40 protein-coding genes and 6 pseudogenes (1 of these 46 cut by a window edge) are annotated in these 44,326 nt (G+C 61.3%); 27 read left to right on the top strand and 19 right to left on the bottom strand.

Going from position 1 to position 44,326, the window contains the following annotated elements:
- Positions 1-511: 511 nt before the first annotated feature.
- From ACLKMW_RS08985 to ACLKMW_RS08975, 3 genes and pseudogenes are all read left to right on the top strand, one after another.
- Entirely contained in the window at positions 512-1,528 is a 1,017-nt protein-coding gene (locus ACLKMW_RS08985; RefSeq protein ID WP_415724099.1) for a hypothetical protein, read from the top strand.
- Positions 1,529-1,576: 48 nt separating this feature from the next.
- Positions 1,577-2,377: pseudogene (locus ACLKMW_RS08980) on the top strand (putative PEP-binding protein); the annotation flags it as partial.
- The gene (locus ACLKMW_RS08975) at positions 2,374-3,168 is read left to right on the top strand and encodes a CBS domain-containing protein (RefSeq protein ID WP_415724098.1); all 795 of its coding nucleotides are present in this window, start codon (positions 2,374-2,376) and stop codon (positions 3,166-3,168) included. The pseudogene ACLKMW_RS08980 and the gene ACLKMW_RS08975, both read left to right, overlap by 4 nt.
- 22 nt (positions 3,169-3,190) lie before the next feature.
- On the opposite strand, the pseudogene ACLKMW_RS08970 reads toward ACLKMW_RS08975, so the two are convergent.
- The 4 genes and pseudogenes from ACLKMW_RS08970 to ACLKMW_RS08955 all read right to left on the bottom strand — a co-directional run.
- Positions 3,191-3,567 (bottom strand): annotated as a pseudogene (locus tag ACLKMW_RS08970) (transposase); the annotation flags it as partial.
- Positions 3,568-3,820: 253 nt separating this feature from the next.
- Positions 3,821-4,215: pseudogene (locus tag ACLKMW_RS08965) on the bottom strand (transposase); the annotation flags it as partial.
- Between the two features lie 54 nt (positions 4,216-4,269).
- Positions 4,270-4,359, bottom strand: a pseudogene (locus ACLKMW_RS26560) (tyrosine-type recombinase/integrase); the annotation flags it as partial.
- A 334-nt stretch (positions 4,360-4,693) separates the two neighbouring features.
- Positions 4,694-5,596, bottom strand: coding sequence for a hypothetical protein (locus ACLKMW_RS08955; RefSeq protein WP_415724095.1), 903 nt, complete (start codon positions 5,594-5,596; stop codon positions 4,694-4,696).
- 208 nt (positions 5,597-5,804) lie between these two features.
- On the opposite strand from ACLKMW_RS08955, the pseudogene ACLKMW_RS08950 reads away from it, so the two are divergent.
- From ACLKMW_RS08950 to ACLKMW_RS08920, 7 genes and pseudogenes are all read left to right on the top strand, one after another.
- Positions 5,805-5,927 (top strand): annotated as a pseudogene (locus tag ACLKMW_RS08950) (DUF411 domain-containing protein); the annotation flags it as partial.
- A 148-nt stretch (positions 5,928-6,075) separates the two neighbouring features.
- On the top strand, positions 6,076-6,219 hold the full coding sequence (locus ACLKMW_RS08945) for a hypothetical protein (RefSeq protein WP_165899998.1): 144 nt from the start codon (positions 6,076-6,078) through the stop codon (positions 6,217-6,219).
- Positions 6,216-6,392, top strand: a complete 177-nt coding sequence (locus tag ACLKMW_RS08940; RefSeq protein WP_415724112.1) for a c-type cytochrome — start codon at positions 6,216-6,218, stop codon at positions 6,390-6,392. Before ACLKMW_RS08945 ends, ACLKMW_RS08940 begins: the two co-directional genes overlap by 4 nt.
- A gap of 32 nt (positions 6,393-6,424) precedes the next feature.
- Positions 6,425-6,676: a c-type cytochrome gene (locus ACLKMW_RS08935; protein WP_415724094.1), complete on the top strand. Its 252-nt coding sequence runs from the start codon at positions 6,425-6,427 to the stop codon at positions 6,674-6,676.
- Between the two features lie 550 nt (positions 6,677-7,226).
- A complete protein-coding gene (locus ACLKMW_RS08930) occupies positions 7,227-9,710 on the top strand; it encodes a heavy metal translocating P-type ATPase (protein WP_415724093.1) in 2,484 nt (827 codons plus the stop codon).
- Positions 9,711-9,756: 46 nt separating this feature from the next.
- Positions 9,757-10,197, top strand: coding sequence for a YqaA family protein (locus ACLKMW_RS08925; protein ID WP_415724092.1), 441 nt, complete (start codon positions 9,757-9,759; stop codon positions 10,195-10,197).
- Positions 10,198-10,371: 174 nt separating this feature from the next.
- Complete coding sequence (locus tag ACLKMW_RS08920; RefSeq protein ID WP_415724091.1) at positions 10,372-11,682, top strand: glucoamylase family protein; 1,311 nt, start codon at positions 10,372-10,374, stop codon at positions 11,680-11,682.
- Positions 11,683-11,939: 257 nt separating this feature from the next.
- Here ACLKMW_RS08920 and ACLKMW_RS08915 read toward each other — a convergent pair whose 3' ends face one another.
- The 7 genes from ACLKMW_RS08915 to ACLKMW_RS08885 form a co-directional block, all read right to left on the bottom strand.
- The gene (locus ACLKMW_RS08915) at positions 11,940-12,815 is read right to left on the bottom strand and encodes a DMT family transporter (protein ID WP_415724090.1); all 876 of its coding nucleotides are present in this window, start codon (positions 12,813-12,815) and stop codon (positions 11,940-11,942) included.
- Between the two features lie 132 nt (positions 12,816-12,947).
- Positions 12,948-13,604: a CBS domain-containing protein gene (locus ACLKMW_RS08910; protein WP_415724089.1), complete on the bottom strand. Its 657-nt coding sequence runs from the start codon at positions 13,602-13,604 to the stop codon at positions 12,948-12,950.
- A gap of 3 nt (positions 13,605-13,607) precedes the next feature.
- Positions 13,608-15,014 (bottom strand): hypothetical protein, encoded by a 1,407-nt coding sequence (locus tag ACLKMW_RS08905; RefSeq protein WP_415724088.1) that lies wholly within the window; start codon positions 15,012-15,014, stop codon positions 13,608-13,610.
- Positions 15,015-15,258: 244 nt separating this feature from the next.
- Positions 15,259-16,458 carry an acetate/propionate family kinase gene (locus ACLKMW_RS08900; protein WP_415724087.1) on the bottom strand — a complete coding sequence of 400 codons (1,200 nt, stop codon included), beginning with the start codon at positions 16,456-16,458 and terminating at the stop codon, positions 15,259-15,261.
- A gap of 7 nt (positions 16,459-16,465) precedes the next feature.
- Positions 16,466-18,856 carry a phosphoketolase family protein gene (locus tag ACLKMW_RS08895; RefSeq protein ID WP_415724086.1) on the bottom strand — a complete coding sequence of 797 codons (2,391 nt, stop codon included), beginning with the start codon at positions 18,854-18,856 and terminating at the stop codon, positions 16,466-16,468.
- Positions 18,853-19,401, bottom strand: coding sequence for an SRPBCC family protein (locus ACLKMW_RS08890; RefSeq protein WP_415724085.1), 549 nt, complete (start codon positions 19,399-19,401; stop codon positions 18,853-18,855). The genes ACLKMW_RS08895 and ACLKMW_RS08890 overlap by 4 nt, the downstream gene beginning before the upstream one ends.
- A gap of 128 nt (positions 19,402-19,529) precedes the next feature.
- On the bottom strand, positions 19,530-19,619 hold the full coding sequence (locus ACLKMW_RS08885; RefSeq protein ID WP_415724084.1) for a DUF411 domain-containing protein: 90 nt from the start codon (positions 19,617-19,619) through the stop codon (positions 19,530-19,532).
- A gap of 267 nt (positions 19,620-19,886) precedes the next feature.
- On the opposite strand from ACLKMW_RS08885, the gene ACLKMW_RS26555 reads away from it, so the two are divergent.
- From ACLKMW_RS26555 to chrA, 7 genes are all read left to right on the top strand, one after another.
- A complete protein-coding gene (locus ACLKMW_RS26555; RefSeq protein ID WP_458575169.1) occupies positions 19,887-20,087 on the top strand; it encodes a MerR family transcriptional regulator in 201 nt (66 codons plus the stop codon).
- Positions 20,088-20,666: 579 nt separating this feature from the next.
- The gene (locus tag ACLKMW_RS08875) at positions 20,667-21,020 is read left to right on the top strand and encodes an ArsR/SmtB family transcription factor (protein ID WP_415724083.1); all 354 of its coding nucleotides are present in this window, start codon (positions 20,667-20,669) and stop codon (positions 21,018-21,020) included.
- Entirely contained in the window at positions 21,017-21,544 is a 528-nt protein-coding gene (locus tag ACLKMW_RS08870) for an arsenate reductase ArsC (RefSeq protein WP_415724082.1), read from the top strand. Before ACLKMW_RS08875 ends, ACLKMW_RS08870 begins: the two co-directional genes overlap by 4 nt.
- Positions 21,545-21,548: 4 nt before the next feature.
- Positions 21,549-22,610, top strand: coding sequence for an ACR3 family arsenite efflux transporter (arsB, locus tag ACLKMW_RS08865; RefSeq protein ID WP_415724081.1), 1,062 nt, complete (start codon positions 21,549-21,551; stop codon positions 22,608-22,610).
- The gene (gene arsC / locus ACLKMW_RS08860) at positions 22,610-23,032 is read left to right on the top strand and encodes an arsenate reductase (glutaredoxin) (protein WP_415724080.1); all 423 of its coding nucleotides are present in this window, start codon (positions 22,610-22,612) and stop codon (positions 23,030-23,032) included. Before arsB ends, arsC begins: the two co-directional genes overlap by 1 nt.
- Positions 23,007-23,732 (top strand): arsenical resistance protein ArsH, encoded by a 726-nt coding sequence (arsH, locus tag ACLKMW_RS08855; RefSeq protein ID WP_415724079.1) that lies wholly within the window; start codon positions 23,007-23,009, stop codon positions 23,730-23,732. Before arsC ends, arsH begins: the two co-directional genes overlap by 26 nt.
- Positions 23,733-24,252: 520 nt before the next feature.
- Positions 24,253-25,479, top strand: coding sequence for a chromate efflux transporter (chrA, locus tag ACLKMW_RS08845; RefSeq protein ID WP_415724078.1), 1,227 nt, complete (start codon positions 24,253-24,255; stop codon positions 25,477-25,479).
- Between the two features lie 103 nt (positions 25,480-25,582).
- Here chrA and ACLKMW_RS08840 read toward each other — a convergent pair.
- The 4 genes and pseudogenes from ACLKMW_RS08840 to ACLKMW_RS08825 form a co-directional block, all read right to left on the bottom strand.
- Positions 25,583-26,054 (bottom strand): annotated as a pseudogene (locus ACLKMW_RS08840) (hypothetical protein).
- A gap of 47 nt (positions 26,055-26,101) precedes the next feature.
- Entirely contained in the window at positions 26,102-26,575 is a 474-nt protein-coding gene (locus tag ACLKMW_RS08835; protein WP_415724077.1) for a TspO/MBR family protein, read from the bottom strand.
- A 57-nt stretch (positions 26,576-26,632) separates the two neighbouring features.
- Positions 26,633-26,857 (bottom strand): DUF378 domain-containing protein, encoded by a 225-nt coding sequence (locus ACLKMW_RS08830; RefSeq protein WP_415724076.1) that lies wholly within the window; start codon positions 26,855-26,857, stop codon positions 26,633-26,635.
- 64 nt (positions 26,858-26,921) lie between these two features.
- Positions 26,922-27,410 (bottom strand): fasciclin domain-containing protein, encoded by a 489-nt coding sequence (locus tag ACLKMW_RS08825; RefSeq protein WP_415724075.1) that lies wholly within the window; start codon positions 27,408-27,410, stop codon positions 26,922-26,924.
- A 165-nt stretch (positions 27,411-27,575) separates the two neighbouring features.
- Here ACLKMW_RS08825 and ACLKMW_RS08820 point away from each other — a divergent pair, with 165 nt between their 5' ends.
- The 8 genes from ACLKMW_RS08820 to ACLKMW_RS08785 all read left to right on the top strand — a co-directional run bounded on the left by ACLKMW_RS08820 (position 27,576) and on the right by ACLKMW_RS08785 (position 37,812).
- Positions 27,576-28,154, top strand: a complete 579-nt coding sequence (locus ACLKMW_RS08820) for a helix-turn-helix domain-containing protein (RefSeq protein ID WP_415724074.1) — start codon at positions 27,576-27,578, stop codon at positions 28,152-28,154.
- A gap of 33 nt (positions 28,155-28,187) precedes the next feature.
- Positions 28,188-28,619, top strand: coding sequence for a potassium channel family protein (locus ACLKMW_RS08815; protein ID WP_415724073.1), 432 nt, complete (start codon positions 28,188-28,190; stop codon positions 28,617-28,619).
- Positions 28,620-29,394: 775 nt separating this feature from the next.
- Positions 29,395-30,864, top strand: coding sequence for an arginine-ornithine antiporter (gene arcD, locus ACLKMW_RS08810; RefSeq protein ID WP_415724072.1), 1,470 nt, complete (start codon positions 29,395-29,397; stop codon positions 30,862-30,864).
- A 29-nt stretch (positions 30,865-30,893) separates the two neighbouring features.
- On the top strand, positions 30,894-32,111 hold the full coding sequence (locus tag ACLKMW_RS08805; RefSeq protein ID WP_415724071.1) for an arginine deiminase: 1,218 nt from the start codon (positions 30,894-30,896) through the stop codon (positions 32,109-32,111).
- A 15-nt stretch (positions 32,112-32,126) separates the two neighbouring features.
- The gene (argF, locus tag ACLKMW_RS08800; RefSeq protein WP_415724070.1) at positions 32,127-33,128 is read left to right on the top strand and encodes an ornithine carbamoyltransferase; all 1,002 of its coding nucleotides are present in this window, start codon (positions 32,127-32,129) and stop codon (positions 33,126-33,128) included.
- A gap of 2 nt (positions 33,129-33,130) precedes the next feature.
- Positions 33,131-34,048 carry a carbamate kinase gene (arcC, locus tag ACLKMW_RS08795; protein WP_415724068.1) on the top strand — a complete coding sequence of 306 codons (918 nt, stop codon included), beginning with the start codon at positions 33,131-33,133 and terminating at the stop codon, positions 34,046-34,048.
- A gap of 70 nt (positions 34,049-34,118) precedes the next feature.
- Positions 34,119-36,707 carry a magnesium-translocating P-type ATPase gene (gene mgtA, locus ACLKMW_RS08790; protein ID WP_415724066.1) on the top strand — a complete coding sequence of 863 codons (2,589 nt, stop codon included), beginning with the start codon at positions 34,119-34,121 and terminating at the stop codon, positions 36,705-36,707.
- A gap of 169 nt (positions 36,708-36,876) precedes the next feature.
- The gene (locus tag ACLKMW_RS08785) at positions 36,877-37,812 is read left to right on the top strand and encodes a hypothetical protein (RefSeq protein WP_415724065.1); all 936 of its coding nucleotides are present in this window, start codon (positions 36,877-36,879) and stop codon (positions 37,810-37,812) included.
- Here the strand turns inward: ACLKMW_RS08785 and ACLKMW_RS08780 are convergent.
- Positions 37,740-38,744 carry a ribose-phosphate diphosphokinase gene (locus ACLKMW_RS08780; protein WP_415724063.1) on the bottom strand — a complete coding sequence of 335 codons (1,005 nt, stop codon included), beginning with the start codon at positions 38,742-38,744 and terminating at the stop codon, positions 37,740-37,742. The two genes, ACLKMW_RS08785 and ACLKMW_RS08780, sit on opposite strands and share 73 nt — an antisense overlap.
- A 55-nt stretch (positions 38,745-38,799) precedes the next feature.
- Positions 38,800-40,422 (bottom strand): chaperonin GroEL, encoded by a 1,623-nt coding sequence (gene groL, locus ACLKMW_RS08775; RefSeq protein ID WP_415724061.1) that lies wholly within the window; start codon positions 40,420-40,422, stop codon positions 38,800-38,802.
- Here groL and cysQ point away from each other — a divergent pair.
- On the top strand, positions 40,414-41,406 hold the full coding sequence (gene cysQ, locus ACLKMW_RS08770; protein WP_415724059.1) for a 3'(2'),5'-bisphosphate nucleotidase CysQ: 993 nt from the start codon (positions 40,414-40,416) through the stop codon (positions 41,404-41,406). The two genes, groL and cysQ, sit on opposite strands and share 9 nt — an antisense overlap.
- Before the next feature lie 11 nt (positions 41,407-41,417).
- Positions 41,418-42,941 (top strand): bifunctional aminoglycoside phosphotransferase/ATP-binding protein, encoded by a 1,524-nt coding sequence (locus tag ACLKMW_RS08765; RefSeq protein WP_415724057.1) that lies wholly within the window; start codon positions 41,418-41,420, stop codon positions 42,939-42,941.
- A gap of 280 nt (positions 42,942-43,221) precedes the next feature.
- On the opposite strand, the gene ACLKMW_RS08760 is transcribed toward ACLKMW_RS08765, so the two are convergent.
- Complete coding sequence (locus tag ACLKMW_RS08760) at positions 43,222-43,647, bottom strand: host attachment protein (protein WP_415724055.1); 426 nt, start codon at positions 43,645-43,647, stop codon at positions 43,222-43,224.
- 82 nt (positions 43,648-43,729) lie between these two features.
- Positions 43,730-44,326, bottom strand: partial view of an HPF/RaiA family ribosome-associated protein gene (locus tag ACLKMW_RS08755; RefSeq protein WP_415724053.1) — the 3' portion only. 120 nt of this gene lie beyond the right edge of the window; only the last 597 of its 717 coding nucleotides appear in the window; the start codon falls outside the window, past its right edge — the gene reads right to left on this strand; the stop codon is at positions 43,730-43,732.

Here is a 44,326-nt window from a genome sequence, read left to right as displayed (position 1 = left end):
TGAATCCGACAGCACACGGGGAGGATGCATCCGATGTCTTGACGCCAAACCCCTCATGTGAGCCCCTACGGTAAATTCGTGGAGCAAAGCGACCGTTCGAGGTCTCGCCGCAACGTCTGCTTCCGGTGAAGGCAAAGTTTGCCTGAATGTCCCCGTTCGGGGCGCTTTGCAGTCGTGCGCTTCTCCGTTTGTGAGGGTTTGCTTCGAATCAATCTTCCGCCGTTCATTGGCTTGAACTTCGATCACCATCCTGGTTTCGAACCGATAATTTGCGACATGCTGACGCAAACAACCCAAGGGAAGAGGTAGCGCATTCTCCTCTTCGAATGCTTGCGGATTGCGAAAGACGAATCCAGTCGTGCCCTTGCAATGCAAGGGTTTGGTCCAACCCAACATATCGACGGTCGAATCCTTTCGTCATCCTGTCTGTAACCGGATCAGCGCTTGTTTGACGTCGCTCCTGGTGCCGGCTAGGCCCTCCGTCCTTCAATGAGCGAGAAGGACCACGGGAATGGAAGACAAGCAGGACCGCCAGGCAGCGAAGCCGGCGATGCAGCCAAATGAAAAACGCGCCACCAAGGCCGCCAAAAAGTCGAAGAAGAATGCATCTCCGGCGGGTAAAGGATGGACGCCATCCGACTATGCCAACCTCGGATTAGAACCCGCCAAGCTGAAGACCCTTGAGAACTGCGCATCAGCGATTGCAACGATCGGTCGCCGCACGACCGAACAGACCTTTGCGGTCGGAGAACAATTGCACATCGCAGCCGGCCTGATCGAGGATCGCACGTTCGGCAAGTGGGTATCGTCCGCATGCGAGATCACCCGCCAGCATGCCTCGACCCTGATCAATATCGCGAGAAGGCTGCACAACCACAAGGAACGCCTGGTGGAAGCCCGTGTTGCCCCGACCACGATGGGCGTACTCGCCGCCAACCTGGATTGTGTTGAAACGGTTCTTGCGGCATTCGAAGATGGACGGCGGCTGACAGTCAAGCAGGTCAAGGCAATTGCCGGCGTGGGTGGCGCCACCCCGAAAACGGCTGCTGACCTCGCCAATATGGGTGGCGTTGCCGGGCTTCGGAACTTGGCTCGGGCGAAAGCAACCTTCGGGATTAGCCAATTCGCCGACAGGTTAACTGCGATGATCCACGACATCGAAGAGGCCTTGAAGCCGGCGGACGAGGGGAAGCGGGTATTGAAGGGAGCGCTTGCCAAGAAAATCGAGGTCCCTGCTCGCTTCGCGCGTACCGAGCTTGAGAACATCGCCCTCTTTATCGAGCCGAACGTGCTGAATTCGACCGCGCCGCACGTCATGAAATTCCCCGAAGGCAGTAAATGGCGGCAGCTTGCCGATCTTTTGTGGGACCTGGGCGGGCAGGCCCAGTGGAACCCAGATCTGGTCCCGTGGCTTTCCGGTTATGTGGTCCCGCTTCTCCAATGGGCGATTGGCAAAGGCCAAGATACGACAACGGAAACCGTCATGATCCCATTGGAATCAGGGGTTGGGAGAAAGTCGGGTTTGTAAAATGATTTACCAATCTCGAAGAGTGGCCCGGGCCGCCCCGATTAAGTCGCGAAACGGACAATCGCGGAGATCACACAGGGCTACGCCGACAAGACCGAATATTTCGTCGACCGGCTTTCGCGCGGGCTTGGCCGGATTGCCGCGGCAGCTTGGCCGAAGCCGGTCATTGTACGCATGAGCGACTTCAAGACCAACGAATATGCCGGGTTGATCGGAGGTTCGGAGTTCGAGCCGCAGGAGGCGAACCCGATGATCGGCTTCAGGGGCGCCGCCCGCTACTACTCGCCCCGCTACCGCGAGGGCTTTGCCCTCGAGTGCCAAGCCATCCGCCGGCTACGCGACGAGATGGGCTTTACCAACGTGATCGTCATGATCCCCTTCTGTCGTTCCACGCGCGAAGCCGACCTTGTGCTGAACGAGATGACCGGCGACGGGCTGCGGCGCGGCGAAAACGGCTTGCAGGTCTTCGTCATGTGCGAGATTCCGTCGAACGTTGTTCTGGCGGCGGAGTTCGCGAAACGCTTCGACGGCTTCTCTATAGGTTCCAACGACCTGACGCAGCTCACGCTTGGCGTGGACCGGGACTCCGGCGAGTTGGCCGAACTCTTCGACGAACAGGACGCCGCAGTGAAGTGGATGATCGCAAACGTCATCCGCGAAGCACGCGCGGCCGGGGCCAAGATCGGCCTCTGCGGACAGGCGCCCAGCGATCATCCGGAGTTCGCCGCCTTCCTCGTCGAGTGCGGCATCGATTCCATATCGGTAAGTCCCGACAGTTTCATCGCCGTGAAGCGGCAGGTGGCCGCCGCCGAGGTCGCGCTGCCGCATGAAGAAGGGATGCGAACATGAAAGCTGGCGACATCATGACCGTCGGGGCGGTGACTGTTCGTCCTGATGCGACGATCGAACATGCGGCGCGCATGATGATCGAGCACGGCATAAGTGGCCTTCCGGTTGTCGACGGAGCAGGCAAACTTGTCGGGATCGTCACCGAAGGCGATCTCCTGCACAGGCCCGAGATCGGCACAGAGCGGCGCAGGCCGCGATGGCTCGAAATGTGGACGGCGACCGAGGAGCTGGCTCAGGACTACGCACGCCAGCACGGCCGCAAGATCGAGGACGTCATGACAAACGACGTCGCCAGCATCGGTCCCGATGCCGAGCTCGACGAGGTTGCCGATCTTCTCGAACGCCGCCGCATCAAGCGCCTTCCGGTCGTGCGCGACGGCACAGTTGTCGGCCTAATCAGCCGCGCGAATCTCGTTCTGGCCCTGTCGCGACGCATGGGCGACGTTCCAGCCGAAGTCGTCGACGACCTCGCCATTCGTCGGCACATCCTTGACGAAATCGCGAGCAAGCTCTGGGCGCCGACGGGAACCCTCGACGTGATTGTGCACGGAGGCGTGGTCGAACTCAACGGTACCGTGACGGACGCCCACGTGCGCGATGCGGTACGCGTAGCGGCAGAGAATTCGCCGGGGGTGGTCCGCGTTTGGGACAGGCTGCGCGTTGTCGCGATCCCCATCGGCTATACGCGCGTTTTATCCGATGGTTGGCGGCAAGGCGGAAGACACTTGGCAGCAGACGAAGCCAATGTCGGCATCGACTTGAGAAGTCGTGCCACCACGAACTTAGCGTGACCCCGATTGGATTGCAGGCGCTTCAGCCTGCCGCAGGTGTTTCGCAGTCTAGCGTACTAGACCGGGCGTGTTCTATAAGCCTCTCGCCGCCCCTTCGGCTACGCCAAAATTCGTACCCGTACATTGCGCGTTTGAGGGTCTTGAGGCAGTTGTTCTGGCCTTCGGCCTGTCCGTTTTACTCCAGGGCAGCTCAACGGCGTTGTTGACGGCATGGATGTCCCTGCGCAGGACGCAGGCGAACCGCATGATCGGAATGAGTTCGGAGTCGATCGCATCGTCGATCCACGTATCCATTGGTGCCGATCTCTTGCCGTGAAGGATGCCGTTGAAGCGCATCGCCAGGCGTCGCATCTCTGCGAAAGCATCAGATCCCTTCTTCAGGGCATCGACCTTGTTGCCGATCTCGTCTACGACATCTGCGTCCTAACGGGGGACTTCCGCGCAAAGACCTTTGTGGAGTTCGACGCTGGCGGCAGAAGCAAACGGGCCGATCTGAGGGCGTGCGATGACATGATCGGAAGCAGGTCTGGCGGCCTCCTTGCTGTCGCATTCGACGGTCTTACGGTGTTCACCGCTATGTGGCGCAATCCGATGCCATCCCGGAACGCGGTGTTTTTCCGGGCCAGCTTTGGCCGTTGTGACGGGCGCCTCGTCATGCTGCCTGCTCCCTGGGTGGGGCACGGGATCTCGGCTTCTGGCCGCGTCGAAAGATCTCGATGACGCGCATGGGACCGCCGCAGGCTGGGCATGGCTCGCGTAGCGTGAGCGGTACGATCTCGGCGCTTGGCGGATCATCCTGTTTGGCCGTTTCCGTAGTGAGCACTGTGCGGATTTTTGCGATTGCGGCCTTGCGGCCTGCGCTGGCCAGAAATCCGTAATGGCGGATGCGGTGGAAGCCGTCGGGCAGCACATGGATCAGAAAGCGGCGGATGAACTCGTCAGTGGCCAGCTGCATGACTTTTGACGGTCGCCGTTCTTAATCCGGTAGTCCCTCCAGCGAAAGGTCACCGTCTTGGCATCGGCGCTGATCAGGCGGTTGTTGGAGATGCCTTCGTCGACGCGGATCAACATGCGCTCGCTGTCGATATCCATGACCTTGAGGTGGCAAACCTCTGAAGCCCGCAATCCTGCGCCATAACTGATGCCAAGCGCAGCGCGATACTTCAGACCCGGCCCGGGAACTGCAGCCATAAGCGCGGCGATCTCTTCGACGCTCAAGACAACCGGTAGGTTGCGCGGTTTGCGCTGAAACTGCATATGCCGCTTCATCTCTTCGCGACCGCAGGTGGTGCCGAAGAAAAACCGCAGCGCGATAATCCGGGAATTGAATATCCAGGGTGACACCCCCAGCCCCTAACTGAAAAGTGGGTTTCTAGTTGAGTGTTTGGCTGAACCCCATAAGTCATTGGGGGCTTGTGGGGTTTGTCTTGCTGAAAAAATCTGAAGCGGACGATAATCTGCGCATTCCGAGCTTCTGATGACCTCTGCTGGCAGGCAAGTCCCGGAATGGCCCTGATCGATGTGGTCAAGTCTCCATCAGCGCGCCCGCGATTTCAGCGTTCTCCAAAGCATATGCGCCATAGCCCGGTCGCCAGATGAAACCCTTACTGCGGAGGACATCAAGCGCTTGCTGGATCGCGCCTTGCGCCGGCGCCCGGCCGCCGTTGGCCGATTTCAGCCGGTCGCGTGACGCGGCCGCGAAGGGCGAGAAGGCCTGTCCGTCTGCGGCCAGCATCCGCAGGAGCGCCTGTTGCAGCTTCGTGAGGGACATGATCTCAGCCCGGCGGGCGGCCTCCACTTCCGCCTTCTTGCGCGTGACGATAGCCGCCAAGGCTTCTGCGCCTATCCCTTCGGCCAAAACCAGCGCGCGCAGGCAATCGAGAAGCATCTCGGGTTTTCGCCCGAGGATGTCGAACGCCCTGTCAATCTCGTCGACGCCAATATGCAGATGTTCGGCTAGGTTCCTGTTGATACGGTCTGCAATGGCGATGGAATATTCACGCCCGAGGGGCGGGAAATCCCTGACCTGAGCGCCAAAGAACGGCGATTTCTGATCATAGACGAGTGCCGCGAGCTTGTCGCGATGCGATCCGGTCATGATTAGGTAGAGGTGACGGCCGCTCTGTCCCTGGTTAACCGCGTCCCGCGCCGCCTTCAGGGCGAACATCGCATCCAGCCCGGCTTCCGTCTCAAGCGAATGCTGCGCTTCATCGACGATCAACACGACATCCCGGTCCGTCGAGACAGCCAGAAGCTGCATCGCCTCCGACGGCGTTCCCGAGAAGTCCGACGGCGTCTTGAAGCTGATCGAGAAACCCAGAGCGCCGAGCTTGTCTACCGGAAGCGTTTTCCGGAATCGTTGGATGGGACCGGCATGTTCCACTATGCTGGCCTTGATGCAGTCGGAAATCAGTTTGGCCGGGTCCACGGAACGGTCCGTCCAGAGGTCCACATAAAGGACAGTCTTGCCCCGCTGCCGAAGCAAGGGGGCGAGATCCCGGCGTAGGAAGGTGCTCTTCCGGTCCGGCGCGGTGCTGCAAGGAAAGGCCAGACAGGGAGCCGAAGATCGGATCCGGGACCAGCATGGCCGCGAGATTGGCAGCCAATTCGGGCCGTGAAACAATGAGGTCGCTCATGTGATACCCCCAGTTATCTTGGGTAGGGGTATCAGCGGCCATGTGCCCGTCAACACGGTGCGCAAACTGCTTACCGAGCGGCCCGACATCAAGGGGGTGACGCTACCGGGCATGCCCTTGGGCTCGCCGGGCATGAGCGGGGCCAAGGAAGCACCGTTCGAGATGCTGGAGATCACGAAGTCCGGCACCGTGGGCGGGGTCTATGCGACTTTTGCTCAAAACAGCCCTCGGCACTCCTGGGCGTTTGCCGAGGGTAGGAAAGGAATGAACCATGATGAACGGTCCCAACGGCATGATGGAAGGAATGACTGGCATGATGTGGGGCATGGGCCTGGTCTGGCTGCTCGCGGTGGTCGTACTCGTGCTCGGGGCAGCGGCCCTGGTCAAATATGTCTTCTTCGCCGGTCGCAGATGAAGGCCACCACGCGGATATTCGGTGCAGGCGTGGCGGCCGCCGGCGCTGTCACCCTGGCTGCGGCCTGGCTGTTCGGCACAAGCGCCGGAGGCGAAACCGATCTGGTCACGCAGGGGCGGCTTCTTTATGCCGCGAACTGCGCCTCGTGTCATAGCGCGCGGCTGGAAGGCTAGCCCGACTGGAAGACACCACTTGCCACGGGCGGATGCCCGCCCCGCCGCACGACGTGTCCGGACACACCTGGCATCATCCCGACGGCGTGCTCTTCCGTATCACAAAGGAGGGGCCCGCCGTCGTGGTGGGCAACGGCTACGAAAGCGACATGCCAGGCTTCGCCGCTGTTCTGAGCGACGACGAAATCCGCGCCGTCCTCGCCTTCATCAGGAGCACGTGGCCCGAGCGGGAGCGGCAATACCAGTCAGAAATGAGCCGGCGGGAGAAGGAGAAGACACGATAAACGATCCTGTCCACGCGACACCTCATTGCCGTGGCCAGATAGGAGGTCATCAGGTCCGCGCGCGACCATCCGAGCGTTTTAACGATAGCTGGCAACGGCTTCCGTCGTCCCGGCCCGCTTGACGAGATGACGTGGTAGGATCGGCATCCGCTTCAGCCGCGCCCATACCCGGGGAGCCGCAGGCACGTCGGGCCCTTACGCCGATCGCATCCGGGCGCTCGGCCAGCCGGCGCTAACGTCCCAAGGATGCGCGGTGGCATCCGGCGCTGTCCGGCCATTCCCAGTGGTCACCAGCATTGACGAGAGTCCAGCTGCAGCGAACCGTTTACCTTGCCGTCGGCCGAAATGGGCGGATCTCGTCCACGGTCACGGAAGCGTGGCTGTCCCCCTCTGGCTACCCTGGTTTATGACGCGCAAAATCCGGGCAAAAATAGATGTTGACCTTCCGGACACTGGAACCTCTAGAACTCGACCATACTCCAAAGCGATAGAGGAACAGCTCAAAATGAACGCTCACAGCGGATGGCCTAGACCAGGAACCAACAACGACGTGCGGCAGAGTATCGGCATCGAAGGAATGACCTGCGCCTCTTGCGTGCGCCGCGTTGAACTCGCGATCGGCAAGGTGCCGGGCGTGAAGGCAGCTTCTGTTAATCTCGCAACCGAATCCGCCGACGTGACGTTCGACGGAGTTGTCGATCAAGCTGCGATCATCGCCGCGATCAGCTCCGCCGGATATCACGTCCCGACGGAGGCGGCCGAGGTCGAGATCGAAGGCATGACCTGCGCCTCTTGCGTCAGACGTGTCGAACAGGCGCTTGCTGCGGTTCCGGGCGTGCTCAAGGCCTCGGTCAATCTTGCGACCGAGCGTGCCACCATCGAAGCGATTTCGGGAGCGGTCGCACCTTCTGCCATCGAGGCGGCGATCAGGCAGGCCGGATACGAGCCGCGCCGGGCGGCGGCCTCCGTCGGCGGCTCCGAAGCGAGGCAGGAGGCCAAGGACAAGGAACTGCGTCTGCTCAAGCGGGATGTGTCGGTCGCGGCGATCCTGACGCTGCCGATATTCCTGCTTGAGATGGGTTCGCACGCGATTCCCGCCTTTCATCATTGGCTTCTGATGAACATCGGTCAGCAGCCGCTCTTTCTGGCCTTCTTCGTACTGGCCACCATCGTGCAGTTCGGCCCGGGCATGCGGTTCTACCGGAAGGGCATCCCTGCCCTGTTGCGGCTCGCTCCCGAGATGAACTCGCTTGTCATCCTCGGCTCGACCGCCGCCTGGGGCTACTCCGTCGTCGCGACGTTCGCGCCGTCGGTGCTGCCTGCTGGAACCGCCAACGTCTATTACGAGGCTTCGGCGGTGATCATCACCCTCATTCTCCTCGGCCGCTTTCTCGAAGCAAAGGCAAAGGGCCGCACCAGCGAGGCCATCAAGCGGCTGATCGGGCTGCAGGCAAAAACCGCCCGTGTCGAGCACAATGGCGAGTTCCTCGATGTTTCTCTGGAGGAAGTGCGCGTCGGCGACGTGCTGCAGGTCCGACCCGGCGACAAGGTTCCCGTCGACGGCGAGGTTCTCGGCGGCTCCTCCTATGTCGACCAGTCCATGATTTCGGGTGAGCCTGTTCCCGTCATCAAGAGCGAGGGTTCGCAAGTTGTCGGCGGCACCATCAACAAGACGGGAAGCTTCACCTACCACGCGACCAAGGTGGGCGCGGACACGCTCCTTGCCCAGATCATAAGGATGGTCGAAGCCGCACAGGGCTCGAAGCTGCCGATCCAGGCAATGGTCGACAAGGTCACCGCGTGGTTCGTGCCGGCGGTCATGGCCGCCGCGGCGCTGACTTTCCTGACCTGGCTATTCTTCGGTCCGCAGCCCGCCCTCGCCTTCGCGCTGGTCAACGCGGTCGCCGTTCTCATCATAGCCTGCCCATGCGCCATGGGCCTCGCGACTCCGACCTCGATCATGGTCGGCACCGGCCGCGCCGCCGAACTGGGCGTCCTGTTCCGCAACGGCGAAGCGCTCCAGACGCTCAAGGGCATCGATGTCGTGGCGCTCGACAAGACCGGGACGCTAACCGCCGGACGCCCGGAACTGACCGACCTGGTAGTAGCGGAAGGCTTCGACCGTGATCGGGTGCTGTCGCTGGTGGCCTCCGTCGAGGTGCATTCCGAGCATCCGGTTGCCGCGGCGATGGTTGCCGCCGCGAAGGCGGACGGCCTGCCACTGCACGCGATCGAAGGATTTGACGCGGTGCCCGGCTTCGGCGTGAAGGCGCGCTCCGGCGGACACGAGATCGCCATCGGCGCGGACCGCTACATGGCGCAGCTCGGCATAGAGGTGGAGAGCTTCTCCGAACAAGCCACCGAGTTCGGCCGGAAGGCCAGGACTCCGCTCTATGCCGCGATCGATGGCCGGCTCGCCGCCATGATCGCGGTGTCCGATCCGGTCAAGCCGACGACGCCTCAGGCGATCCGCGCTCTGCACGCGCTCGGGCTGAAGATTGCGATGATCACAGGAGACAACCGCCGGACGGCGGAAGCCATCGCGGCCGAGCTCGGCATCGACGAGGTCGTCGCCGAGGTCCTGCCTGACGGCAAGGTCGACGCGGTCAAGCGCCTGCGCGACGGCGGACGCGTGGTCAGCTTCGTCGGAGACGGCATCAACGACGCCCCCGCGCTCGCCGAAGCAGACGTGGGCCTGGCGATCGGCACCGGGACCGACGTGGCGATCGAGAGCGCCGACGTGGTCCTGATGTCGGGCGATCTCCTGGGTGTCGCGAACGCGATCGCGCTGTCGAAGGCGACGATCCGGAACATCCGGCAGAACCTGTTCTGGGCCTTCGCCTACAACGCCAGCCTGATCCCGGTCGCCGCCGGCGCGCTCTATACCTTCAAAGGCACGCTGTTGTCGCCGATGCTGGCCGCCGGAGCGATGGCGCTGTCGAGCGTCTTCGTGCTCGCAAACGCCCTGCGCCTGAAGCGATTCCAGGCTCCCGTGGGGGCTACCACCCCCACGGCGGCTGCGGCAGCCGCATAGATACCTAAGCTACCCGGGGGCCGCCCCGCTACGGGATCCGCGATCAATGAATGACCTTGCAAGCCTCGGCGGGCTCTTTGGGGCCGCTTTCGTCGCGGCGACTATCCTTCCGGCGCAGTCCGAAGCAGTGCTTGTCGGCTTGCTCGTGGCCGACACGCATTCCACGCTCCTCCTGGTTGCCGTGGCGAGCGTCGGGAACGTCCTCGGGGCAGTAGTGAACTGGGCGCTCGGTCGTGCCGTGGATCGCCTCCGTGACAGGAAATGGTTTCCGGCCGGACCTGTAGCACTCGAACGGGCGAGCCGCTGGTACCGCCGCTGGGGCAGGTGGAGCCTCCTGTTCAGCTGGGCTCCCTTCGTTGGCGACGCACTGACGGTCGCGGCAGGAGTGCTGCGCGAGCCACTCTGGAGCTTTCTCGCCTTGGTTACGGTGGCGAAGACTGTCCGCTACGCAGCCGTGGCTGCCGCGACCGTGGGGATTCTTGGTTGACGCGCGAGGCCGCGGCGACTTGGACACTCGCGCACGCGGCACCGCAATCTCAAGCGGCCAATACGCCAACCCACACACATCGGCACGGGCCCAGTCCGTCCCTTCCCTTGCGACATCCGAATGAAGCCTGTTAAATCGGGCTCGTTTCGGAAACACATCCGGTCTGAGTTCCAAGTGTGTCCGCCTGTCATAAACGATGATCTCGCGACACTGCAGCGCGAGACCTTCGACTACTTCGTTCGGGAAGCGAACCCGGCGAACGGTCTGGTCCGCGACAAGACCGAGGAGAACTGGCCCGCAAGCATCGCGGCTACGGGACTTGGCCTGGCATGCTATCCGGTGGGCGTGAAGAACGGCTACATGAGCCGCAGCGCTGCTGCTGAGCGCACGCTCGCCACGCTCCGTTTCTTCCGGGACAGCCCACACGGGCCGGAGCCTGACGCGACCGGCCACCGAGGTTTCTATTATCACTTCCTGGACATGCAGACTGGCCGGCGCGCTTGGGGTTGCGAACTGTCCACGATCGACAGCACGTTGCTTCTGGCCGGCGCGTTGGCTGCGGCAGCGTTCTTCAACGAAGATCCGGCTACGGAAGCCGAAATACGGACCCTGGCAGTCGAGCTCTATCGCCGGGCGGACTGGCTCTGGTCACTGAACGGAGGAGAAACCGTTACCCACGGCTGGACCCCGGAGGGTGGCTTCCTGAAACACCGCTGGGAAGGATACGACGAGGCCCTGCTTCTATATGTTCTAGGGCTCGGCTCGCCGACCCATGCCCTGCCCAGAAGCAGCTACGAAGCCTGGACCGATACGTTCCGGTGGGAGCGCTTCTACGGCCATGAATACCTCTATGCGGGCCCACTGTTCATCCACCAGCTCTCTCACGTGTGGATCGATCTTCGAGGCCTGCAGGATTCATTCATGCGCAGCAAAGGAATCGACTACTTCGAAAACAGCCGACGGGCCACTCTCGTCCAGCAGCGGTATGCGATCGAGAACCCATGCCGTTTCGACGGCTACGGCGAACATTGCTGGGGCATCACAGCGAGCGAGGGCCCTGGCCCCTCCACGCTTAAGCTGAACGGGACCGAGCGCCGCTTCGAAGACTATGTCGCGCGCGGCGTGCCCCATGGCCCAGACGACGGCACGCTCGCCCCCTGGGCGGTTGCAGCTTCCCTGCCGTTCGCTCCAGAAATCGTTCTACCCTCAATTGCCTTCTGCATTCATCAGGCAAAGCTCAAGGCTGCCAACGCCTACGGGTTCAAGGCCGCGTTCAATCCCACTCATCCCGGATCACCCGACGACGCCTTCGGTTGGTGGGTTTCACCATGGCACTTCGGGCTAAACGAAGGCCCCGTCGTCCTCATGATCGAAAATGTAAGAAGCGGTCTATTGTGGGAGTTGATGCGGTCCTGCCCGTACGTTCTGAAAGGTCTCCGACGTGCCGGATTCAAGGGAGGCTGGCTGGCTGACGCACCAGCCTGATCCTGTCGCAGCGGGCACTTCGTCCGACAGGGGACCTAACTGCTGCCTTGCCGGGGCTACAGTAACCATGCCGCTTCGCTCGAAGCAGCGGAAGAATTCTGCCGTCCAACCTGGACGACATGAAAGCGACTATCAAACCTATAACCGGAAAGTCGGTTATGGCTCCGGCGCTCACGGTTTGGCCCGTGCGATGTCCGTCACCGCACCGGAGCGTCGAACACGCGCTTCACGGCAGCCGCTGGCGATCGCACCATGGATCAGCAGCCACTGGGTTCTCCGTCGGCGGTAGCGAGCGCCGCGCGTTCGACGATAACGACTCCGAGGGCGGTCAGAATGAGGCCGACGAGGGTCATCGGGCCGATATGCTCGCCAAAGAAAGTGGCGCCGAGAATGAGGGCGAAAACGGGGGAAAGGAAAGTGAATGCGTTGACCCTCCCCAGGGGGGCGCGGCCAAGGAGCCAAAACCAAAGCCAGTATGCCAATGCCGTGCCAGGAAGGGCGAGCGCAAGTAGCGCGACGACGAATTCAGGGGTCCACTCTATCCGCGTGGGTTCCTCGAATATCAGCGCCAGGGCGACCAGCGGAATGGATCCCAGCAGCAACTGCGCGGACATAGCGACAAGCGGATCAACGTAGCGGCCCAGGCTCTTCATCAGAACATTGCTTATGGCGATTCCTGCCACCGAAAGAAGAATGTAAGCAAGGCCGGTGGAGAATGCCGCCTGATCGCCACCTCCGATTTGCGGAAGGCTCGTCGCGGCGATACCAAGGAAGCCCAGGCACAATCCCGCATATTGCAGCCCTCGAAGACGCTCGGACAGAAAGAAGAACGCGAGGACCGCGGTGATCAGGGGCTGACTGTTGGCGATGACCGTCGCAAGACCGGGTGCGACGAACTCTGCGGCGTGAAACATGCCGAAATACGCAAACGAGGTTGCGCCAAGGCCGATGGATGCCAAGGCAAGCCAGGAACGAAGATCCGTCGGGAGCGGACGCCGCAAGGCAATAGCGATCATGGCCAGGAACAGGCCGGCCACGATCGCGCGCAAGGCGGCGAAGGTTAGGTGAGGCGAGTATGTCAATCCCAAAGCAATGAACGGATAGCACATTGAATTGAGCAGGGCGACAAGCACCAGAATGGGGGTAAGGCGTAGCACGGGTTGACCGACCTAGTACCCAACGCCGTGGACAAGATCTTATTCTCGGCTTCGGCCGACAAGGACTTCCAGCCTGGCGGATGGGCGGGGCATCTTCAGGTTTCTAATTCATGCACCGCTGAGATGATCTTCGAAACCAGCGCCGGCGACGATCTCGACGATCGAGCGAATGACATCGCGCTCAGCTGGTGACCGCACAGTGCCGGTGACGCTCACTATTCCGTCCTTCACAGCGACAGTTGGCTGCGCCGATAAGACAGACGCGGCATCCTTCAGACGTGCGACAATGGCACGCCGCAGCGCCTCGTCACCCCGAATCTGCGCACGGGGCCTGGGTGTCGAAATGACCTTCAGGAGATCCGCGCGGCTGACAATGCCGGTCAGGCACCCGTTCCGCATGACCGGAAGGCGCTTGATGCCACGTCGGTTCATCAGCATAGCGATTTCGCGCACGGACACGTCCTCGTCCACGGTGACGACATCCCTGGTCATGACATCGCCGACCTTCCAGCTACGGCTCTTCACGTAGAGTCTGGCAGGTGAATCGGCATCGTGGGAGGAATCTTCGGGGAAGGCATCTTCGGTTCCAAGTTCTGTTCGGCGAAGGAGATCGCCCTCCGTCACTATGCCAGCAAGCGTGCCGTCATCAGTGAGCACCGGAATCCCGCTTACATGCTCGGCCAACATGATCCGGGCCAAGTGCCACACGCTATGCTCCGGACACACCGTGGTCGGCGCTGGTGTCATCATATCCCTCGCGATCATGGGTCATGTCCTTTCCGTGGCAGGAACTCCGCATGATGCTGTGGCTTTGTCGCAGGGCGGCATCGCGTGTTCGAGGATGTCACTCAACTCGCCAGCGGAATCTTTTTCTGAAGTAGTGAACACCGGCGCAAAGCCGCCTCCCGGAGTACGGGCATTGGTGGTCTGGCCCTGGTAAAGACGTGCAGTCACGAACTGCACCTCTCCGCCGTAGACGTAGTTCCGCACGTCGAACTTGAGCGGCGTCGGGGACTCAGGCGCTCCGATCATCCTCTCGCCGGGAGTAACAAGTTCCTGGGCAACGTAGTCCCCCGAGAGGATTTCCTCCCACACTCGTCTGGTCAGCTTGTCTCCCCGATAGGCAGCCCTGCTTCCGAACCCGGACGCAGGCTTGAAGAACAGCTTACGCCGCCTGGACCACAGCGAATCAGCCTTGGATGCTTCGACCGTTTCGGTGCTAGGGACACCAGCCACGAGTGCCGTTGAAACGTCGTCTGGAATCCCGAGCGCGCTCAACCGGGCATGGTCGCTGAGCACCGCCAGATTTCTCTTGTTGGCATACAGGGCATGTGCCCTCGGGTGCGGTGTCAGCACGACCGAACCTTCCAGGTACGCCTTGCGTATGGCGTGGTGCGCCGGCCGCTCAAGCATGAAATCCGTCAGTCGGTTGTAGAGCAGATCGACCGGACCCCGTTCGTGCCGGAGCATGCCGTCGCTCACCCACAGCGCCGACGGGTCGGCGATGACCGCGTCGATGCCGTTCCGCACGAACAGCTGCTGGAAGAGCAGAAACTCGGGGTAGAGGTACTGACCCTCCGGCTGCTCGTCGACGATGGCGATGCGGCGGAGCGGCAGTTCGCCACGTTCGAGACGCCATTCGGCGAGGAACATGTCCATGAACCGATGCTCCAGCGCGTCGAGGGCGGCTGCACCGGGCATCATCGGCTCGACGGCCTCGCAACAGGCGCGCTGAGCCCGCGCCAGCAGGAGGTTGAGGAGAGCGCCCCCTGCGTTCGTGTTGATCTCGATGAGCTTCGGCTCCTCGGACGACAGATGGAAGTCGAAGCTCATGAAGACGCCTCTCGCCCGCGGCTCGAACTGCGCGACAGCGGGCGCATCTTCGAGCACGAGGTCGCGATAGGCGCGCGAGGATATAACCGCCTCCGCGGCCCGGACGATCTCTGCCATCCTGTCCAAGTGCTGCCGCGCAACGAACACCGGAAGCGCGGCGAACATGTTCGCATGCTCGTCTCCCATGGCGGAAAGCGCCGTGTGTGTTTCAGCACTCGTCTGGAACTCCCTGGCGAGCTCGTCCCGGTCCACGCTGATGCAGAAGCAACTGCTGTTCAGCGAATGGGGGACGGCTCCTAGGTCCCAAATGCCTGGAGCCGGAGTTTCACTATGATCGACCATCGTCTCCTCCATGTTGGACTGCCAAAGGCGGCTCCCGGGGCGTGAACATACTCCCATGGCAGAGTTGATGAACATGGAAGCGTAGTCCAGAACAGATTGCGCATGCCCGAACCATGTCCCGCACGTCGCCGACGACACGACAAGTGGGTCAGTGCCACTCGCAATTCCGCCGACATCCACCGTGTGGGTCTGCAACTCAGGCCCTTTGTACATTGCTCCGCTATTATGCCGGATTGCCTTCACTTCACTTGTCTCGAACTGGCGCCCCTTGCGACATTGCAGACGACACCTGTTCTGCGACGGCTCTCTCCTCCTCTGTCGGGATCACCAAAACGTCGACCACAGAGCCATGGGCGCTGATACGCTCGTTGCCTTGTCGGTTACGCTCGGCATCAAGTGTCACGCCGAGCCAGGCCGCGGCCTCGCAAATCTTGTCGCGGATCAAGGGGGAATTTTCACCGATCCCGGCGGTGAACACCAATGTGTCTAATCCACCCAGCGCGGCGGCCAACGATCCGATCTCGCGACCGGCACGGTAGACAAAAAGATCGATCGCCTCTTTCGATTGCGGGTCGTCAGACTCAACCAAGGTCTGCATATCATCGCTGATGCCAGAAACACCGAGCAGGCCCGACCGATCATAGAGAAGTCGCGAGATCTCATGGACATGCATCTTACGGTTCTGCAAGAGATAGAGGATGACCCCAGGGTCGATCGAGCCGGAACGCGTGCCCATCACCAACCCGTCGAGCGGCGAAAACCCCATTGTGGTTGCGACGCTCTTTCCTTCATGCATCGCGCAGAGGCTGGCTCCGCTGCCGAGATGGGCGACGATGGCACGCCCGCCGGCAGCCGACCCATAACGCTCGCGCAGCCGCGACGCGATATGACCGTAGGATATGCCATGGAAGCCGAAGGACATGATGCCTGAATCCGTCAGCGCGCGCGGGAGTGCGTAAAGCATCGCCAGCCTCGGCCGTTCGGCGTGAAAGGCGGTATCGAAGCAACCGATCTGCACGGCCTTGGGCAGGAAGCGGACAGCAAGTTCGACGATTTCGAGATTGTGTGGCTGGTGAAGCGGAGCTACGGGGGTAAACGCTCGCAGTGCCTCGAGCGTTGGCGGATCGAGGATGGTCGCGGCAGTGAAATCGCGTCCTCCATGAACGATTCGGTGGCCGACTGCGCTGACAGATTGAAGCAGCCCCTTCCCCTCGACTTCGGCAAAGACGAACTCCAGTGCTTCTTCGGTGCTGATCGGACCGTCTGCCAGATCCGCGTGCTGTGCCTGGCTGCCTTCCGGACCGAAGACGCTCATCTGCGGCTTGCCATTTAGTGACGTCAGGCTGCCTCGCATCAGGACAGGCAACTGCGTGCACAGCTCGAACAGGCCGAACTTGAGGCTCGACGAGCCAGCGTTCAGCACGAGAATTGTGTCGGCGATCATCGTGTCATCAAACCAGCGCGTTCCACTTCCAATCGCGGATTTCCGACAAATCCTGCCCATGAGCCCGAACGTAACCGTAATGATCAAGCAGCTTGGTTTCCATCAGCTGTTTCAGCCGGATGCCGGTTGATTCCACCTTTGGCGTGCGCTCAATCACGCTCTGCACCAAGTGGTATCGGTCCAGCCCGTTCAACACGGTCATGTCGAAGGGCGTGGTCGTCGTGCCTTCTTCGTTGAAGCCCCGGACGTGGAAGTTGGCGTGGTTCCTCCTTCGGTATGTCAGCCTGTGGATCGTCCACGGGTAGCCGTGATAGGCGAAAATGACGGGCTTGTCGGCCGTGAACAGCCCGTCGAAGTCGCGGTCGGACAGGCCATGCGGATGGACCTCCCGTGGCTGCAGGGTCATCAGGTCGATCACGTTGACGACCCTTACATTGAGATCCGGCATGTGCTCCCTCAGGATCTGCACAGCAGCGAGGGTCTCTACCGTGGGGACATCTCCGGCGCATGCCATCACCACGTCCGGGTCGCTCGGTCCCTTGCTGGAAGCCCAGTCCCAGATGCCGATCCCAACCTCGCAGTGCGCCCTCGCCTGGTCCATGGACAACCACTGCCAGGAGGGTGCCTTTCCGGCCACGATGATGTTGATGCGGTTCCAGGTCCTGAGGACATGGTCTGTGACGCACAGCAGCGTGTTCGCGTCCGGCGGGAAGTATACGCGCACGATGTCGGCCTTCTTGTTTAGGGCGACATCGACGAATCCGGGATCCTGGTGGCTGAAACCGTTGTGGTCCTGCTGCCACACATGGCTCGTCAGCAGGTAGTTGAGAGACGAGACGGGACGCCGCCATGGGATGTCGCGGCTCGCGTCCAGCCATTTTGCATGCTGGTTGAACATTGAATCCACGATGTGGATGAAGGCCTCGTAGCAGGAGAACAGGCCGTGCCGTCCGGTGAGCAGATATCCTTCGAGCCAGCCCTGGCAGGTATGTTCAGAAAGGATTTCCAACACCCGGCCATCGGGACCAAGATCCGTGTCTTCCGGAAGGACCTGCTCCATCCAGGCGCGCCCCGCCACCTCGAAGACGTCCTGGAGCCTGTTAGATGCTGTCTCGTCGGGGCCGACGAGACGGAAGTTGCGGTGGGCTTCGTTCAAACGCATCACTTCGCGAAGGAAGCCGCCCATCACCCTCGTGGCTTCGGCCTTCCTCTCGCCGGGGCGGCTGACCTGGACAGCATGCGGAGCGAGCCCGGGCATGTCCAGGCTCTTGCGGAGCATTCCGCCGTTCGCATGGGGATTGGCGCTCATGCGCCGGGACCCGGCTGGCGTTGCGGAGAGGACCTCCGGGACGGGGCTGCCGTCCTCGCCGAACAGTTCTTCGGGGCGATAGCTCCGAAGCCAATCCGCGAGCATCCTGAGGTGCTCCGCGTTCCCGGCGAGACCCGAGAGCGGCACTTGATGAGAACGCCAGAAACCTTCGGTCTTCAGGCCATCGACCTCTTTCGGCCCGGTCCAGCCTTTCGGGCTCCGCAGGACGATCATCGGCCATCGGGGGCGTTTTTTCCCTCCACTCCCTGTACGGGCGTCTTCTTGGAGCTCTCGGATTTTCCCGAAAGCCTCCTCCAGCACCGATGCCATCCGCTCGTGCATCTCCGACGGGTCATCCCCTTCCACGAACAGCGGTTCGTGCCCGTAGCCGATCAAGAGCGAGCGCAGTTCCTCCGGCGGGATGCGGTCGAGCACGGTGGGATTGGCGATCTTGTACCCGTTGAGGTGAAGGATGGGCAGCACGGCACCGTCATGCGCGGGGTTCAGGAACTTGTTCGAGTGCCAGGCCGCGGCAAGCGGCCCGGTCTCTGCCTCGCCGTCGCCGATCACGCAGGCGACGATCAGGTCAGGATTATCGAAGGCGGCACCGTAGGCGTGCGACAGGGAATACCCGAGTTCACCACCCTCGTTGATCGACCCCGGAACCTCGGGCGCGGCATGGCTGGGAATGCCTCCTGGAAACGAAAACTGGCGGAAGAGCTTCCGCAAGCCTGCCTCGTCCCGGGAAATGTCGGGAATGAGCTCGCTGTAGGTACCCTCGAGGTAGGTGTTGGCGACCATCGCGGGGCCGCCATGCCCCGGTCCGCAGACATAGATCATGTTCGCGTCGCGCAGCCGGATAAGCCTGTTCAGATGGGCGTAGACGAAGTTGAGTCCCGGCGAGGTCCCCCAATGACCCAGGAGCCGGGGTTTGATATGTTCCAGCCTCAGAGGATCGCGCAGGAGCGGGTTGTCGAGGAGGTAGATCTGCCCGACTGTAAGATAGTTGGCGGCTCGCCAGTAGGCGTGGATCGCCATAAGCTCTTCGGCTGAAAGCGTCCCTTGAACCGTCTGCTGCTTGCCGGTCATTGTTGTTCTCCTCGTGATTGTCGGCCGGGCGCTTGCGTCCGGCATCGATGGTCGCTTTTGCGAAAATGCCGCGCGGCGTCGCCCGCCATGCGCCGGGTGCACCATCTGGCGTAGATGCCGCCCAGTAGCCAGCCGAGCATGCGCGTTCCGAAGCCTTGCGGCAGGTCGTAGCCGATGAACACGGTCAGCAGCGACGACCCGGATCGGGGAGCTATCCTCAATCCCATCCTGTAGCGCCCGATCACCCAGAGCCTCGGCTCGCCGATCGTCGTCCAGGTCTTCAGGAATGGCGGTTTGCGTTCAGTGATGATCTCGTCGACAGCCAACGGCATTCTCACGAAGCTTCCCGTGAAACCGAACGTCGAGCCGACCGATTGGGTTCCGCTCGCGTCCATGTGGACTTCCATCTTGGCCCCCATCATGGCCCAGGATGGCTGATCCATGTGTGCGGATAGCTTCCCATGGTTGTCCAGGTACCCGAACAACGCCTCGGCCGGAGCGTCGACGGGAACCGTGGCCTCGGCGGAATACGCTAACTGCGGCATCGTCCTGCTCCGTCTTTTACCCCCTACTTCCCGCTTCGTAGTACATGACGGCAGGTTCAGAGGCATCGCGCGGAACGGTATAGACCTGATAGGTCGCCGCAGGATCCTTTCCCCATGCTAATCGATCCCTACGGCATGCCTGGTGCAGCGAGGCCGCTGATGTCCGGGCGCTCGGCAAGCAGCTTCTCGATCGCTTCGAGAGGGACGTGGCCTTTCAAGGAAGTAGCCTTCTATGGCTGCGGCATAGCAGCCCTCCATTTCAGCGGGAGCACGAACCTGCTTGCGGATCTGCGAAAAGGTCTTCAAGATCCACCGTCTTCTAACCGGAAACTCGGTTAAAGAATTACCCGATTTGCGAGCCGCCGCCTACCATCCCGCCTGGGCACCTCTCTTGTGGTGGGGAGCAGCCCGGCACGAGGCTACGTACACGTAACTCGGACAAGCCATGGGAGCCGCATAGCAAGCCGCTCCCCTAAGGCAGTCACGTGCCTGTGCCAGCGCGCACAGAGGGCAACTACCGCACTTACCCTAAGGCTCACCTCAACCGGCTGAGCTTCATCCGGAGGACGCTTGACCTCGGCTTTCCCGTGACCAGATCTGCGCGCTGGCTCGAGATCAGAGCGATGTCGACACCCTCGACAGGCTTAAAAGAGCCGTACACTTCGGCAGAGCGGTCGGCCGCATGACACTGGTCGGCGAGCGCAGGCATGCCGAGCATGCCATGGAGTCCAGTTTCCCCGAGCGCTTCGATTGGATGGCGGTGTCCTCGGCAAAGCCCGCCAGATAGAAACGGCCGCACATGCGCACCAGCTCCTCAGCATAGGTGTCGAAGACTTCGACCAGGGACAGCCAGCCGCCCCTTCCCTGCAGCCGAATGACACCGCCGACTGGCGCGACCCGTCTGGGTCCGGCAGCAGTTCCACGAAGGTGCGGGCTCTCGCACAAGCCCATCGGGTCAACGCACAAGAGCCCTGATGGTCACATCGTTGGCGGACGAGATGACGAAGAGCACCAGCGTGAGCAAAACACCGATGGCGCTGCCGTCACTGGCCAGACCGCGAAAGGCCGAAAGGTCACAATGCCCATTAGCGTCAAAAGGTCAGTCGCGGGGGTCAAACGGACAAGTGCGTCGTAACGAGATCAGAAACATCATTGTCGTGCGCGAAAATACGCCGAGGTCTTTCGCGCAAGGGTCCACGTTCTCGGTTGTCAAAGCCTGGCACCTGCGCTAATAGACATTTTAACATTCATAGGATTGTTGAAATATGCAAGAGCGACAGGCGCTTATCGCGTTCGGGGCATTGGCCCAGGAAACCCGTCTCCGGATCGTCCGTCTGCTGGTCAAAGCGGGCCCGGGCGGCCTGGCTGCCGGCGCGGTCGCCGGGGCTGCAGGCGTAACCCCCTCCAATGTGTCGTTCCATCTCAAGGAACTCGAACGCGGTGGGTTGGTCACAGCCCGCCGTGATTCCCGTTCTATTGTCTATTCGGCCGAATTCGACGGTCTCAGCGGGCTCATCCGGTTCCTGATGGAGGATTGCTGTTCCGGCAGACCGGAGATCTGCGCGCCTGCGCTTGCTTCCTCTTGCTCCACTCCCGACACGAAGGAGATTGTCCAGTGAACAACCGTGTCTACAACGTACTGTTTTTGTGTACGGGCAATTCCGCCCGCTCAATCCTTGCGGAAGGTATCCTGCGCAAGGAAGGTTCGGGGCGTTTCAATGCCTTTTCGGCAGGCAGTCTGCCAAAGGGCACGGTGAATCCCGTCGCGCTGAAGGTTCTTGCCGCGCTCGACTACCCCTCAGAGGGCTTCCGGTCGAAAGCCTGGGACGAGTTCGCCGTGCCTGGTGCGCCGGAAATGGACTTCGTCTTCACCGTCTGTGACGATGCGGCGGGGGAAGCCTGTCCAGTCTGGCCAGGGCAGCCGATGACCGCGCATTGGGGCATCGAAGACCCTTCGAATGTCGAGGGCACCGACATCGAAAATGAGCGGGCTTTCTCGCAAGCCGCCCGCTTCATGAAAAACCGGATCATGGCGTTCCTCAGCCTGCCCCTCGCCTCGATCGACCGCATGGCCGTCAATCACCATTTGCAGCTGATCGGCCAGATGGACGGAACGACTTCGAAGAACACGGACGCAGCCTGAAATCATGTCGACTTTTGAACGCTATCTGACCCTGTGGGTCGCCCTGTGCATTGTAGTCGGAATCTCGCTTGGCCATCTGATGCCCGGAGTCTTCCAGGCAATCGGTGCGGCGGAAATCGCCAAGGTCAACATTCCCGTCGCGGCTTTGATCTGGCTGATGATTATTCCGATGCTGCTGAAGATAGACTTCGCGGCCTTGGGCGAGGTCGGCCGCCATTGGCGTGGCATAGGAGTGACCCTGTTCATCAACTGGGCAATCAAGCCGTTTTCGATGGCGCTGCTCGGCTGGCTGTTCATCGGCTGGCTGTTCCGGCCATATCTGCCAGAGGCACAGATCGAATCCTATATCGCAGGCCTCATCATCCTTGCCGCGGCTCCCTGTACGGCCATGGTGTTCGTCTGGTCGAACCTGACCAAAGGCGAGCCTCACTTCACGTTGAGCCAGGTGGCGCTCAACGATGCTATCATGGTCGTCGCCTTCGCGCCGATCGTCGGCCTGCTGCTCGGCCTGTCGGCCATCACGGTTCCATGGGACACTTTGATCCTCTCGGTGATCCTCTACATCGTGGTTCCCGTCATCATCGCTCAATTGGTCCGACGTCGGCTGTTGGCGTCGGGCGGTGATGCCGCACTCAACGGCTTTCTGAAAATTGTGCAGCCCCTGTCTCTCGTCGCGCTTCTGGCAACGCTGGTCCTGCTGTTCGGCTTTCAGGGCGAACAAATCATCGCCCAGCCCATGATCATCGCACTGCTGGCAGTCCCGATTCTGATCCAGGTCTATTTCAACTCGGGGCTCGCCTATTTGCTCAACCGTCTCTCGGGCGAGCAACATTGCGTCGCGGGACCCTCAGCGCTTATCGGCGCATCGAACTTCTTCGAACTGGCCGTGGCAGCCGCCATCAGCCTGTTCGGCTTCAGCTCAGGTGCGGCTCTTGCCACCGTCGTCGGCGTTCTGGTCGAGGTTCCGGTCATGCTTTCGGTGGTCTGGATCGTCAACCGCAGCAAGGGCTGGTACGAACGCGGAGCCGCGGTCGCCGATGCCAGGAAACTAGAAAGGGCGGTCTGATGGACATCACCATCTATCACAATCCCGACTGCGGCACGTCGCGCAACACGCTGGCACTGATCCGCAATGCAGGGATCGAGCCGACAATTATCGAGTATCTGAAGACACCGCCTGCGCGCCCTGTCCTCGAGGACCTGATCGCCAAAGCGGGTCTGACCGTGCGCGAGGCGATCCGAAATAAGGGAACGCCTTATGCCCACCTTGGCCTGGATGACCCGGCGCTGACCGACGACGATTTGCTCGACGTCATGCTGCAGCACCCGATCCTGATCAACCGTCCGTTCGTCGTGACGCCTTGGGGCGTACGGCTGAGCCGTCCGTCGGAGGCCGTCCTGGATATCCTTCCCCTCCCGCAAAAGGGCCCGTTCGCCAAGGAGGATGGTGAGCTTGTGATTGATGCCGAAGGAAACCGTATTGTCTGACCTGCCCAACGTTTTGGAAGAAGCCCTCCGGCTGCCTGACCCGGATCAGTTGGCCAAGCGTTTTTCCACGCACAAGCCGCGCATACTGCTTCTGTATGGCTCGCTTCGTCAGCGTTCCTACAGCCGCTTTCTGTCACAAGAGGCGGCACGCCTGCTGGAACACTTCGGTGCCGAAACCCGGATCTACGACCCGACAGGTCTTCCCCTCCCCGACGGAGCACCGACCGACCATCCAAAGGTGCAGGAACTGCGGGAATTGTCTCTCTGGTCCGAAGGCCAGGTCTGGTGCAGCCCCGAACGCCACGGGGCGATGAGCGGCATCATGAAATCCCAGATCGACTGGATTCCGCTTGCTGTCGGATCAATCAGGCCCACCCAAGGCCGCACGCTTGCCGTCATGCAGGTCTCGGGCGGATCACAAAGCTTCAATGCGGTGAACCAGATGCGGATCCTCGGCCGTTGGATGCGCATGATCACCATTCCAAACCAGTCTTCCGTCGCCAAGGCCTACCAGGAGTTCGATGAGGCCGGCCGTATGAAACCTTCATCCTATTACGACCGTGTCGTTGACGTGATGGAGGAACTCATGAAGTTCACGGTTCTGACAAGGGACGTTTCCGGCTATCTCACCAGCCGCTACAGCGAACGCAAGGAAGATACGGAAAAGGTTGAATCGAGGGTCAAGCTGAAAGCCATCTGATCCCCATCAACGGCAACTGCAAACCTTCACCGTGATACGAGCAGATCAGTAAGGATAGGCATAACTTGGAAGTGACAATATTCTCCTGAGAAAGGTCTCGGCAATGGATAGCGACGAATAAGGTTCGGTTTCTTTCGGAAGCACGAGGGACTTCAATCCGCATCGGTAATCGCTTGTCTTCGGTCCTGGATGCCCTTCACAAGGCTGGACGCGTCCGCCATAGCTCGGCGGCTTCATGCGTCGATGGGTCTGCTTCGCTGACCTTGGTGTTCTCCGTTCGCTGGTTGAAACCCGCTAGCCATGACAGGCAGGTTGTGCCCCTAGCCGCCGAACCCTACGATCGGTTCTCGATATCGAGATTCGATTGAGAGGAGCGCTTTTGGGAAAGTCGAAAAATGGAGCATCAAGAGCTTCTGTCAGGATTCATACGGCTCCACGTCCTGCATCACACGGCCGAGGGCGATCTGTATGGACAGTGGATGATCGAGGAGTTGGCGCAAAAGGATCCGGGAGCTATTTCGTGAAGTCCTCCACGGAAGCAGTGACGGTTGACGAGGCAGCACCACGTGGTTCGGCGGGCGAGGTCTTTCGCGCTTTCCTGAAACTCGGACTGACATCGTTCGGCGGTCCGATCGCGCATCTCGGCTATTTCCGTGACGAGTTGGTCACGCGCCGCAAATGGACCGACGAAGCCGGTTATGCCGATCTTGTTGCCCTCTGCCAATTCCTGCCCGGTCCCGCCAGCAGCCAGGTCGGATTTGCTCTTGGCCTGCTTCGCGGCGGTCCCCTCGGCGCGTTCGCCGCATGGGCGGCGTTCACCCTGCCATCCGCTCTGCTTCTCCTGCTGTTCGCCTTCGGCGCGGCGGCGTTTGAGGGGCCGCTGGGCGCAGGCCTAATACATGGCCTCAAAATAGTCGCCGTCGCCGTCGTGGCACAGGCGGTTTGGGGCATGGCTCGAGCGCTCGCGCCCGACAGGGAGCGGGCAAGCATCGCGCTTGCCGCTGTTTTGATCGTAATACTTCCTGCCGGTCCGATCGGGCAGATCTCGGCTATCGTCATAGGGGGGCTTGCCGGTCTTTGGCTGTGCCGGAGAGGTCCCGCTCCGACAACAGGCCATCTGACTTTTGCGGTTCCGAAGCGCGTCGGGATCGCCGCGCTCGCGCTGTTTTTCCTGCTCTTGTTCTTGCTGCCGGTTATCTCGGCCGCGCTCTCATCGCAGGGACTGGCGCTGTTCGACTCCTTTTACCGGGCAGGCTCGCTTGTGTTCGGAGGCGGTCACGTCGTGCTGCCGCTGCTTGAGGCGGAAGTGGTCCGGCCCGGGTGGGTCAGCGAGGACGCTTTCCTTGCCGGATACGGCGCGGCGCAGGCCGTGCCGGGACCGCTCTTCACCTTCGCCGCCTATCTCGGCGCGGTCATGAGGCCGGAGCCGGACGGCATAGCCGGGGCTGCGATCGGTCTTGTCGCGATCTTCCTGCCCGGTTTCCTGCTGCTGATCGGCGCGCTTCCCTTCTGGGATGCTTTCCGCGCACGGCCGCTCGCGCAGGCCGCCATGCGCGGAGCGAACGCGGCCGTGGTCGGCATTCTAGGCGCGGCACTCTATGATCCCGTTTGGACAAGCGCGATTCTCAGCCCCTATGATTTTGCGCTCGCGCTCACCGGGTTCGTGCTGCTCACGGTCTGGAGAGCGCCGCCCTGGTCGGTGGTTGCCCTGCTGGCAGCGAGCGGTATTGGCCTGAACCTGCTATGACCTCCGCAGATCGGATGCGGCAGATTCGGTCAAGTAGTGCGATCCTGCGAGCAGCCACGGGAGCCGGAAATGTTGGAAACGGGTCAGATATGGGCCGACTGGCTCAAATCGCACGGCTATCGTAAGCCCAATGCAGAAGTGCTTGACGCTGGCGGCGGGACCAGCTGTCACCGGGCTCGCAGTAGCGCCGGACCTGCGCCACGTGGCGTCGCATGGCTTTCCATCGATCGATTTGGCGCTCGTCTTCGCCTGGGAGTCTGTGGCCATGGAAATAGCGGCAATACCATTGGAACCATCCGCGCGGATCGTCCGGATGGATCCAGCCCTTGGCACGCCAGACACTAAGAGGCTGACTGGCATCAACGCCGATAGTTCAGTGAGGAATCGCGGCCGCCCGGCAACAGACGCGCATGCCGGAACCAGCTTTCCGGGAATTCGTCCCGGCAGTCGGTCATGTACTTGCCGCCGAACACGCCTATAGCGAGCGTCGCCTCAAGCGTACGTTCAGGATGGAATTCCGGATGCAAATCACCTCCCACAGGGGCTGTGAGACGGTAGCGGTAGCCCTGCTGCATCCGGTCGTTTACTTTTATCCAGCGGTCGGAAAAGCGTGTGCTCCTGCCTAGGATGGGATGGCGCTGTTACGCCGCCAGACCGAAAGGTTGAGCAACAAGGCGAAGCTCACCCAGCAAAGATAGGGCACAAGCAAGGCGGCTGCTGCGGTATGTATCGGATAGAACAGGATGATCGTCGCGACGATCGACAGCCACAAGAACACCATCTCGGCCAATGCCCACCCAATTCGATGAAGGCCGAAAACGATCGGCGACCAGGCGGCATTCAGCAGCAATTGAATGCCGTATACTGATAACGGCAACTCCGCGCCTCCAAACCCGGCTTCCTGCCAGACCAGCCAGCCGGCCAAAGCGATCGTCAAATACAGAAACGTCCAGACCGGGCCAAACAACCAGTCGGGAGGCCTCCAGGATGGCTTGTTCAGCCGCTGGTACCATTCGCCAGGTCGGAAAGCGATGCCGCCGATGCCGGCTGCGAATGACGCAACCCCGAAACCAAGTAATGCCAGCAAAGAAGCCATACCTCTCGTCACACTGAGGAGAGATCGCCGGATGAGCGACCCCTCCTCGTGCTGCCTCTAGCGTGGATGCCCTGCGGCAGTCTGGTTCGATCCCATCGCGGAGACAAGCGGCATGATCTGCCACGCTGCCGATAGCCCCACGACGACATAGACGATACGTGTGAGGACCGACCCCGTTCCAGATATCGCGGCAACGAGGTCGAAACCGAGCAGGCCTACAAGGCCCCAATTCAGTCCTCCAACAATAACCAGCGTCAAGGTCACGACATTCAAGATTCTCATGACATTCTCCCGTTCCAGTCCTCAGGCCAGGACGCAGCTTCTGCCCGCCAGCCGGCCAGGTCAGCTAGCCTTGCGGCGGCATGATCACCTTGTCGATGACGTGGATAACGCCGTTGGTCGCACCAATATCGGTCGCAATCACACTGGCATCGTTGACTTTGACCGAACCCCCATCGACCTGGACATCGATTGACTTACCACTGACGGACTTGGCCTCATCGAGTTTCGTGACGTCGGATGCCATCACCTTGCCCGGTACAACATGGTAGGTGAGCACATCGACAAGCTTCTGCTTGTTTTCGGGCTTCAGCAGCTCTTCGACCGCCCCGGCAGGCAGCTTGGCAAAGGCATCATCGGTCGGTGCGAACACCGTAAAGGGTCCGTCACCTTTGAGGGTAGAAACCAATCCTGCGGCATCGAGCGCTGCCGCCAGGGTCTTGAACTGGCCAGCACCGACAGCAGTATCGACGATATCCTTTTCAGCAGCGTGTGCGGGCGTGCTGAGCACGGCAAGGGAAAACACAGCCGCAGTGAATGCTTGTTTCAGTCCCATCGTCCTTCTCCTTTGGTTAACACTGCTCGCCTCCTTGGGCGGCAACATTTCATATGGCGTGAAAGCCTTCTCGTACCAGTAAAAATATCGTGACATGAAAACAGATTATCTTGACAGTTGAAACAGTGCCTGCCATTTGTCCTTGCAGGAAAAGGAGTTGAATCCTTGCTGTCCGACACCCTCACAGACGAGCTCGAACGCTATCGGATCGGTCCTCGCATCAAGGCACTTCGCCTGAAGAAAAAGATGGGATTGGTTCAACTGGGCGCGCACACCGGCTTATCGTCGGCGATGCTGTCCAAGATCGAGCGGGGGCAGCTTTTTCCCACGCTGCCGACCCTGCTTCGGATTGCGCTGGTCTTCGGTGTCGATCTGGATCACTTCTTCAGCAAGGAAGGGCCGCAAATGGCGGTGACCAGAAGGGGACAGCGCCTGAGGCTGCCGGTTCCGGCAGCAGGAGAGGTTCCGGCCTATTTGTTTGAAAGCCTTAACTACCCGATTGCTGACCGACGCATGGACGCATACTTCGCGGAGTTCACGGGGCCTGAAAAGCCGTCAAAGCCGCACCAGCACGGAAGCGCCGAGTTCATTTATGTTCTGAGCGGTCGGTTGAAAGTAAATGTCGATGGTGAAGAAGTGTCGCTCGATGTGGGGGATGCGATGTTTTTCGATTCGAACGTTCCGCATAGCTACTGTCGGGGGATTAACGGAAACTGCTCGGCAATCGTCGTAACAGCCCCATGATAAGGGCCCTTGCAGCGGCCGCGAGCGTGCGAAATGATCAACAACCTTGCCCTTGGAACCGTAATGATAACGCTGACGGTTCTCGTCCACACCTTCGGATTGATGGCAGTGACCAAGGTAATGGCCCGAATGGTTGCCCGCTTCAGAATGCATGGCCATCGCAGCAGGGTGATCGCGATGATCAGTATCGTTATGGGGCTGTTCGTCGTGCTGGCCGTTGAGATATGGCTTTGGGCCGCCTGCTATCTGGCAATCAATCTGCTGCCTGACCTTGAGACCGCGCTTTATTTTTCCATTGTGACCTTCTCGACCATCGGCTATGGCGACATCGTTCCAGGCCATGAGTGGCGTGTGCTAGCTGCTCTTGAAGGAATCAACGGCTTCCTGTTCATAGGCTGGTCCACTGCCTATCTCGTCGCCGCCGGAACCAGAGTTGGTCCTTTCAGATCCGGCGAACACTTTTGATGATGTATCCTGTGCCAAGCGCAAACTTGCCCGCGTGCTGCTAGAGCATTTTACAGCCAAGTAGGATCACTTGGCATCGCACATATGCGGCAAAAAAACAGATAGAGTGGCAAGCCGGATTCATTCCGGGCATTCGCTGCTCCAGCAAGGAACCAGACGCGGGGCTCGAGCGAACGCATCGACAATCCGCTCGCCATTCTAAAAGCCGACATCGGCAACTGGTGGACGAAAGTTCCGGAAACCCGTACGCGGGCAATCGCACCATGCGTCAAACTTTCCAAAGGGCTGCGTCCGTCTGCACGTCGGCTCGGTCTTGTAGGGGTGTCCAGGAACCTCGACATAGCGCGTAGTTTCTGCGCAACCGACTATGGCGACAACGAGGGCCAAGGCGACGAATGCTCTCATCTCATTCATCCGATAATTGTCCTTGCCCCGTTGCAACAGCATGTCACCATCGCTTGCTGGCGCAGTGTGCAAGATCAAAGGATTCCGCTATTCGCCCGCAGGACGGAATTTGCGCGACGTCGGGGCCAGTCCACGGCGCCTACACATAACAGCTTCTAAAACAGCCCGACGATGGTGCCACCTCACCGAGAGCCGGGGTGGATCGCCCACGCGCAAGACACTTGTTCTTCGCGCGTGACGGCAATCGGCTGATGGTCCGGACGTTGCATCTGGTGCGGTGCGCCAAGCTAGTATTTGACGCGCGTCAAGGCGAAACTGTCCGCACCGGCACACTCTCCTGGCAAATGGCCCGAACTGTGGGAGATCTGTCATGGCCGCCACCGATATCCCTTCTGCACCCGCAGCTTCTATTACGACCCCAAGCCAGACAAAGCTGCGCCTTGGCGCACTGACTGCGCTAGTCATTGGCTCGATGGTTGGCTCAGGCGTGTTCAGCCTGCCTCAGAACATGGCCGCCGGGGCTGGGCCGCTCGCCATCCTGATCGGTTGGGGCATCACCGCCGTCGGCATGTTGGCGCTCGTCTTCGTCTACCAGTCGCTCGCCGTCCGCAAGCCGAGGCTGGACGCTGGCCCCTACGCTTACGCCAAGGCCGGTTTCGGGCCGTTCATCGGCTTCAACAGCGCCTGGGGGTATTGGATCAGCGCCTGGGTCGGCAATGTCTCCTATGGGGTGATTGTTTTTTCCGCGCTGTCCTATTTCTACCCGGCGTTTGGCGACGGCAACACATGGCAGGCTGTGCTCGGTGCCTCGATCCTTCTGTGGCTCATCCACATCCTCATCTTGGCCGGCGTGCGCCAGGCCGCGATCGTCAATCTCGTGGTCACGATCGCGAAGATCGCACCCATCGTCTTGTTCATCGGCATCGTCGCCGTCGCCTTCAAGGTGGACATCTTCAACGCCGACTTCTCCGGCCTCCGCAATGCCAGCCTCGGCTCGATCATGACACAGGTCAAAAGCACCATGCTGGTGACGCTGTGGGTATTCATCGGCATCGAAGGCGCCAGCGTGTTCTCGGCCAGGGCGGAACGGCGCAACGATATCGCAACCGCAACTGTGCTCGGCTTCTTCACCTGCCTCGCGCTCTATGCGCTGGTCTCGCTTCTGTCGATCGGCATCATCAGTCAGCCGGAACTCGCCGGGTTGAAGAATCCGTCCATGGCAGGTGTCCTGGAAACGATCGTCGGCCCTTGGGGCGCTATCCTTATCAACCTGGCGCTCGTAGTCTCCGTCGTCGGCGCGTTCCTGAGCTGGACGCTGCTGGCCGCCGAGGTTCCCCACGTCGCCGGCAAGGACGGCACCATGCCGAAATTCTTCGCGCATGAGAGCGAACGCGGCGTGCCCTCCACGTCGCTGCTAGTCACCAATCTCCTGGTGCAGGCGTTCCTCATCGTCACGCTCTTCGCGCAGAGCACCTACCAGGCGCTGTTCTATATCGCCTCGGCGGCCATCCTGGTTCCCTACATCTTCTCCGGCGCCTATGCGGCCAAGCTCGCCATCACGGGCGAGAGCTATGGCGTTGGCGAGAGCCGCAACGGCGCGCTGCTCATGGGCTTCGTGGCTACCATCTACGGCCTCTGGCTCGTCTATGCCGCCGGCCTCTCCTACCTGTTCATGTGCGCGGTGCTCTACGCGCCCGGCATCGTCTTCTACATCTGGGCGCGGCGCGAAAACAGGGAGCGTGTCTTCCATCCGGTCGAGGCCGCCCTCGCCGCTGCTCTCGTCGCTGTCGGCCTCTATGCAGCCTACGAAATGTGGGTTGGCGCCGTCAGCGCGCTCTGACGCAGCTCGACTTTCCGAAAGGACGAGACATGACAGAGCTCGGCGTTCATTCCGAAACTGGCCGGTTGCGCGAGGTGATCGTGCACCGGCCCGACCTCAGCCTGCGCCGGCTCACCCCGGACAACTGCAAGGCGCTGCTGTTCGATGACGTGCTCTGGGTCAAGCGGGCGCGGCAGGAGCACGACATCTTTGTCGATGCGCTGCGCGAACGCCACGTGACGGTGCATTCCTTCGGCGAACTGCTGGCCGAGACGATGGCCGATGCTGAGGCGCGCGACTGGCTTCTCGATCGTCGAGTCGACGCTTCAGTCGTAGGCTATGACATGATGGACGAACTGCGCGGCTGGCTGGACGAGATTCCGGCGGACCGGCTTGCTTCTTTGATGGTGGGAGGCATCGCGCGGGCCGAACTGCCGTTCCAGCCGGCCGGCCTCACCGGAAAGACACTGCTGCCGCAGGATTTCGTGCTGTCGCCGCTGCCCAATCAGCTTTTCACTCGGGACAGTTCGTGCTGGATTTATCGCTCCGTCTCGATCAATGCCATGTACTGGTCGGCGCGCAAGCCGGAGGCGGCCAATGTCGAGGCCGTCTACCGCTTCCATCCCCGCTTCCGCGATACCGGCTTGCCCTTCGTCTCGCCGGACAACTCCGGTCCCGGCATCAGCCTGGAAGGTGGCGACGTCATGCCCATCGGCGGCGGCGTGGTTTTGGTCGGCATGGGCGAGCGCACAACGCCGCAGGCGGTCGGCGGGCTGGCCCGCAGCCTGTTCGCCGCTGCCGAGGCCACCCGCGTCATCGCCGCGCTGATGCCACGCGACCGCTCCTTCATGCATCTCGATACCGTGTTCACCTTCTGCGACCGCGACCTCGTGACCATGTATCCGCCGGTGGTCGAGCGGCTGCGCAGCTTCTCGCTGCGTCCTGGCGACGGCGAGGCGTCCGTCGACGTCGTCGAGGAGGGAAAGCCGTTCACCGAGGTCGTCAGGGAAGCACTCGGCCTGAAGGCGCTGCGAATCGTCGCCACGGGCGGCGACAGCTACCAGTCGGAGCGCGAGCAGTGGGACGACGGCAACAACGTCGTCGCCGTCGAGCCGGGCGTCGTCATCGGCTACGACCGCAACGTCTACACCAACACGCTTCTGCGCCGCGCCGGCATCGAGGTGATCACCGTCGAGGGTGCGGAACTGAGCCGCGGCCGGGGCGGCGGCCATTGCATGACCTGCCCGATCGCACGCGACCCACTCTGACCAAGGAGAGAACATATGCCCGTCAACCTGCATGGCCGCAACGTGCTGACGCTGGATGACTTCTCCGGCGCCGAGATCCGTTACCTGCTCAGGCTCGCCGCGGACCTGAAGGCGGCGAATAGGTCCGGCACGGAAATGCCGCGGCTGACCGCCAAGAACATCGCGCTGATCTTCGAGAAGGATTCCACCCGCACTCGCACCGGCTTCGAGGTGGCGGCCTACGACCAGGGCGCGCACGTCACCTATATCGGCCCCTCCGGCAGCCATATCGGCCACAAGGAATCGATGAAGGATACGGCGCGCGTGCTCGGGCGCATATATGATGCCATCGAATATCGCGGCTTCACCCAGCATCAGGTGGAACTGCTCGCTGCCTATGCCGGCGTGCCGGTCTATAACGGCTTGACCGATCTGGACCATCCCACGCAGATCCTGGCCGATTTCATGACCATGCGCGAGTTCACCCACAAGCACCTGTCCGACATGACGGTCGCTTTCGTCGGGGAAGGAAAGGACAACGTCGCCCAATCGCTCGCTATCGGTGCGGCGAAGGTCGGCATCGACATGCGCATCGCCTCTCCTCGGGGATTATGGCCAGAACAGGATTTCTGCACCCATGTAAAAGCGTTAGCGCAGCGCAACGACGGGCAGTTCAGGATAGATACCGATGTGGATGCCTGCGTTAAAGGGGCCGACTTCATCTATACCGATGTGTGGCTGTCCATGGGCGAGGACGAAAGCGCCTGGGGCGATCGCATCAATCTTCTTACGCCCTATCGGGTCACGCGCAAGCTGATGGCATCAACCGGCAATCCATACACCAAATTCATGCATTGCCTGCCGGCCTTCCATGACGCGGAAACGGAAATAGGCCAGCTGGTCGCCAGTGAATATGGCATCGACTGCATGGAGGTCGAGGACGCGGTGTTCGAGTCGGAAGCCTCCATCGTCTTCGACCAGGCCGAGAACCGCATGCACACGATCAAGGCGATCCTCGTCGCCACGATTGGCAGCTGAAGATGCGTATCGTCGTCGCCCTAGGCGGCAATGCGCTATTGAAGCGCGGCGAGCCGATGACGGCCGACAGCCAGCGCGCCAATATCCGACGCGCGGCCGAGGAGCTGGCCGAACTGGTAAAGGCCGGCCATTCGCTGGTAATAACGCATGGCAATGGGCCGCAGGTGGGGCTGCTCGCCCTGCAGGCGGCGGCAACGCCTGACACGCCCTTTCCGCTCGACGTGCTCGACGCCGAGACAGCCGGCATGATCGGCTACGTCATCGAGCAGGAGCTGCGCAACGTGGCGAAAGACCGGCTCTTCGCCACGCTGCTTACGCAGGTGCGGGTCGATCCGCGCGATCCGGCCTTTGCCAAACCGACCAAGCCGATCGGCCCTGTCTACGACGAAGCCACCGCCCGCCGGCTTTCGGCCGAGCGCGGCTGGACAGTCGCGCCCGATAACGGCAAATGGCGCCGCGTCGTGCCATCGCCAAGGCCGCTGGAAATCCTCGAGGCTGAAGTGCTTGCTTTCCTGGTCGAGCGCGGCGTCATTGTCATCTGCGTCGGCGGGGGCGGCATCCCCGTCGTCGCACTGGCAGACGGCAGCATTGCCGGCATCGAGGCCGTCATCGACAAGGACTTCGCCTCCTCGCTCCTGGCGCGACAGCTCGACGCCGACATGCTGCTCATGCTCACGGACATCGATGCGGTCTATCTCGACTGGGGAACCTCGCAGGCGCGGCCGGTCGGCCGCCTGCAGGCCAATGAAATCAATGCCGCACACTTCCCGGCCGGCTCGATGAGACCTAAGATTGAGGCAGCCATTATATTCACGACAGCTACCGGCAAACCGACCGCGATCGGCCGCCTGGAGGATGCGGCCGACATTGTCGCCGGCCGCAAGGGGACACGGATAGATCTGCCAGTTCCGTTGCCTTGACTGGCATCAAGGCACGTCGAGCCAAGGCACGCTCATGATCGACGATTATTGGCCAGGAGCCTGACCCATCATGGAGCGGGAACAAGTCTCGGCGGACTGCGCCTATTGGTCGGTTCCGGCGGAAACAGTCCTAGCCAGGCTAGGTTCCACCCAGTCGGGCCTCTCCTCCAGCGAGGCTCAAGTCAGGCTGCGCAAAGCCGGACCCAACCTCATCGGCCGCAAAGCCGACCCCTTCCCCATCGTCGCCTTCCTTCAGCAATTCCGGAGTCCCCTGGTCCTTATCCTGATTTTCGCTGCAATCGTGTCGGCCTTCGTCGGTGAAGGCAGCGAGGCGGTCATCATCGGGATCATTGTGCTGGCCAGTTGCGTGCTGTCTTTCACGCAGGAATACGGGGCTTCCAAAGCCATGCAGGCGCTGACCGCGCAAATTGCGCACAAGGCGGCAGTGCTGCGCGACGGGGAGGAAGCGAACGTGGCTGTCGGGGAGATCGTGCCCGGTGACGTGATCCGGCTGTCGGCCGGAAATCTGGTCCCGGCCGACGGCGTGCTCCTGGAGGCGCGCGATTTCAACGTGAGCGAAGCAGCGCTCACCGGCGAGACCTTCCCGGTCGTCAAGGCGCCGGGGATTTCAGCGGCGCAGGCCCAAGTTGGCCAGCGCGGGAATGCCGTCTTCACGGGCACTTCGGTCCGCAGCGGGACGGCGGCAATGGTTGCCGTTTGCACTGGCGAGCACACCGAATTTGCGGCGATCGCCGGGGCGATCGCCCATGCCGCGCCCGAGACGGAATTCGCTAGGGGCATCCGCCGCTTTGGATATTTGATGACGGAGATCATGCTGGTCATCGTCATCATCGTCTTCTTCGCCAACCTGCTTCTGCACCGCCCGGCCGTCGACTCGCTGCTGTTTTCGCTGGCGCTTGCCGTCGGCCTCACCCCCGAACTGCTGCCGGCCATAATCAGCGTCACCCTGGCGCGTGGCGCGCGCACGATGGCGGGGCGCGGTGTCATCGTGCGCCGGCTCGACGCGATCGAGAACCTCGGCAGCATGGACCTCCTGTGCACGGACAAGACGGGCACGCTGACCGAAGGCACGATCCGCCTCGATGGTTGGCGGGACGTGGGGGGCGCAGATTCTCCACGGGTCCGACAGTGGGCGCTGCTCAACGCGACGCTGCAATCGGGCATGGCCAACCCGTTGGACGAAGGGATTGCAGCCAGCAAGCGCCCCGACGAGGCCCTGTCCACCCATACCAAGGTCGACGAGATTCCTTACGACTTCATCCGCAAGCGACTGTCGGTCATCGTCCGGCAGAAAGATGCGGGTGACGACCTCCTGATCTGTAAGGGCGCTATCCAGAATGTCCTGGAGGCCTGTTCGTCCGTCCTCACAGGGACGGGTGAACAGCCGCTGGGCGAACGCGAAGCGCGGGCCATCGACGAGAAGGTGCGCGACTGGTGCATGCAGGGCTTTCGCGCGCTCGGCCTTGCCGTGCGCCATTTCCCGCAGCGCGACAGCTATCGGCGCGAAGACGAGGTGAACCTCGCCTTCGCCGGCTTTCTGCTGTTCCTCGATCCACCCAAGGCGGGCATGGCCGAGACGCTGAAGTCGCTGGCCCACCGGGGAATAAGGGTGAAGGTGATCTCCGGCGACAACCGCCACGTCGCGGCGCATCTGGCCGAGATCGTCGGCCTGCCCCACCGCAACATCCTCACAGGCACGGAACTGGCGAAACTGACGAAAGAGGCGCTGTTTGCACGCGCCGCCCACACCGACATCTTCGCCGAAGTCGACCCCAACCAGAAGGAACGCATCATCGCCGCACTGCGCCGGCGGGGCCATGTCGTCGGCTATCTCGGCGACGGAATAAACGATGCGCCCGCCCTGCACGAAGCCGACGTTGGAATTTCGGTCGATGGCGCTGTGGACGTCGCGCGCGAAGCAGCCGACATGATCCTGCTGCGGCGTGACCTGGACGTCCTCCTGCGTGGCATTGACGACGGGCGACGCACCTTTGCCAACACGATGAAATACATTGCCATCACCACCAGCGCCAATTTCGGCAATATGGTCTCCCTGGCGTTCGCATCGCTCGCGCTGCCGTTCCTGCCGCTGCTGGCACCGCAAATCCTGCTCAACAATTTCCTCTCAGACCTCCCGTCGCTTGCCATCGCCACCGACAATGTGGACGGAGATCTGGTGCGGACGCCGAGACGCTGGGACATCGGCTTCGTACGCCGTTTCATGATCGCCTTCGGCCTGGTCAGCTCGGCATTCGACTTTGCCACCTTCGCCTTCCTCATCCTCCTCGCCGAGGCCACCGCGCAGGTCTTCCAGACCGCCTGGTTCATGGAATCTCTCCTGACGGAGCTGGCCATCGTGCTGGTCGTGCGCACCCGAAAGCCGCTTTGCAAAAGCGCTCCCAGCGCGCTGCTTTCGTGGCTGACATTGGGGGTCGCTGTGCTGGCGATCGCCATTCCCTTTCTGCCGGGGGCGCACTGGTTCGGCTTCGTACCGCTGTCGACGCCGATCACGGCAGGACTTGCCGCCATCACCCTAGCCTACCTGGCAGCTTCGGAAGCGATGAAGGTCTGGTTTTTCGGGCGCGAGCGCCACTCGGGGAAGCGGCATCGCTATGGAAGAGCCGTAGGCCATCCTTGATACGCGTCAAGGCGAACGGCGTCGGTGCATGATGGACTGCCTTGGATCGCCCCCTTGGTTCTTTAGCTCCTGGAACGCACATGGTAACACTTGCGGAAAAGGTGGAATTCCTGAGTTCCCGGGCAGTTTTCCCCATGCGACGACCAATGTCGAGGTAAGGGAAACCCATATGTCTTGGGTGTTCCTCGCCGACGACCGCGTCTACAAGCTCAAGAAGCCGGTCAAATACCCTTTCCTCGATTTCAGCACGCTGGACCGCCGTCGCTTCTATTGCGAGGAGGAACTGCGCCTGAACCGCAGGCTCGCCAGCCAGACTTATCTCGCGGTCATCCCTCTACGCGTGGACCGGACAGGCCGCCTTGCGCTGAACGGCCACGGCCTGATCATTGACTGGCTTGTGGAAATGAAGCGGCTGCGCCATGCCGACATGCTGGATGTGCGGCTACGCGAAGGCCGCGTGTCGGAAGCGGACGTCCGCCGCATCGGCGAGCTTATGGCTCGCTTCTATATGGGCAGCACGCCCGAGGTCGCGGATGGAGGCCTTTATCTCAAGCATCTTGCCGACGAACAGGCAGTCAACCGGACCACCCTGCAACTGCCGGAACTCTGGGTGCGTGATGTTGCCAGTCCAGTACTCGATGCCGCCGACCGGGCACTTGGATCGATCGAACCGAAGATCAGGCGACGGATCGCGGATGGCCACATTGTCGAAGGCCATGGTGACCTGAGGCCGGAACACGTCAATCTCGGCGAGCCCGTCCAGATCATAGACTGCCTGGAATTCAGCCGTCCGATGCGCATCCTGGACCCTTATGACGAGGTCAATTATATCGGACTGGAATGTTCGGGTAGGTCGTGGATACGCGCCTTTCTCCTGAATACGTTGGCCGCGAGATTGGGGGGACGGCCAGACGGAGATCTTCTTGCATTCTACGGCGGCTTCCGGATGCTTCTAAGGGCACGTCTTTGCATGGCGCATTTGCTGGAAGCGCCGGTGCGTCAACCCGAGAAATGGAAGCCGCTCGCCCTGTCCTACATCGCATTGGCGAAGCACCAGCTCAGCTTTCCATACCGACCAGATCCGAGATCGACCCCGTTCGTATGAAGACGTCTGATCGCCTCGGCTATCAGCGATGCGCACGAGATCACCTCGAGCTTGACTTCATGGCCACCTGCAGCTTTCGTCGCGGACGCAAGGCTGTCGGAGACGACAATACGGTCTACAGCGCTTCCCGCCAGGAGAGCGTCGGAGCCGATGCCAAAGAGCCCGTGAGTGGCTATCGCATGAACTGCTTTCGCGCCGCGTGTACGACATGCATGGGCCGCCCTGAGCATAGTGCCGCCGGTGCTGATCATGTCATCGACAAGAAAGACCGCCCTGCCGTCCACGTCGCCCGAGAAGAGGTCGCCTGACACGACGCCGCGACTGCGGCGCTTCTCCATGAAGCCAAATCCGACCTCCCCTCCAGCCTCGGCTTCGTAGCATTGCCGGAGCAGCTCCGCTCGCTTTATGCCGCCACCGTCGGGAGAAAAGATCACGACCGGCTGGCCCTGAGCCAACTTCCGGATTGCCGGACAAAAGAGCTTGCGCGCATCCAGGTGGACTGTCCGGCAGCGGAACGCGTTTTGGAACGCTACGAAATTGTGCACCTGCAGCGCCGCCACGCAGTCGATGCCGACCGCCTCGAAGAGTTGCGCAACATAACGAGTCGTCACCGGGTCGCGTTCCTTTGTCTGCCGGTCCTTGCGGGCGTAAGCGAGATAGGGGACAATCGCCGTTACGCGGGCGGCGCCGTTCTCCCGGCAGGTGGCGATGAAGAACAGGAGCTTGACGAGTTTGTCATTGGCAGACGCGCCAGGGTCACCGGCGAGACTATGGACGATATAGACGTCCTCACCGCGCACGCTTACCAGCGGCCGGGCCTTATGCTCACCGTCCTCGAAGTCGCGTTCCTCATGCGGGTCGAGCCCCATACTCATGGCACCCGCAACCGCGATGCCAAGGCTGTCACTCCCCTTCAAAGCGAATAGACGCATTGATACCTCAATTCCCACCGCGGACCTCCGGCAAGCCTGCGGTCCGCGCACGTCCTTACATTGCCAAATCCGACCCGATCGGTTGCGTCGGCTTTTCTTCGGGAATCTCCGTCATGGTCGCTTCAGTGAGAAGAAGCGTACTGGCGACCGACACCGCATTTTCCAGAGCCACGCGCACGACCTTGGTCGGATCGATGATGCCTGCCTCGACCAGATCGACATATTGCTTGCGCCCCGCATCGAAGCCAAAATTGCCTTTGCCTTCCAGCATTTTCGCGACCACCACCCCACCATCGACGGCGGAATTTTCCGCGATCTGACCCACCGGGGTCTCGAGGGCCCGTCTCAGGATCTGCACGCCGGTACGCTCGTCGCCTTCAACGAGCTTCTCCTCCTTCTCGACAGCCGCAATGCAGCGCAGCAGCGCCAGTCCGCCGCCTGGCACGATTCCTTCGGCGACCGCCGCCTTGGTGGCGCTGATCGCATCATCTAACGCCTCTTTCCTCGACTTCATTTCAGATTCGGTCGGCGCGCCGACCTTGACCACCGCAACGCCTCCGGCCAGCTTCGCAAGCCGTTCCCTGAGCTTCTCGCGGTCGTAATCGCTGGTCGTATTCTCGATCTCCCGCCTGATCTGCTCGATTCTTGCCTTGATCGCCGTGCTGTCTCCAGCCCCACCCACAATCGTCGTGTTCTCCTTGTCGCACACAACACGCCTGGCGCGGCCGAGCTGTTCCATCGTCACGTTCTCCAGCTTGATGCCCAGTTCCTCGGAAATGACCTGTGCTCCGGTCAAAATAGCAATGTCCTGGAGCATGGCCTTGCGCCTGTCACCGAACCCGGGGGCCTTGACCGCGCAGCTCTTCAGCGTCCCGCGGATGTGGTTGACAATCAGGGTGGCGAGCGCTTCCCCCTCCACCTCCTCGGCCACGATGAGCAGAGGGGCGCCCGACTTGGCAACCGCTTCGAGCAGCTTGACCAAATCGTTCAGCGAACTGATCTTGCGATCGACGACCAACACAAGCGCGTCCTCCAGCACGGCTTCCATCTTGTCCATGTCGCTCACGAAATAGGGTGACAGGAAGCCCCGGTCGAACTGCATGCCCTCGACCACGTCAAGAACCGTCTCGGTGGTCTTGGCTTCCTCCACCATGATGACGCCCTCGTCACCGACTTTCTCCATCGCTGTCCCGATCAGGTCACCGATGCCAGCATCGTTATGCGCCGAGATTGTCGCGACCTGCTCTTTCTCCCGCCGCGTCTGAACGGGCTTGGAGATCGCTTTCAGCGCCTCGACCGCGCGTTTCGCAGCCCGGTCGAGCCCACGCTTGATGTCGATCGCGCTGGCACCCGCCACGACATTGCGCACTCCGTCGGCGAACATCGCGTGGGCGAGGATTGTCGATGTGCTGGTGCCGTCCCCGACCATATCCCCCGTCTTCTCCGCCGCTTGCCTCAGCATCCGCGCCCCGAGATTTTCCTCCGGATCCTTGAGATCGAACTCCTTTGCAATGGTGACGCCATCGTTGCAGACGATCGGCGTGCCCCATTTCCTCTCGATCAGCACTGATTTCGAGCGTGGCCCGAGCGTGACCCGCACGGCATCGGCAAGCTGCGCACAGCCCCGCAAAATCTTCTCACGGGCTTCGGAACGGAACAGCACCTGTTTGTGAGCCATTTCATCGACCTCTTGAACGTCCGGAAGCTGCCCGGTCGCCAGACCGTTCCAACTGCGAATGTCATTCTGCCATCACGTTGCGTCGTTGGGATTGATGCGGATCAACTGCGCCGTGCCCCGGATTTGATGTCCATCAATGCCGTTAAGAATTGGCTGCCCCATTGTTTTCAAATGGATGATCTTGATCTCGTTACCCTTGCTGCGCGACTGGCTGACCAAGCCGGGGCCGAGATTCTTGCGATCCGCGCACGCGGCTACACGGTTTCTGAAAAGCTAGACCGATCTCCTGTGACGGACGCCGATCTCATCTCACAGCGAACCATTCTCAACGGATTAAGAACCCGGACACCTGACATCCCGGCCATCGCCGAGGAATCCACCACGAACCGAGCCGAACCGATTCCGAGCGTCTTCTGGTTGGTCGATCCATTAGACGGCACTCGGGAATTCGCAGCCAACCTCGATGAGTTCGTCGTCAATATCGGCCTCGTTCGAGACCATGAGGTGGTATTGGGAGCTGTTGCTGCACCTGCTCGACATGAAGTGTTCACCGGCGTCGTCGGACGAGGTGCATGGAAACGTACAGGCGGGACGGACATGCCCATTCAAGTCCGAGACGTTCCTCGAGAGGGGCCTATCGCCTTGGTCAGTCGGCATGATGCGAATGATCAGCGCCTCCCGTCGATGCTCGCCAGGTACGAGGTCGCTGAAACGGTCAGGATGGGTTCCGGGCTGAAATTCTGTCGGATAGCAGAGGGGAAGGCGGATCTGTATGTCCGGCCGGGCCGTACAATGGAGTGGGACACCGCCGCGCCTCACGCCATCCTTCAAGCAGCTGGCGGCACTGTGCTCACAACAGAGGGCAAGCAGCTCGTCTACGGCAAGCCCAACTGGGAAAATCCCTCCTTTGTCTGCGCGGGCGCACAGTCTGGCCGGAGTAGGGACCAGGATCGTGATCCGGCCCTTGCTGGTGATCGAGAATGAAGGAGCGTTCCTTGATTCTTAGCGACCAGGCTGAAGCAATGGCTTTCCTGGCAGATCCACTCACGTTCGGCATCGCAGCCCCGGCCGAAATCATTGAGACACATATTTCGGTGATATTCCTTTCTGGTGACCGAGCCTTCAAGCTGAAACGGGCGGTGCATCTCCCTTACGTCGATTTCTCAGCTCCCGAACTGCGCCTTGCCGCCTGCCGGAAGGAGGTGGAACTCAATGCACTCACTGCGCCGGATCTCTATCTCGGCATCCGGCGGATCACCCGCGAGCCGGGCGGTGGACTTGCGTTCGATGGGAATGGAGAATTGGTCGATGCGGTCGTTGAAATGAACCGCTTCGACCAAGCGCAACTGCTGGATCGCATGGCGGAAGGTGGCAGGCTCACGCCCGATCTAATGACGAAAACCGCCCGCATGGTCGCGCGTTTCCACAGTCAGGCTCCAGTCGTGCATGCAGGCAGCGGGGCGGCGAACCTCGCCGGCGTGCTCGACATCAACAGGGCCGGCTTTGCCACCAGCCGCGTTTTCGACGAGAACAAAATCGACGTTCTGGACGCTGCATTCCGGGCGACGTTGTCGCGCCTTGCCGATGTATTGGATCAGCGCGAGGCGGTCGGTAAGGTGCGCCGCTGCCATGGCGATCTGCACCTGCGCAATATCTGCGTGCTGGAAAACCAGCCCTGCCTGTTTGATTGCATCGAGTTCAATGAGCGGATTGCGACGACGGATGTGCTCTATGACGTGTCCTTTCTGCTCATGGACCTGTGGCACCGCGGGTTCCCGGAACTCGCCAATCTTGTGGCGAACCGGTATCTCGATGAGACCGACAATGAAGACGGGTTCGTTCTTCTGCCTTTTCTGATGGCGATCAGGGCGGCCGTTCGTGCTCATGTCCTTGCCACGCTGATAGAAGAAAACGGCGACCCGTCTGGGAAGCTGACCCGCGATGCACATGCCTATTTCGACCTCGCATCGGAACTGCTGCAAGCGCGTTCCACGCTTCTCATCGCCATTGGCGGGCTGAGCGGTTCAGGCAAAACGACTGTAACCGAAGCGCTTGCTGCGTATATCGGCGCGCCTCCCGGCGCGCGAATGCTGGAAAGCGACCGGATCCGCAAGACGATGCATGGCGTGTCGCCCGAGACCCGCCTCCCCGAGAAAGCTTATCGGCCGGAAATCTCTGAGCGGGTCTATCGGGAGATGGCCTGGCGGGCAGGCCTTGTCCTGGCCGAGAGCGGTTCAGTGATTGTCGACGCAGTGTTCGATCGGCCCCGCGACCGCGCGCGCATCGAGCAGGTCGCCACGGATCGCCATGTGCCGTTCCTGGGCATCTGGCTGGAAGTCTCTCCCGATGTGCTGTGGCATCGTGTCGACCAGCGGCGCGGCGGCCCCTCCGACGCGACTGTCGACGTCTTGTCTCGCCAATTGCAGAGAGATGCCGGTCAGGTCACTTGGCATCGCCTCGAGGCTGACAGACCTCCGGCCGCGATAGTTTCCGATATTCTCGCCTTGGCCGCCGCGTGAAGCCAAGGCGCGCGCATCCACTGACCAGTCCTACCATCTTGAACCATCGTCTCGCCCCTGTGCAATGGGCGAAGCTCCGACACGGTTCGCATCGAATTCGGCAGGGATTCGTTCAGATAGTGCTGTTTGGACAGTACCCCTTGAGTGGAACGGGATAAGCGGTCCAGATATTTGCAAACTCGGAAGAAATGCCTGATCGGCCCAGGGCCAGGACAGCGGCGATCTTCTCGGACCGAGTGCAAATCGACCGCCCGATACGCCTCATCTTGCCCGTGACGCCCTATTTTATGCCGAGCTGGCCGATCGCTGCAGTAAGTTCCTGCCGCGGCACTTTCGTCAGATCCTTCGCCACTTCAACCACGACGGTTGGTTGAAGCGTCGGCGACAGCTTCCGGCGCAAAACGCCAAGCATCCGTGGCTCGGCGACGATCGCGAGTCGCTGGAACTCATGGGCAAGGAAGCGCTGTTCCAGTTCCGCAACCAGAGTTTCTGCGAACCGGGCCTCCTGGTCCTTTTCGGGTTCCGAATGATACTCAAGCGCAGATCGCCTCTTCCCTTCCGAGGCGAAGCTGCGCCCTGGCCTGTCGGACATGATCTCGCCCAACTGCTTGTGGTCGATCTCAAACACCAGATCCTCAACCTGCTCTTCGTCTTTGAGATTAATCTGGCGAACGATACGCGCGCGCGCTCCGTCCGCCAGCAGCACCCAGGTCGTTTTCTCTTTCATCGCTTGCAAATCTCTCTGTTGGCGTTCGCTTCTCGACCTCAACGACTCCCAAGAGGCTTCATCATGCAACCGTAACGGCCGAAGCATAAGGACCCCGCGCACCGTCGTGTTCGGAAAAGCGGACCTCCCTGCCCTCGGACAGGACTGACCACTCCTTCTGGGACGTCATGTTCTCCCGACGGAAGAAGAACTCGTGACCGTCTTGTGCAAGGATGAAGCCGTAGCCTTCGCCGAGCATGAGCCTTGCGAGCGTCCCGTGAAGAGTCTCTGGATGCGTTTTGACCCGATAGCCGCTATTTTTCCGGACGAAATCCTCGAGCTTGCGTTGTGCGGCATCGAAGCTATCCCGGATGGCGACATAAACATCCTCGTGGTCATGGTTCCTCCGAGACATGCCGGTGACGATCGCCGCACCGGGCACGGCGATGTCGACTAGGACGCGATAGAGCTTGCCTTGACGGCCGTGCCGATGAGGGGCTTCAATCACGACCGCACAAAAGGTGATCCGGTCATGGAAACGGCCCAGGCGGGCGATCCTTTCGCGCACCACTTCCTCCACCGATGGGGAAGGTTCCATTCCGCGGAAGTTGATCTGCGGCTCGCTCTCCATCCTGGATCGTTCCTGCAAAATATGAATGCGATCATTGACCAGCGTCTC

The sequence above is a fragment of the Borborobacter xinjiangensis genome, from assembly GCF_047739745.1.
Lineage (GTDB): Bacteria > Pseudomonadota > Alphaproteobacteria > Rhizobiales > Rhizobiaceae > Pseudaminobacter.
This window is presented reverse-complemented; position numbering and strand designations above follow the sequence as displayed.

Bases quoted from the DNA above. Each gene is read 5' to 3' on its own strand.
- ACLKMW_RS08985 (WP_415724099.1), top strand. From the start codon at position 512: ATGGAAGACAAGCAGGACCGCCAGGCAGCGAAGCCGGCGATGCAGCCA.
- ACLKMW_RS08975 (WP_415724098.1), top strand. From the start codon at position 2,374: ATGAAAGCTGGCGACATCATGACCGTCGGGGCGGTGACTGTTCGTCCT.
- ACLKMW_RS08945 (WP_165899998.1), top strand. From the start codon at position 6,076: ATGATGAACGGTCCCAACGGCATGATGGAAGGAATGACTGGCATGATG.
- ACLKMW_RS08940 (WP_415724112.1), top strand. From the start codon at position 6,216: ATGAAGGCCACCACGCGGATATTCGGTGCAGGCGTGGCGGCCGCCGGC.
- ACLKMW_RS08935 (WP_415724094.1), top strand. From the start codon at position 6,425: ATGCCCGCCCCGCCGCACGACGTGTCCGGACACACCTGGCATCATCCC.
- ACLKMW_RS08925 (WP_415724092.1), top strand. From the start codon at position 9,757: ATGAATGACCTTGCAAGCCTCGGCGGGCTCTTTGGGGCCGCTTTCGTC.
- ACLKMW_RS08910 (WP_415724089.1), bottom strand. From the start codon at position 13,604: ATGATCGCGAGGGATATGATGACACCAGCGCCGACCACGGTGTGTCCG.
- ACLKMW_RS08905 (WP_415724088.1), bottom strand. From the start codon at position 15,014: ATGGTCGATCATAGTGAAACTCCGGCTCCAGGCATTTGGGACCTAGGA.
- ACLKMW_RS08900 (WP_415724087.1), bottom strand. From the start codon at position 16,458: ATGATCGCCGACACAATTCTCGTGCTGAACGCTGGCTCGTCGAGCCTC.
- ACLKMW_RS08895 (WP_415724086.1), bottom strand. From the start codon at position 18,856: ATGACCGGCAAGCAGCAGACGGTTCAAGGGACGCTTTCAGCCGAAGAG.
- ACLKMW_RS08890 (WP_415724085.1), bottom strand. From the start codon at position 19,401: ATGCCGCAGTTAGCGTATTCCGCCGAGGCCACGGTTCCCGTCGACGCT.
- ACLKMW_RS08875 (WP_415724083.1), top strand. From the start codon at position 20,667: ATGCAAGAGCGACAGGCGCTTATCGCGTTCGGGGCATTGGCCCAGGAA.
- arsB (WP_415724081.1), top strand. From the start codon at position 21,549: ATGTCGACTTTTGAACGCTATCTGACCCTGTGGGTCGCCCTGTGCATT.
- arsC (WP_415724080.1), top strand. From the start codon at position 22,610: ATGGACATCACCATCTATCACAATCCCGACTGCGGCACGTCGCGCAAC.
- arsH (WP_415724079.1), top strand. From the start codon at position 23,007: ATGCCGAAGGAAACCGTATTGTCTGACCTGCCCAACGTTTTGGAAGAA.
- ACLKMW_RS08835 (WP_415724077.1), bottom strand. From the start codon at position 26,575: ATGGCTTCTTTGCTGGCATTACTTGGTTTCGGGGTTGCGTCATTCGCA.
- ACLKMW_RS08830 (WP_415724076.1), bottom strand. From the start codon at position 26,857: ATGAGAATCTTGAATGTCGTGACCTTGACGCTGGTTATTGTTGGAGGA.
- ACLKMW_RS08825 (WP_415724075.1), bottom strand. From the start codon at position 27,410: ATGGGACTGAAACAAGCATTCACTGCGGCTGTGTTTTCCCTTGCCGTG.
- ACLKMW_RS08815 (WP_415724073.1), top strand. From the start codon at position 28,188: ATGATCAACAACCTTGCCCTTGGAACCGTAATGATAACGCTGACGGTT.
- arcD (WP_415724072.1), top strand. From the start codon at position 29,395: ATGGCCGCCACCGATATCCCTTCTGCACCCGCAGCTTCTATTACGACC.
- ACLKMW_RS08805 (WP_415724071.1), top strand. From the start codon at position 30,894: ATGACAGAGCTCGGCGTTCATTCCGAAACTGGCCGGTTGCGCGAGGTG.
- argF (WP_415724070.1), top strand. From the start codon at position 32,127: ATGCCCGTCAACCTGCATGGCCGCAACGTGCTGACGCTGGATGACTTC.
- arcC (WP_415724068.1), top strand. From the start codon at position 33,131: ATGCGTATCGTCGTCGCCCTAGGCGGCAATGCGCTATTGAAGCGCGGC.
- mgtA (WP_415724066.1), top strand. From the start codon at position 34,119: ATGGAGCGGGAACAAGTCTCGGCGGACTGCGCCTATTGGTCGGTTCCG.
- ACLKMW_RS08785 (WP_415724065.1), top strand. From the start codon at position 36,877: ATGTCTTGGGTGTTCCTCGCCGACGACCGCGTCTACAAGCTCAAGAAG.
- ACLKMW_RS08780 (WP_415724063.1), bottom strand. From the start codon at position 38,744: ATGCGTCTATTCGCTTTGAAGGGGAGTGACAGCCTTGGCATCGCGGTT.
- groL (WP_415724061.1), bottom strand. From the start codon at position 40,422: ATGGCTCACAAACAGGTGCTGTTCCGTTCCGAAGCCCGTGAGAAGATT.